Source organism: Streptomyces chengmaiensis (assembly GCF_029846775.1).
GTDB lineage: Bacteria > Actinomycetota > Actinomycetes > Streptomycetales > Streptomycetaceae > Streptomyces > Streptomyces chengmaiensis.
Genome location: NZ_JARWBG010000032.1, coordinates 1 through 56,827 on the forward strand (window position 1 = coordinate 1; position 56,827 = coordinate 56,827).

Consider the following 56,827-nt stretch of genomic DNA (forward strand, 5'->3'; position numbering starts at 1 on the left):
GACGGCGGCCGACGCCCGCGTCGCGGCGGCCGGGTGCGGCTGACCGTGGCGGCGGCGGCGCTGGGAGTGGCCGCCGCCGTCGCCGTGCCGTTCGGCCTGGCGGGGGACGGCGGCGACGGCGCCGAGGCGGAGACCTCGCTGGGGCCCATCGCAGCGCCTTCAGGTCCGGGCTGTGTGGCCGAGGAGTGCGAGGGCAAGGCGCCGCTGCCGATGCGGTGCGGCGCGCCCGGGAAGCGGGAGAACCTCGCCACGGGCCGCGGGAGGGACGGACAGCGGATCGAGCTCCGCTTCGCCTTGGACTGCCGCACGGTGTGGGTGCGCGCCACCTGGCTGGAGGTGGGGGACCGGGTCCAGCTGACCGTGCCGGGCGCAGAACCCAAAGAGGTACGAGCCAGGGACGAGCGGGACGCGGCACGCTATCTCGTGACCCCGATGACTGCCGTGGAAGACCCCGAGGGAGCGCGGGCCTGTCTGGAGCCGGCGGACGGCGGCGAGCGGGTGTGCATCCCGGATCCGCCCAAGTAACCCGTTGGTTCGACGGGTTGACACGTGTCTTATGGTGATCAGGCGCGTATGGCGGGCCATGACCCGCTTGCCATGGCGCGCGCACATCAACCAGCGGCCGGGGGAACACTGCCGCTACGGGGAGAGGTTGATCATCATGCCGCGACACCGGCTCACCGCGCCCACCGCGCCCACCGCGCTCACGGCGCCCACCGACTCGGCGGGCGTCCTCGACTGCCCCTGTCGTCGCTTCACGACAGCGGGTTGACCCGAGCGGACTGATCCGCGCGCGTCACCTCCGCCTCTTCGGACGTACCCCCCGCCTGCGCTCACGACGAAGGAATGCACCCTTGCGCCCCAGACCGGGTTTGCTCAGAGCCAGATCACCGAGATCCGGCGCTTTCACCCCCGTCATCACCTCGGTAGCCGCTCTGGCCGTCCTCGGCGGCCTGGCGGTCCAGCCCGACCCGCTCGGCCAGGAAACCGCGCAGCGGGTCGAGCCGGCGGGCAACTCCTATGACTGGTTCGAGGACACCCCCGCCGAGCAACTGCGGCAGGACCAGTGCCTGATGGCCGACGTGCTGCGGCTGGGCGGGCCGACCATGGCCGCCACCGCGCAGGACGGACTCAACCAGCCGCAGGACAAGCTCCACACACTCGCCGACCGGCAGTACTGGGAGAAGACCCCGCTGGCCCAGGCGTACAAGAAGGACAAGGAGGCCGCGTCCAAGGACCTGGACGCCCTCTACGCCAAGCGGGACGAATGGGGGAAGCCTCTCGACGGACTGGAGACTCCCGGCGGCTTCACCGTGACCGGCTTCCACTGGCCTCCGGGTTCGCCTGGGGACGGGAAGCAGAACTTCTACTCCCAGACCGGTCTGACCAAGTGGATCGCCGACCGGTTCTGGAAGAGCGAGAGCGACTTCTACGAGGACCCCACGCCGGAGGCGGACGAGAAGACGCTCAAGGCCGTCGACGACCTGGGCAACCCCCTCTACGGGAAGGACCCCGACCCCGGTCTGCCCTCCGACGAGTGGAACCGCGCCCTCGCCGAGCGCGACGGGTTCGAGCACCTGCACGGTTTCGCGTTGGAGCCCGCGGGCGCGGACAACGCCCGGATCTTCCTTGCCTCCGGCGGATTCCCCCGTACCGCTCCCCAGCCGGGGTCGGCGGAGTTCCGCATCGCGGTCGAGGACCTGAAGACGAGGTTCGCCTCGTGCGCGTGGCGCGACCCGATCGATCCGAGCAAGGTGATGGGCTCGGTCACCGGGGCCGCCGCCGCAGAGTGGCAGCAGGAGATCGCCTCCCAGGCAGCGCAGCGCAACCAGATCCTGAACGCCAACAAGGACGCTGCCAAGGCGCTCACCGCCGGTGCGAAGGCGCTGGGCGAGATGCTGGGGCACTCCTGGGTCGCGGATCACCTCGCCCAGTGGCAGGACTACTGGTCGGCCGGCGGGGTCGGCTGGATCGGCGACAGTCCCGTGGTCGTCGAGGTGCCCGGCGCGAAGGGCAAGTGCCTTGACGTCGCCGGGGCCAAGAAGACCAACGGCACGCCGGTCCAGGTCTACAAGTGCAATGGCTCCGCGGCGCAGAAGTGGACGCTGGAAGGCAATGGCCGGGGCCTCCACCTGCGGAACACCAACTCCCAGAAGTGTCTCGAAGTGTCGGGCGGGAAGGCCGAGAACGGCAGGAAGATCCAGATCCGGACCTGCAACGGCAGCCCGGCGCAGACGTGGGACTCCAATATCCGCGCTGCCAGCCCCCTGAAGAACACCGGCACCGGCAAGTGCCTCGACCTGCCCAACTTCACCAACAGCTCCGATGCGCGGCTGTGGACGTGCGGCAGCACCTCGCGCCAGAAGTTCCGGGTCAAGCCGTCGGGCCACAAGGGCACCGACAGCCTGAGCTACCCGGACAAGGCGCAGTTCTACAAGGCGAAGAAGGGTGTCGCGAACGCGCGGGCCGCGGCGAAGCGGCAGCTCGCCGTACTCAAGGCACAGGCCGCCGCGGCGAAGTCGGCGGCCGACGCCTCCGACACGGCCGAGAAGGCCGCCTACGCCATCGCGGACGGCAACGGCGCGCCCCGCGGCCGCGGCCTGCTCGTCGGTCAGCAGAAGGCACAGGTCACCATGGGCGCGGCCGCCGCGTTGGAGGCGATGGTGAAGGCCGGCGAGACCGCCGAGGCCGCCACCCGCGCGTCCGCCGGGGACAGCCAGACCATCATGCAGCGTGCGCTGGCCCAGGCCGCCCAGTCGAAGGCGGAGTTCCGGAAGGAAGCGGCGTACATCGCCGAGCAGCAGGCCAAGGCCGCGGCGGACGCGGCCAAGACGCACCGGGACAACGCCAAGAAGGACAAGGAGACCGCGCAGGCCAAGCTCGCCGAAGCCCTGAAGGCGGAGGCGGCCGCGAAGGCGGCGGCCGCCGAGGCCCATGCGAAGCGGCTGTCCGCGGAGGCCGAAGAGAAGACGGCGAAGAAGGAGAAGGAGACCGCCGCGGCCAAGCAGGCCGAGGCGGCACAGCACCGCAAGAGCGCCGAGGCACACGCCACGGCGGCGAAGAACGCCAAGGACAGGGCCGAGGCCGCCGAGGCCACCGCGGTCGAGAAGAAGAACGCCGCCCAAGGCGCCCGCGACAAGGCCCGTGATCTGCGGGACGACGCCTGGGACGCCGAGCAGAAGGCTGACGCCGCACGCGCCAAGGCGGACGCGAAGGAGGCGTACGCCCAGGCCCGTGCGTCGGACGCCAACGCCAAGGAGGCCAGGGCGGCGGCGGACGCCGCGGACCTGCACGCCTCGGACGCCGAGGCGGCGGCGGGGAAGGCCCGTGCCGCGGCGAACGCCGCGACGCAGGCGGCGGCCGACGCCGACGCCGCGGCCACCCGCGCCGAAGCGGCCGCCAAGCGCGCGCGTTCAGACGCGGACGCCGCTCAGGCGGCGAAGCTGAAGGCCGATGCCGCGGTGAAGACCGCGACCAGTGCCGCCGCGGACGCCATCAAGGCCGCGGAGCACGCCGCCGCGGAGGCGAAGACCGCGGTGGAGCTGGCCGACGAGGCGGAGAAGAAGGCCAAGACCGCCAAGTCCCACGCGGACGAGGCGAGCAAGGAGGCGGGCAAGGCGCTGGCGGCGTCGGCGAAGGCCGCGGGCTTCGCCCATGTCACCGCCCAGGCCGCCGTGGACGCCGGGAACTCCGCATCGCAGGTCGCCAAGCCGGCGAACGACGCGATCCAGCTGGGCTCCCCCTATGTCACCACCGACTCCGCCGCGAGCCTGGTGGTGCTGACGGGGCAGGCGTCCAAGTCGATCGCCGAGCGCCAGAAGGCCGTCGCCGACGCCCACGCCAAGAACGCACAGCAGGAGGCCGCTGCCGCCAAGGCGCTGGCGGAGGCCGCCCAGGGAGACGCGAAGGCCGCCTACCAGCACGCCGCGAACGCCGCCTCCCACGCGGCCAGGGCCCGCACCTACGCCAAGGAGGCACTGGGCTACTCGGCGGACGCCGCCATGGCCGCGTCCAAGGCGGCGCAGTCACTGGCGCGGACGATCGACCACGGCAGCAAGGCGGCGCAGGACGCGGCCGCCGCGGACAAGGCGGCCGGGCGCGCCGAGGGTCACGCGAAGGACGCCCGCGCCTCCGCCGACCAGGCCGCCCTGGACGCCCAGGCCGCACGCGACGCCGCCGCGGCGGCGGAACAGGCAGCCAAGGACGCCCGCGCCGCCGCCCAGCGCGCCGACACGGCCGCCACCGAAGCCGAACAGGCGGCGAAGGACGCCCAGAAGTACGCCGAGGAGGCCCAGCGGGCCGCCGAGGCCGCCGAGCGGAAGAAGGCCAACCAGCAGGTCGCGAGCGGTGCGGGCACCGGGATCGGCGGCACGTTCTACGTCGTGGACGAGGACAGCGTCGAGGTCACCGACGCCAAGCAGCTGAACGACTGCGTCATCGAGCCCGGCTTCACGGGCTGCACCGTCTCCTTCAAGGTGACGTTCAGCGCCACGGTCGACTTCTACCTGTGCACCAACCCCGACGTGCCGGCCACGGCCTCCGGCTGCCCCTCGTCGGACACGCTGCTGCTCGGCACCGACACCTTCAAGGGCCTGACGAAGGAGGTCACCCAGTACTTCAGCAAGTGGGACCTCATCCAGCAGACCGTCGTATACAAGGTTCTGAAGGCGGTCCTGGTCCAGGACTTCGTCGACTGCTGGCACGGCAGCGCCAGCGGCTGCGCCTGGGCCGCGTCCAACTTCATCCCGGGCAAGGCGTTCGGCAAGGTCGCCGAGGCGATCCGCGCACTGGACGCGGCGCTGCACACCGGGGTCGGAGTCGCGGACGCGTTCAAGGCGCTGAAGGCCCTGGACATCGACCCGGCGAGCCTCGCCAAGCTCCAGGGCACGGTCAACGCGTACGAGGACGTGGTCACCGCCTGCAAGGTCAACAGCTTCCCGGGCAGTACCCGGGTGCTGATGGCGGACGGCTCGCACAAGGCGATCCGCGATGTGCGGGCGGGTGACCTGCTGCTCGCCGCGGACCCGGAGACCGGGCGGTCGACGGCGCAGCCGGTGACGGACACCTTCCGGCACCCGACCCGGCGGCTGGCGGACATCACCCTGGCGGACGGCTCCCTGACGAGCACGGTCGGCCACCGCTTCTTCGTGGCAGGCCGCGGCTGGACCCAGGTCGCCGATCTGCGCGTGGGCGACCGGCTCCGTACTCCGGACGGCACTCTTCACGCCGTGACGGGCCTGCGGGACCGGGACGGGCTGTCGCCGCGTGAGGTGTTCGACCTGACGGTCGACGAGCTGCACACGTTCTACGTCAGCACCGCAGGCGAGCGTCCGCAGGACGTCCTCGTCCACAACTGCACCAACATCGTCGCCGACGAGGGCATCAGCGGAGCACACACCCTGGCGGATCATGTTCGCAAGTCCGATGGGCAGATGGCGGACAAGGCGGAGAAGGCGAAGAACGGCATTGCGACCAGGTGGACGGACCAGGCGACCGCCGCGCGCGCCGTCGACGAGGCCATGAAGCAGTGGATCAAGCAGCCGGGCAAGGCCGAGGAGCTCAGTGCCTGGATCCAGAAGCGGGCCCAACAGGTCGGCAAGGGCAAGGGCTTCGACCCGAGGACCGATCTGAAGACGATCCGCTGGGAACTCAGGGGCGAAACGAACCTCGGCCAGAAGTGGGTGAAGAACGGCCCGCAGAAAGTGGACGCGGGCAATGTGGTGATCATCCAGCTGAAGTACGTGCCCAAGAAGGAGCACTCGTCCAAGTACGTTGTCTACACCGCCTACCTGGAGGGCCGCTGACCGTGACGGGCGAGGACGAGGAAGAAGCCCCAGCACAGCACGAGTACTTCGAAGACATCTTTGTGGAGGACATCGGGCTGACCTGGGTGACCTCGAAGTGGGACATCCCGGATGCGCTCTCGCCGGAGGACGCCGAGCAACACCTCCCCGAGGGAGGACCGGCCGCATGGTGGCTCACGCTCCCGGCGTCGGCGGTGGAAGAGTTCGACCGGTCGAAGGCCCGGCAGTTCGGGCAGGACGTCCGCCGTCTGGTGGAGTCGTCCCTTCCGGACGAGACGATCCGTACGGCATGGCTCGGCGCCACGCACGGATGCTTCGATCCTGCCGAGTACGGCTTCGACGCCCGTACCTGGCTGCGGAAGCTCGAGGAGGCGTGGCTCGCCCGCGTCCGGCAGGACGAACCTGCGTTCGCGCCTCCGTCACCGCAGCCGGTGGCTGACGAGGACCTGCGTCACGCTGTTCTGCAGGCGATCCGTCCGGTGGCGGACGACCTGAGCCGTACCGTGACGGCCGCCTCGTACGGAACTCCGGCGGCCGGTCTGGTGCCCGCACTGGAGCAGGTTGTCACCCAGGTCTGCGCCGACCTGGGCTACCGGCTGTTCCTGCGTGCGATGAAGGCGTACTTCGTCGAGATCGACAAGAAGAGCCACGATGCGTTCATCGCGCTCGGGGAGCGGTTCGGCTATCCGAAGTACCTGGTAGGAGACGGTCTGAACTACCGCGAGTGATGTGGAGCGCCCGTCTCCCGGCCCGCGCCGTGTCCCTCACGGCGCGGGCCGCCGTCGTTGCGCGGGAACGCCCCCGCACGACCTCGCAGCCTGCTCGGGGCGCACAAGGGGCGCGCGTATTAACCCGTACGCTCCTGTTTACCCTCATGTCCGGAACTGCCACCCTGAAACCGGGCATCCCACCCGGTAGTGCGGTGACACGCTCCCGGGCATCCGCCCGGGCGACAAGGGGGAGCGCATGCCTCGTTGGAGGGAGCTGCCGGGGGATCTCGACCCGCAGGTCCGGGAGTTCGTCGGCCAGCTGCGCAGGCTGGTCGACCGCAGCGGGCTGGGCGTCGCCGCCGTCGCGGATCGCACCGGATACAGCAGGACGTCCTGGGAGAAGTATCTGGACGGGCGGCAGCTCGCGCCCCGCGGCGCGGCCCTCGCGCTGGCGGAGGCGACCGGCGCGGAGCCGGCGCATCTGATCACCATGTGGGAGTTCGCCGAGCGGGCGTGGAGCCGCGCGGAGATGCGCCACGACATGACGATGGAGCAGATGCGCATCGCGCAGGCGCGGGCGGCCCTCGGCGAGTTCGGGCCGCCCACGAACCCTCCGCCGGGCCCGCAGCCGGGCCCGCAGCCGGGTCGCCGCGGAGCCGCCCGGCCGGCCGGGGGAGGCGCGCGTCCGCGCAGCCCGTACGACTCCGGGCCGCACGACGGCCGCGGTTCCGCCCCAGGGGCCGGCAGCAGCACCTACGGCGCGCACGGCGGCAGACGAAAGGTCGGTCTGTTCCTCGCCGGGACGGTCGGCGCGCTGCTGACCACCGCCGGCGCGGTCCTCCTCGTCGACCTCGGCGGCTACGGGGGCGGCGACTCCGGCAAGGGCGCGTCCGCCTCCCCGTCTCCCGGCGGCTCCGCCGGCCCCACGCTCCCGCCGGGCGTCAAGTGCGGCGGCGCGGACTGCACAGGCCAGGACCCGGAGGCGATGGGCTGCGGCGGCCGGTTCGCCAGGACCGTCGCCCGTACGACGCTGGGCACGGCGACCCTCGTCGAACTCCGCTACAGCACCACGTGCGAAGCGGCCTGGGCCCGCATCTCGGGCGCGGCGCCCGGCGACACCGTCCGGATCGCGATCGACGGCGAGGCGGCCCAGAGCAGCCGGGTCGCGGCGGACGACCCGGCGACCCCCGGACAGGCCCCCGACACCGACACGTACACCCTGATGACGGCCGCGGGCGACCCCGCCGCGGCGCGCGCCTGCGCCACGCTGGCGAGCGGCACGTCCGGCTGCACGCCGCGCGTTTCCCCGCCTGTCTCGCCGCCCGTTTCCCCCTCTGCCGACCCCTCCCAGTGAGCCGCGCCACAAGGGTCGACCGATTGGGGCGGGCCCGGGTCGGATAGCCTGACCGCTGGATATCTCTTCACGTCAAGATTCGGGCGTGGGCGCGCGGCGGCTCACAAGGCGGCGGGCGGACGTCTGGACCGGGGGCGGAAGGGGTGTTCAGCACGAGGGGCACCCGACCCCCACCGCCAGCTGTCTTACGGAGATCGCCATGACCCGCACCCCCGTCAACGTCACCGTGACCGGCGCGGCCGGCCAGATCGGCTACGCGCTGCTCTTCCGCATCGCCTCCGGCCACCTGCTCGGCCCGGACGTGCCGGTCAGCCTCCGCCTGCTGGAGATCACCCCGGCGCTCAAGGCCGCCGAGGGCACCGCAATGGAGCTCGACGACTGCGCGTTCCCGCTGCTCCGCGGCATCGAGATCACCGACGACCCGAACGTCGCCTTCGACGGCACGAACGTCGGCCTGCTCGTCGGCGCCCGCCCGCGCACCAAGGGCATGGAGCGCGGCGACCTGCTGGAGGCCAACGGCGGCATCTTCAAGCCGCAGGGCAAGGCCATCAACGACCACGCCGCGGACGATGTGAGGGTCCTGGTCGTCGGCAACCCGGCCAACACCAACGCCCTGATCGCCCAGGCCGCCGCCCCGGACGTGCCGGCCGAGCGCTTCACCGCGATGACCCGCCTGGACCACAACCGCGCGATCTCGCAGCTCGCCGCCAAGACCGGCGCGGCCGTCTCCGACATCAGGAAGCTGACGATCTGGGGCAACCACTCGGCGACCCAGTACCCCGACATCTTCCACGCGGAGATCGCCGGCAAGAACGCCGCCGAGGTCGTGAACGACGAGGCATGGCTCGCCGACACCTTCATCCCGACCGTCGCCAAGCGCGGCGCGGCGATCATCGAGGCCCGCGGCGCGTCCTCCGCCGCCTCCGCCGCGAACGCCGCGATCGACCACATCCACACCTGGGTGAACGGCACCGCCGAGGGCGACTGGACCTCCATGGGCATCCCCTCGGACGGCTCCTACGGCGTCCCCGAGGGCCTGATCTCCTCCTTCCCGGTCACCTGCAAGGACGGCAAGTACGAGATCGTCCAGGGCCTGGACGTCAACGACTTCTCCCGTGCCCGCATCGACGCGTCGGTGAAGGAGCTGGAGGAGGAGCGCGAGGCGGTCCGCGGTCTCGGCCTGATCTGAGCCTGAACCCGGGCCTGACCCAGGCCGCACGGCTTCGGGCATCTGTGGGGCGCTGCGCCGAGCAGCGCCCCACAGCGCTGTTCAGGGCAGGGCTGCCCAGACCTCCTGGCGGGCCATGGCCGTCCTCACCCTGCCCCTCCCGGCCTGGCGGCGGGCGCGCCGGCAGGCGGCGGCCGGGCGCTGTCGGACGGCCCGAGCCCGAGGTGCGCCGCAACAACCTCTGACGCTGCTGTTGCCCGGGGCGTCGCGCCGCGCTCGTCGGGTCCGCTGTGCCGATCCCCGGGTGGCGCTACGCGGTCAGAACTCGCCGTCTCCCCCGGCGAAGTGCACCGGGCTGACGAGGGCGATGCGGATGATGCCGGGCTCGGGCGGCGGGGCGTCGTAGACGTAGGTGACGGTGAGGGCCGGCCGCTCGGCGTTTCCTTCGAGGCGGGTGGTGTACAGCTTCATCCGCCCTGCCGCGCTTGTGGCGCGGCGCCCGAGTTCGGGGTTCTTCTCCAATTCGGCGCGGAGGGCTTCGACTGCCTCGAGTGCTCTGCCGCCGACGGCGACACAGCGGCTCCGGGCCTCGCTGGTGATCTCGGCGAGTACGTGGGGGTGCTCGGAGCTCAACGTGTGGCCTCCCGCGCCGCTTCGATCTCGGCGACAGCGGTGGCGACGGCGGAGTCAAACCCGGGGTCCTGGCGCGCCGTGATCCGGCCGCGGAACTCCTCGACAAGGCGCACGATGCCGGAGAGGTCGGCCGGGTCCGCATGGTTGAGGGCGCGGGCCAACTCGGCCTCGAAGTCGTCAGCGTCGCCGGGGAATCCGTAGCCCATCGTGAGGGCGGCGCGGAGTTCTCCGATGGTGCGCATGGGTGGAAGCTGCGGAGGGCCGGAGTCGGCGGGGTCCGTGGTCATGGCGGTCAGGTTTCCCTTTCGTCGTCTGTCTCAAGGTACCCGGGCACGGTCCACCCTGCCGGGTATCCGGGAGTGGGCAGCTGCTCACAGGGTCCGCAGCGGGTGTCGCAGTACCAGGCCGGGGGCAGAGCGTCCCGGTCCTGGCGGCGGGCGCGCCGGCGGGCGGCCGCCGGGCGCTGTCGGACGGCCCGAACCTGACGGTGCGCCCTACGAGCTCTGAGGGTCTTGTCACTGTGGGGCACTACGCTGTGTAGTGCCCCACAGTGCTCTGTACGGAGGGAGCGGTGACTCGATGTCCGTAGAGGCGGTCTTCCACTACACGTTGCCCGATACGCCGTATGCGATGTGGGTGCGGGACGAACTGCACGCGTACCTGCGTCTGCCGGAGGACGGCACGCGGGTCGAAGTCGTCGGGGGGGAGATCATCGTGTCGCCGGGACCCACGTTTGATCACAACGCCATCGTGGCCGACATTCAGGAAGGCCTGATTCTCGCCAAGGCGGGCGACTCCGCCTTCCCCTGGCGGGCGGTCCAGACCACGGACCTGAATCTGGTCGAGATCGGCGACGGCTACATCCCTGACCTCATCGTCATGGACGCGGACATAGTGGCCGAGGCACGCGCGGCGAAGTCGAAGCATCCGTTCTCGCACCAGCTCGACCTTGTCGTGGAGGTCACCTCTCCGACCAACGCGGCGTTCGACCGTGAGCCCGTCTTCGGCCGGGACCGCCCGAAGAAGACGAAGTGGACGGGGTATGCGCAGTGCGTCATCCCCTATTACCTGCTGATCGACCGCGACCCGAAGAACCCCGGTGTGACGCTCTACGCCAATCCGGACCGACGGGCCGGCCGCTATGAGGCCGTGGAGGAGTGGAAGTTCGGGGGCACGGTTGCGTTGCCGGAGCCGTTCGGCTTCTCGTTCGACACCAGCGCGTGGGAGCCGTGGGCCTGAGCCGCCGTCAGCAGCCCCGCGTGGCTCCGATCGGGTGGGACCGGCGGGGGCCGTACCAGCCCGAGGGCCGGCGGCGCAGCAGCCCGGGAGGCCTCCAGCGGAAGGGGGCAGGCCCGACGCCGAGCACAGTCAGACGTCTCCGCCACTGTCCCGGCGGGCACGCGGTTGGCATGCTGGCCACCATGAGCGCCAACGATCATTTCCCCGACAACGACGCGGCCGCAGCCGCAGCCGCTGGCGCGGCACAGGTGCTGCGCGCCCTCGCCCTCGACGAGAAGCTGAAGTGGCAGGTGCCCGAGGACCCCTTGCTCGGCCCCGTCGTCCGGCGGGTGGCCCGCCGCTATGTGGCGGGGCAGAGCCTGGACGACGCCCTCGACCGCGTCACGGACGTCCTTGCCAGAGGACACCGGGCGAACGCCGAGTACATGGGCGAGAGCTGTCGCGACCCGGAGCGCGCCGTGGCGGAGACGGACGTCTTCGTCGACGCCGCACGCAGGCTGCCCGCCGGCTGCTCGGTCTCGCTCGACCTCTCCCACATAGGTCTGGCGGTCGACGAGGAGCTGGCCCTGGAGAACGCCACGCGCATCGCCCGCGCCGCCGCCGACACCGGCCGCGAGATGGTCATCTCGGCGGAGGGCTCCGACCGCACGGACGCGGTGCTGGCCGTGCACCGCAGGCTGTGCGAGCGATTCGACCATGTCGGGATCACGGTCCAGGCGAGGCTGCACCGCACGGCTGAGGACCTCCCGGCGCTGCTCGCACTGCCGGGCCGCATCCGCCTGGTCAAGGGCGCGTTCCTGGAACCGGAGACAGCGGCCCTGGCCCGCGAGGACGCCGCGCTCCCCGCCGCGTACATGCGCTACGCGGAGCAGCTCGCGGATTCCGGCCATGCGTGCTCGTACGCCACGCACGACTGGGAGCTGATCCACCGGATCGACGAACTGCTCGGCGGGGCGGGGCGCGAGGACGCGCCCTGGGAGTTCGAGACCCTGCTCGGTCTGGGGCCCGACCGCATCGCGGCGATGGCCGAGCGCGGCCACCCGACGCGCGAGTACGTCGTCTTCGGCACCGAGTGGTGGCTCTACGTCTGCAACCGGCTGGCAGAGGACCCGCGGCGGCTGTTCCAGGCGCTCGTCGACGCCGCGGGCACCGGGCCGGACCAGTAGGCGGGCTGGGCGGCCGGCCTCGCCCAGGGGGCTGATCGGCGTCCTCGGCTCAGGCGCGGCGCCTTGAGCCGTAGCGGGCGGACGCCCAGCCACCCGCACAGGCGGCGAGGCCGAAGATCAGCCAGCCCGAGTCGTCGTCCGTGGCGGAGTAGTCGCGGCCTGCCACGACCACGGCTACGGCGGTCAGCGCGACGTAGGCGGCAAGGGTCACCACGCTGGCGACCGCGACTTCCTTCCACCAGGTCCAGACATCAAGTCGTTGCATATGTCCATCATCGCGTATGCCCGGCGCGGTTCAGGCCGAGGGGCTGCTCGCCGTCGCTCCGGGCGGGGGTGTCCGGCGCGACGGCGAGCAGCCGTGCCTCCTACCGGTGGATTTCCGGCGTCAGTCAGGGAAGCAGCTCGCTGGCGTTCTGCTCTCCGGTGGGGGTGGGCTGGAAGAAGTAATTGCCCGCCACTTGGGTGCCCGTATTGAACAGGTCCCCTGCCCGGCCTCCGATGTTGTCGCCGAGCTGCTTGTCGGCTTCCTTCCTTTCCTTGTCTGCCGCCTCGGGGTCGTCCTGGTAGACGTTCGGGCCGACCGTGTAGCGGAAGTCGTGCTGAATGCATGCGTCCATCGTCTGCTGCGAGATGGTGTCCGCCGGGATGGCGGTGCAGCCGTTGGAGTAGAAGCTTCGCTGCAGCTCCCCATCCGGGGCCGCGTCCAGCACCTTGTTTCTGACCTCGATGAACTGGTCATTGGGCAGCTGTGCGACCTTCTGGTACGTCGCACGGTCGAAGTCCGCGCCGGGGTGGTCGGCATCGGGGGCGCCGGGGCCTTCCCGGAGCTTGCCCGTGCAGGCGTCGAGCTGCTCCTCGAAGGCCAGGCTGCCGGAACGCTGGTCGTCGAGGCACTTCTCGTAGGACCTCTGGAAGAATTCGTCCACGGAGGGATCGGAGGAACTGGCGGCAGGGACGGTAGTCGCCGCCTGCGCGGTCGTGGCGCTGAGGCCGAGGCCGGTGATTCCGAGGGTTGCGGTGGCGACGCCCAGGCCCATCCGGCGCGCGGTGCGCGAATCCGGCGGTTTGCGGTGCTTTCCCATGGTTTGTTTCCGTTCGGTGGGTTATGGGAGCGAGGTCGCGATCTCACATGCGGAGATGTCGAATTCCGCCGCCGGGTTCCCGCCCGTGTAAAACCCTGGGGCCCCTCGAGCCAATGCCTGCGGAGTCCGTAGAGATCCCGTCCGGTCAGCTCGCCGGACTCCGCGGAGACATCTCCCCTCCCGTGCCGGACAGCGCGGCGGTCACCGCTCCGCCGCCGTACGCCATCGGGCGTGCACGGCCGCGATGCCCGGCGGGTTGAGCCGGTTCAGCCACCCGACCTCCCGCTCGGCCTCGTCGGCGTCGGACACGGCGAACACCACCACTGCCGCCGCTCCGTCGCCGAACGAGCCTTCGACGACCAGGTCTGCCAACGCCGCCACGCACGCCTCGTAAACCTCGTCACGCTGATCGACGCCAGCGAGAGTGCGGTTCCGCAGCCGCACGCACAGGTGCTCGAACAGATCGGACGCGATGCCCTCCAGCGCCCACTCCGCAGGACTCCAGCGGTAGTACTCGGCGTCCTCCGGATCGTCGGCCTGCATCCGGGCCAGGTGCGCTCGGGTGTTGGCCGCACAGCACACGGTCATCGCATCGGCATCGGAGTAGAGCGCGTAGCCGCTGTAGTCCGCAGCGGGCAGACTCGCGAACGCCGTCCGCGCCAGAGTCCGGATCTCGTTCCTCAGTTCATCCGCCATGCTCGGGGACCGGGGCGGCCGCGTAGGCGACAAAGGCCGCCCAGGGGGTGGGGGCGACGTCGAGGACGGGGCCGGTGGCGGGGGTGTGCTTGGAGTCGCGTATGTGGATGGCGGTGGGGTGGGCGGCGACCTCGACGCACTCGCCGCCGTCGCCACCGCTGTAGCTTGACTTGTGCCAGTCGTACGCGACTTCAAGGCAGTCCTGGCCGCCTCCGCCGCTGTAGCTGGACTTGAACCATGTGAGGTCGTTCATCTCTCTCCGTTCGCCAACTGCTGGATGAACTCGGCGGATTCCTCGGGGGAAAGGGCCTGGCTCTGGAGGATTCCATACCGCCTTGCGAGCTGACTGACCGTCCGTCGGCTGGTGATCAACTGACCCTTGTCCTGCACTTCGAGATACGCGCACATGTCCTTGCCTGGTGGCTCGACCAGGGTGAACGGACCACCGAACCCAGCATGGCCGGCGCGCTCGGTGGGCATCACTTGGATCTCGACGTGGCGAAGCTGGGTCACCTCAAGCAAGTAGTCCAGTTGCTTCCGCATCGCCTCCTGGCCCCCGACAGGGCGACGCAGAGTGACCTCTTCGAGGACGAAACTCAGGTGGGCTGTGGGCTTACGAGTGAGGAGTTGCTGCCGAGCCAGTCGAGCCGCAATCCGTCGTTCCACCTCCTCGTCTTCCAGGGCGGGGCGGTAGGCCAGGTGGACGGCACGGGCGTACTCCTCCGTCTGGAGCAGTCCGTTGATCAGCATATTGCCGTACACAGACAACGCCACCGCCTCCGCTTCGGCGTCCGCGAACGGCTGGAACCATGACGGATGCGGCTCCTTCAGCTGCTCCTCCACCACCGAGCTGAACACCTTCGGGATCTTGAACACCTTCTCCAGCTGCACCGCAAGGTCCATCTTCAGCGGTCGACGGCCCTGCTCCACGCTCCCGATCTGGGACTCGGAGAAGCCCGCCGCGTCCGCCAGGCCCCGCTGCGTGAGCTCGGCTTCTTCGCGGAGCGCGCGCACCTGGGTGCTCAGAATGCGCATGCTTACCGGCACGTTGTCGTCGTATTCGGTGCTGTCGTGGTCGGTCACGTCGACACTCCCTCGCAGGGTCGTACCAGAGCGGTGACGACCCGTACATCAGGTCCGTACACCGCGTGACTCTGGCGAGGCTAGCCACAGGCAGGCCACATTCGAGGTGTGATCCCACAAACCTCATACGAACGAAGTCCCTTACCCAGAACGGAGATTCTGGACACCGCCCGCCGCGCCCTGGACGACGATGCCCTGTCCCCGGACGAGGCCCGCGAGCTGGTGCGGCTGCTGCGGGTGCACGTGGGGCTGCTCGCGCCGCAGGTCGAAGAGCTCGCGCGCAGTCTGCCCGTGGGGGAGCAGGGGCGGAGTCTGGCTCTCGCGTCCGTCGAGGAGGCGCAGCGCAAGCTGCGGGCCGGGCCGACCGCGGGTATCGGGCCCGAGCGGCGGGCGCAGCAACTGGCGAGGATGTGCCGGGCATTGGTCTTTCATGAGGAGGAGTTGCGGCGGGCCCGGACGCGCACACTCAGTACATGAACGACTACAGTGAGGCACTGCCTGCCTATCGGACGATCAGGATGATCCGCCAGCCGGGACCGATCGCGGCGTTCGCGGAGGAGGAGGCGTGGCGGGCGCGGAAGGACTATCCGCGGCTCATGGGGTCCGGACTGCCCACGTACTTCTACACGCGGGAACGGGACATGGGCGGCTGGGAGATCCTCGGGGTGGGCGGCGAGACGCCGCAGGGCGCGCGGGACTCGCTCGCCGCGCGCTTCCGGCAGACCGCCGCGATGGACGGCAAGACCTCGCTCCAGCGGAAGAAGCTGACCGCCGCGGCGGAGAAGCTCGACTGGGTGCGGCTCGACGAGATGAAGGTGCTGGGGCGGCGCTACCGGGTGGTGCGGGCGGAGCCGTTCATCCGGATGGGTCCGGACGGGCCGGAGCCGCCGCGTCCTTCGGACCCGGACCCGGCGGACACGGGCGATGCGGAGCGACGGCCCGATCCGGTCACGGGCTTCGTCATCGACCCGTACACGGGGACGGGGGTGTCGGAGGGGCTGCTGAGGTTTGATCTGTCGCAGTTCGTGACCAAGGCGGGCGGGCCGGTGCCCAAGGAGATGTGCGAGGACTCCAAACGGGCGCGGTACACGCACCCCGGCGCGGTGCTGCTGCCCGTCGCCTTCGGGATCGCCGAGAAGGTCGACGGGCGGTGGCGGCCGCACAGCGGTCCCAGCGGCACGCCGCAGGACGCGCGCGAGACGCTGGCGATGTACTTCAGGGTCTTCGGGCCCGTACAGGAGGAGTGGAGCGAGGAGGTGCGGGAGGTCTACCGGGAGGCGGCGGAACGGCTCGACGCCAAGCGGGGCATGGGCGTCGTCGCGGCCGGGCGGCGCTTCCGCGTCGTACGCATCGAGCGCATGATCCGCATCGGCCCGGACGGCCCCGAACCGCCCCGCCCCTCCGACTGGGACCCCGACCCGCCGATCGGGCCCCACGTCCAGCAGCTCAAGGAGGCCGGCGAGTGGCGTGAGGAGGACGAGATGGAGCCGCCGAGCGAGGAGGCGCTGGAGATGCACGAGCTGCTGAAGGAGGAACTGGCCCGCCGCGAGGCGCTCCAGCAGCAGCGCAGGGCGCGCGCGGAGGAGGCGAGACGAGCGCGTCCGGCTCCGCCGGAATGACCGCGCGGCGAGTGACGGGTGCGGCGGACTGTCGCCTGTCCGCCGCACCGAAGAGGCGATCAACGCGGTGTGGGTGTCGGCTGGAGGGCGTGCCCATCCCACGGCCGGAATCAGAGGCCGCGTGTGCACGGTTCAGCAGTGACCCGACGATGAGGAACTGCACGGACGTGCTCAGGCGGTGTGCTGAGATGTGAGAGCAGATGGCGGCTGCGGCCCGCTGGTCAGCCGTCCTGTTCGGGCGCCGGCAGTCGGTAGCCGCCCATGATGTCGCTGAAGACATGCTTGTGCCGCTGCCACTCGGCCTTCGGGGCGGACAGGTAGATCACATGCTCCTTGCCGCCCGAGCGGCCGAACGCGAGGGCGGAGGCGCGCCACTCGCGGGCCGAGCCCTGCCAGGTGAACTCCCAGATCGCGGCAGGCAGTTCCCGGAAGCTGGTGCTCTGCATCCGCAGCTTCCGGTAGTCGGGCAGCTTGCCCTCCTGCACGGATGCGGCCTCGTCGTCCTTCCAGTGCTGGAGGGGGTCGGGGCCGGCGAAGTCGCGGACGGAGATCCGTATGCCCACCAGTCCGCTGGGGGAGACGTAGGCGATCTCGTTCCGCTCCTCGGCGCCGGACGGCAGCGTACGGGTCCAGCCGTCCGGCACGGGGAAGGAGACGCCGAGCTCCTTCTCCTCCACGAGGTGGTAGCCGTCGGGGAGCGGGGGCGGGGCGGGGCTCGCCAACGCCGACCCGGAGGCTGCCGGCTTTCCGGCCGCCGACCGCTCCGAGCCGCCTGCGTCGCCATTGCCGCGCAGGGCCGTCGCGCCGGCGACGGCGGCGCCTGCGAGGACTGCCAGGGCGGCCGCCCATACGGTCACCCGGCGCGCGCGGCCGGGGCGCGTGCGGCGCTGGCCGCCGTCGTCCTGGGGAGCGGCCTCGGCGGGCAGCACGGCGGTGGCGACGCGGGGCCGGGTGGGGGCATCACTCGTAACCCCGGCGGGGGCGCTCCCCGTCCTGCCTCCCGTCGCAGCCTCGGCCGTCGCCACCGTGTCCGGCTGCCGCAGCGAACGCTCCGCGGCCTCCGCCGACGGCCGCTGCTCCGGGTCCTTCACCAGCAGCGCCTCTATCAGCGGGGTGAGCGCCCCGGCCCGCCGCGGCGGCGTCAGCTCGTCGGCGGCTATCGCGTACGCCGTCTCCAGCGCGGTGGCCCTGCGGAACGGCGGGCTGCCCTCCACCGCCTGGTACAGCGTCGCGCCCAGCGACCACAGGTCGGACGCGGGCCCCGGCTTCCCGCCCCTGACCCGTTCCGGGGCCACATAGTCGATGGACCCGACCATCTCGCCGGTCTTGGTCAGGGTGGATGCGCCGGTGGCCACGGCGATGCCGAAGTCCGTCAGCACCACCCGGCCGTCGTCGCCGAGCAGCACATTTCCCGGTTTGACGTCGCGGTGCAGCACCCCGGCCGCATGCGCTGCCCGCAGTGCCGCCACCATGCCCCGGCCGATGCGCGCCGCCTCCTGGGGCGTCACCGGCCCCTGCTCCTTGATCACGTCGCCGAGCGTGCGCGAGGGCACATACTCCATGACGACGCATGGGCGTCCGCCGTCGTCGACGACGTCGTGGACCACGACGACATTGGGGTGGCTGATGCGGGCGGCGCTGCGTGCCTCGCGGCGGGTGCGCTCATACAGGGTGGCCAGCTCGTCGTCGGCCAGATGCGGCGAGGCGTGCAGCCGTTTCACGGCTACCTGCCGGCCGAGCAGTTCGTCCTCGGCGCGCCAGACGGTGCCCATGCCGCCACGGCCTATGCGCTCCAGCAGCCGGTACCTCCCGGCGACCAGCTGCCCCTCTTCCGCCGACACAACGCGCCCCTCCACCGCCCTTAGGTCATCGAGGCGACACGATAACCGGCGGCGGTTCGCCCGCTGCGGCCGCGTCTGCATCGTTGCCCTCCCCCGGTAAACGGGCGGCCGACGGCGACGCCCCGGTCACTGCGGCCGCCCGGACGGGCCCCGGTATCTGCCCGCCGCAGATGGGGCCTGCTTCCTGGGCCCGCTGCCGCACACCCGCGTGCACCTGGCGATGTACCGCTGATGTACGGCTGAGGGCGCTCCGCCCCCTCGCCCACGCCGTACACCGCAGCTGGAGCGGGCCCCTACGTGAGCGCGTCCAGCTCCGTCTGGATGAGCGCGCGGGCGTCGTCCCCGTAGACGGCGGCGTGCGGCCACCCCCGCTTCCACGTCGTCTGGGATGTCGTAAAAATCCACCACCCGTTTGAGTACGGCCCTGGCGTACTCGGGTGTCTGAAGGTGGCCCCACACGACCGTGTCGCAGTAGTGGCGGGAGTGCTGTGTGCTTCGCACCAGCTCAAGGACGGCCTCCTGGATTGGGCCGGTGCCCGAGTGAAGCAGCTCGTCCCAGTTCAGGTCCGCGCGCTGTTGCTGTGTCATGCGGCGAAGTCTGCCCAGCGAGTATGGGGCGGCTGAACCTCGTGGTCTGCCTGGCGCGCGCAATCGGGCGCAATCACCAGGAGGGTGGGTGGCATTTGCCGCATCCTGGATTCTCAACCGTCAGAACGGAGAAGTCCATGACGCTCAGGTTCCTCGGTACGACATCTGATGAAGGCGACTGCCCCACGCTGTACGAAGTGATCGAAACCGGCGACATCGTGGTGCAAGGGGACCGACTGGTGGACGCGCGGCATCTTGCTCAACTCCGCGATGTGAAGGAGTCGGAGACGTTCGTCGTCGTCCCGCGTGAGCTGCTCACGAAGTATGCGCCCAAGGAGTGACGTGGCCGACGTGGTTTCGTTCGCCCAAGTCACGGACCTCTTCCGTGCCTTCGAGCACACGGCTTGGAGACTGGAAACCCGGCGTGGATACGCCTCCGACCGCAAGAGCCCGAAGTGGGCGAGGTGGCTCAACGGTGAGGCGGTCGAGACCGATCCGGACAGCGCATGGCTGAGAAACGTGCGTGAGCAGACGCGTGAGGGGAAGCGATTCGAACGGGTACGCCTCGTTGATGACCCGCCCACCGACGGGCAGCTCTTTCTGCTGGCCAGCGGTCAAGGCAACGTTCAGGCGGGCGAGGACATCCGCAATATGTACCGGGCGGACGCCGAGCGGCTCAGGCTGCCCGACTTCGATTTCTGGCTGTTCGACTCACGCGTCGTGGTCAAGTTCCACTTCGACGCCGACGACGTGACTCTCGGAGTCGAGGTGATCGACGAGCCGGCCCAGGTGCTGGCCGCCTGCCAAGCACGTGATGCCGCGTGGCATCACGCTGTCCGTACCGCTGAGTTCCAGCGGCGGGTACGTTCCACCGTGTGAGTACGGACTTCCAGCGAGCCAGGGTGGCCCTCGGCGCGCGCCTTCGTGAGGTGCGCGCCGAGGCCGGCTTTGACGGCAAGGGGATAGCCGAGCGCCTCGGCTGGCAGCGCTCCAAAGTGAGCCGACTGGAGAACGGCAAGCAGACGCCCTCGATATCGGACCTGTCGGCCTGGGCGCTCGCAGTTGAACGCCCCGACCTCGTTGATGAGCTGAAGGCGCGCCTCACCGGTCTCGAGACCCGCTACCGGTCGTGGCGTCGCCAGCTCGCCAGTGGTCACCGGGCGCGGCAGGAAGCGTCGATCGTCGAAACCGATGCGGCCCGTTCCATCCGAGGTATGGAGGTTGCGCGCATCCCCGGGCTCTTGCAGACGGCGGAGTACGCCCGGCATGTCTTCACGGGCAATGCGGAATTCAGGGGGACGGTGAAGGACGCCGAAGAGGCCGTCCGCACCCGTATGCGTCGCCAAGAGGCGCTGTATGAGCCTGGCCGTCGTTTTCACTTTGTCGTGTGGGAGAGCGCGCTGCACATGCTCACCTGCCCGCGGGACGTCATGGCGGCGCAGCTCGATCGTCTCAGCGGGGTGATCGGGTTGGACTCTGTGCAGCTCGGCATCATCCCCTTGGGCGCTCGGCTACGCCGTGCTCCCACACATGGCTTCTGGATCTACGACCGGAGGCTTGTGATCGTCGAGACGGTCAACCTGGAGATGTGGCTCGACGACGAAGAGACCATCAAGCTTTACGAGCGAGCATGGGACTGGCTGGCGGAGTCGGCTGTCTATGGCCAACAGGCGCACCGCCTCATCTCGCGGGCGCGGACGTCGCTCACGGTCGAGTGAGCAACCCGCCTCATCGTGAGAGGCAGGGCCAGCAATCCGGAGCAATCATCACTCAGCTCATATAGACGACATCTAGCGTCTTGGGCATGAGTACCGGGACGACGCGGCTGACACCCCAGCCCTGCCACGCATGTGGCATCACCACCGATCACCCCGTCCGGGTCGGCGAGGTCCACGCCGCCAGCGGGCCCGGTCGGACCCTCTATGCCTGCCCTGCACATACGCCCCGCGTACCCGCCGTGCAGACACCCGCGGCGGCGCTCGCGGACGCCTTGCGGCGCAGCCGGGACTTCGGCACTGGGGTCTGAGAACTCCCCGCGCCCGGTCGGCGTACCGGCCAAGGCTTCCGGCCGGGGCGGGGTGAGGGCCCGGCGAGGCGGGCCCAACTGCATGTGCACGGCCGGGCGGGGAGAGGCCCCGCGCCGGGAGAGCGCACTTGGAGGTCACCATGCGGCACCTCACTGAGGCGGTCAAGACCGACCCCGGGGACGACGACGGACAGGGCGGCGGCGAGAGCGGTGGGTGCGGGGACGGGGACGGGTGCGGGCGTCAGTGATCTGCTCCCCGTGACCAGGGGCCGTGACCCGGAGCCGTGACCAGGCGCCCGTAGCACGTCCGCACATCGCTCAGTGAGAGGGGCGGGGAGGCCGATGCCTCTCCGCCCCTCCAGTGGAGGCAGGCACACACATGCACCACCACGGCTACACCTGGCTCGGCAGCGGCTTCGAGCTGCACCGTGACGGGCCGCGGCGGCATGGGCACCCCGACTTCGAGGCCAGTGGGGTGCCGCCGCTCGAAGTGGCGCAGTGGCTGCTGAAGTCTCCCCGGCTGATCCAGGGGTCCTGGGAGGAGGACCCGGATGGGGCGGCCCGCTGGTACGGGGAGCAGGCTCGGGCGCATGCCCGGGGGTTTGCCGATCCGCATGATCGGGAGGTGCTGGAGCGGCGCGTCCGGGGTGTGCCCGAGCGGCTTCGGCAGGGGCAGGACGCCGTCGGCGGGTGGTGGCTGGACGGGCGGCGGTTCCTCGCCGTGGTGCTTGTGGGGTGTTCGCCGCACGCTCTGCGTGCGGAATACCACTGTCCGCGACATTAGGTCACCCGTAGGCATCGAATAAGTGACGCCGAACACTTTCGAACGCGAATCGCGCATGCTTTCCGACCCGCCGGGCAGGCGGGCCAGTCGCTGGGCTTGTCCCTGCGCGGTACAAATCGGAATTGGAAGGCAAAACGCGACGTGTCAGCACAAAAGACCATCCACGTGGCCGGGGAGTGGCGCGAAGCCGCCTCCGGCGCCACGCGCGAGATCCTCGATCCCGCTGACGCGACCGTCTTCGCCGTCGTGGCGGAAGGCGGGCGAGAGGATGCCGACGCCGCCGTGGCCGCCGCACGGGCCGCGTTCGACGCGGGCGAGTGGCCGCGGACACCCGTCGCCGAGCGGGCGGCGCTGCTGCGCCGGGTCGCCGAGCTGCTGCAGCGCGACCGCGAGAAGATCGGGCTGCTGGAGAGCCGTGACGCGGGCAAGACCCTCGAAGAGGGCCGTGTCGACGTCGACTGCGTGACCGACGCCTTCCGCTACTTCGCCGACCTCGTGATGAACGAGAGCGGCGGCCGCGTGGTCGACGCCGGGTCCGACGACATCCACAGCGTCGTCGTGCACGAGCCCGTCGGCGTCTGCGGCATGATCACCCCCTGGAACTACCCGCTGCTCCAGGCGAGCTGGAAGATCGCCCCGGCGCTGGCCGCGGGCAACACCTTCGTGATCAAGCCCAGCGAGATCACCCCGCTGAGCACCGTCGCGCTCATCGAGCTGCTCGCCGAGGCCGGACTGCCCGCGGGCGTCGCCAACATCGTCACCGGCGCAGGCGACCCCGTCGGCGCGCGCCTCGCCGACCACCCCGACGTCGACCTGATCTCCTTCACCGGCGGTCTGGCCAGCGGCCAGAAGGTGATGCACGCCGCCGTCGACGGCGTCAAGAAGGTCGCCCTCGAACTCGGCGGCAAGAACCCCAACGTGGTCTTCGCCGACGCCTGCGAGACCGACGAGGGCTTCGACACCGCCGTCGACCAGGCGCTGAACGCCGCCTTCATCCACAGCGGCCAGGTCTGCTCCGCCGGCTCCCGCCTCATCGTCGAGGAGTCGCTGCGGGAGCGCTTCGTCGCCGAGGTCGCCCGCCGCGCCGAGAAGATCCGCCTCGGCCGCGGCACGGACGAGGGCGTGGAGTGCGGCCCGCTGGTCTCCGCCCAGCAGCTCGCCAAGACCGAGGACCACGTGGCCTCCGCGCTCGCCGAGGGCGCGGTCCTGCGGGCCGGCGGCGAGCGCCCCAAGGGCGAGGAGTACGCGGACGGCTACTTCTACCGGCCCACCGTCCTCGACCAGTGCCACCGCACCATGCGCGTCATCCGCGAGGAGATCTTCGGTCCGGTGCTGACCGTCGAGACCTTCCGCACGGAGGACGAGGCCGTCGCCCTCGCCAACGACACCGAGTACGGCCTGGCCGGCGCGGTGTGGACCGCCGACGCCGGACGCGCCCGGCGCGTCGCCGGCCGGCTGCGCCACGGCACCGTGTGGATCAACGACTTCCACCCCTACCTCCCGCAGGCGGAGTGGGGCGGCTTCGGCAAGTCGGGCATCGGACGCGAGCTCGGGCCCTCCGGACTCGACGAGTACCGCGAGACGAAGCACGTCTACCAGAACCTCGCGCCGCGCCCCGTGCGCTGGTTCGCCGGCTGACCCCGTCAGCCGGCCGGGCCCGCACCGCGCAAGCGACCCCTCAGACTTCGAGCACCACCAGGAGCACCACATGCCCATGTACGACTACGTCATCGTCGGCGGCGGCACCGCCGGCTCGGTGATCGCCTCCCGACTCACCGAGGACCCCGACGTCACCGTCGCCGTCATCGAGGGCGGCCCGAGCGACGTCGACCGTGACGACGTGCTGACCCTGCGCCGCTGGATGGGGCTGCTCGGCGGCGAACTCGACTACGACTACCCGACCACCGAGCAGCCGCGCGGCAACTCCCACATCCGGCACAGCCGCGCCCGCGTCCTGGGCGGGTGCTCCTCGCACAACACGCTCATCGCCTTCCAGCCGCTGCCGTCCGACTGGGACGAGTGGGCCGAGGCCGGGGCGGACGGCTGGGACGCCGCGTCGATGGCCCCGTACTTCGGCAAGCTGCGCAACAACGTTGTCGCGGTCGACGAGGCCGACCGGAACGCCATCGCCCGCGACTTCGTCGACGCCGCGCAGTCCGCGCTCGACGTGCCGCGCGTAGAGGGCTTCAACAAGAAGCCGTTCCACGAGGGCGTCGGCTTCTTCGACCTCGCCTACCACCCGGAGAACAACAAGCGCTCCTCCGCCTCGGTGGCGTATCTGCACCCCTTCCTGGACCGCCCGAACCTGCACATCGCGCTGGAGACCTGGGCGTTCAAGCTGGAGCTCGACGGCACGCGCGCAAAGGGCGTGCACATCCGCACCAAGGACGGCGAGGAGCAGCTCGTCGAGGCCCGCCGCGAGGTCCTCGTCTGCGCCGGCGCGGTGGACACCCCGCGGCTGCTGATGCACTCCGGCATCGGCCCGCGCGAGGACCTTCAGAAGCTCGGCATCCCCGTGCTGCACGACCTGAAGGGCGTCGGCGAGAACCTGCTCGACCACCCCGAATCGGTGATCGTGTGGGAGACGAACGGCCCGATCCCCGAGAACTCGGCGATGGACAGCGACGCCGGTCTGTTCGTGCGCCGCGACCCCGAATCCCGTGGCCCGGACCTGATGTTCCACTTCTACCAGATCCCGTTCACCGACAACCCCGAGCGCCTGGGCTACGAGCGGCCCGAGCACGGGGTGTCGATGACGCCGAACATCCCCAAGCCGCGCAGCCGCGGCCGCCTCTACCTGACCAGCGCCGACCCCGAGGTCAAGCCGGCACTGGACTTCCGCTACTTCACGGACGAGGAGGACTACGACGGCCGCACCCTGGTCGACGGCATCCGCATCGCCCGTGAGATCGCCAAGACCGAGCCGCTGGCCGGCTGGCTCAAGCGCGAGGTCTGCCCCGGCCCGGACGTCGTCGGCGACGAGGAGCTGAGCGAGTACGCGCGCAAGGTGGCGCACACCGTGTACCACCCGGCGGGCACCTGCAAGATGGGCGCTTCGGACGACGAACTCGCCGTCGTCGACCCGGAGCTGAAGATCCGGGGCCTGGACGGCATCCGCATCGCCGACGCGTCCGTGTTCCCGACCATGACCGCCGTCAACCCGATGATCGGCGTGCTGATGGTCGGCGAGAAGTGCGCGGAGCTGCTCACAGAAGCCCATGCCGCCGACACGAGGGGCGAGACCCGATGACCCAGAACTCCCAGACCACCGCCGACGCCGTCAGTACCCTCGCCAAGGGGGAGGCCGCCAAGGGCGAGGCGGAGAGCGCGCCCGCCGTGTTCTCCGTGCGCAACCTGTGGAAGGTCTTCGGACCCAAGGCCGACCGGGTGCCCGGCGACACCTCCCTGGGCGCGCTGAGCCCGGCCGAGCTGCGCGAGCGCACCGGCTGCACCGCCGCCGTGCGGGACGTCTCCTTCGACGTCCGCAAGGGCGAGGTCTTCGTCGTCATGGGCCTGTCCGGCTCCGGCAAGTCCACGCTTGTGCGCTGTCTGACCCGGCTGATCGAGCCGACATCCGGCGAGCTGTCCATCGACGGCGAGGACGTGCTGTCCATGGACGCCGGCCGGCTGCGCGAACTGCGCCGCCACCGCGCCTCCATGGTCTTCCAGCACTTCGGCCTGCTGCCGCACCGCACGGTGATCGACAACGTCGCCTACGGCCTGGAGATCCAGGGCATGGGCAAGGCCGAGCGCCGCGCCCGTGCCGCCGAGGTCATCGCCAAGGTCGGCCTGGAGGGGCTGGAGCAGCGCCGCCCCGGCCAGCTCTCCGGCGGTCAGCAGCAGCGCGTCGGCCTGGCCCGCGCGCTCGCCGTCGACCCCGAGGTGCTCCTCTTCGACGAGCCGTTCAGCGCCCTCGACCCGCTGATCCGCCGCGACATGCAGGAGGAGGTCGTACGGCTGCACCGCGAGGAGGGCCGCACGATGGTCTTCATCACCCACGACCTGAGCGAGGCGCTCAAGCTGGGCGACCGCATCGCGCTGATGCGAGACGGGCAGATCGTGCAGCTCGGCACCCCCGAGGAGATCGTGGGCTCGCCCGCCGACGACTATGTACGCGACTTCGTCCGCGATGTGCCGCGCGAGCAGGTCATGAAGGTGCGCCGGGCGGTGCGCCCCGCCCGCGGCGACGAGGCGGACAAGGGCGTCGAGGTCTCCGCCGACGCCAAGGTGTGCGAGGCCGTCGAGATCGTCGCCCGCACCGGCGCGCCCGCGCGGGTCGTGGACAACGGGCGGCTGCTCGGCGTCGTCGACCAGACCGCGCTGCTCGCCGTGGTCGCCGGAGTCGACCTGCCGGAGTTCCCCGACCAGCCCACCCCCCGGGAAGACGTGGTACCGGCATGACGGACACGGCTGTCAAGGACAAGGGGGCTGTCGACAAGGGGGCCGGCAACGTCGCGGACAAGGTCGCGGACGCGCGGTCCGGCGGGGCGGCGAGCCTGTTCGGCGCCCTGGGCGGCGGCCGGTCGTCCGTCACCTGGCTGACGCTGCTCGGCCTGGCGGTCGTGCTGCCGGTCAGCGCGCTGATCTGGGGCGGCGGCTGGCACGACGGCTGGACCGTCGACCTCGTCGCACCGCTCGACTCATTCGCGGACTGGGTGATCGCCAACCGCGACTCCCACCCGCTGTTCCTCTACTTCCTGCTGCATATCTCCAACTTCGCCACCGACTCGGTGGACGCGGTCTCCTCGCTGCTGACCTCGCTCGGCTGGGTCGGCGTGCTGGCCCTCGCCACGGTGGGCGCCTGGTACGCCGCCGGGGCCGGCCGCCGGGGTCTGCGCGTCGCCGGCGTCACCGTGGGCTCGCTCGGCGCGATCGGGCTGATGGGCCTGTGGGACCCGGCGATGGAGACGCTCGCGCTGATGATCGTGGCCGTAGCCGCGTCCGCGCTGCTCGGCGTGGTACTCGGCCTCGCGGCCGGGCTCAGCGACCGGGTGCAGTCGGCGCTGCGGCCGGTGCTGGACACCATGCAGGTGCTGCCCGCGTTCGCGTATCTGCTGCCGTTCGTGCTGATCTTCGGCACCGGCACGCCGTCAGCGCTGCTCACCACCGTGATCTACGCGGCCCCGCCGATGGTGCGGCTCACCTCCCTGGGCCTGCGCGGAGCGGACCCGACGGTCATGGAGGCCGTCACCTCGCTGGGCGCAAGCAAGTTCCAGCGGCTGCGCACCGCGCGGCTGCCGCTGGCCCGCAAGGAGATGCTGCTCGGCCTCAACCAGACGATCATGATGGCGCTGTCCATGGTGGTCATCGCCTCCGTCGTCGGCGCGGGCGGTCTGGGTGAGAACGTCTTCACGGCCCTGTCCCGGAAGAACTTCGGCATGGGCCTGGCCGCGGGCGTCGCGATCGTGCTGATCGCCGTGTGGCTCGACCGGGTGACGGCGGCCGCCGGCGTCAGGTCCGAGGCGCAGCCCGGCCGGAAGGCGCCGGCTCCCGGAGACGGGCGGAAGACCGCACTCGTCGCGGGCGGCGGCGCCGTCGCCGCGATCGTCGCCGGGCAGCTCGTCCAGCGCGAGTGGCCCGAGGCGTGGACGTTTGACTTCGCCGAGCCGCTGAACCGCTTCATGGACTGGGTCGTCGGCGCGTTCTACACCGATGTGCCCGTCCTCGGCGGCACCAGCGAATGGGCCGGCAACTTCACCACCTGGGTGCTCAACCCGGTGCGCGAGGGCATGCTCGCCGTGCCGTGGTGGGCCATGGTGCTGCTGGCCGCGGCCGTCGCGCTGCTGGTCGGCACCTGGCGCGGAGCGGTCACCGCCGCTGTGTCGCTGGGCGCCGTCGGCGTGCTCGGCGTCTGGGACAAGTCGATGCACACCCTGTCGCAGGTCGTGGTGGCGCTGGCGATCACCCTGCTGCTGGGCTTCGCGATCGGCATCCTGGCCGCGCGCGTCGCGGTCGTGGAGCGGCTGCTGCGGCCGGTGCTGGACACCATGCAGACGATGCCGCAGTTCATCTATCTGATCCCGGTGGTCCAGCTGTTCAACGCCGGCCGGGCCGCGGCCATCGCGGCGGCGGCGATCTACGCGCTGCCCGCGGTCGTCCGCATCACCGCGCAGGGGCTGAAGACCGCCTCCCCGGCGACGCTGGAGGCCTCCCGCTCGCTCGGCGCCCGCACCTGGCAGCAGATCGTCCAGGTCCAGTGGCCGCTGGCGCGCCCCGCGCTGCTGGTCGCGGTCAACCAGGGCGTGGTGCTGGTGCTCGCGGTGGTCGTCATCGGCGGCCTCGTGGGCGGCGGCGGCCTCGGTTTCGACGTCGTCGAAGGACTGAAGGGCAGCGAACTGGGCAGCGGCCTGATCGCGGGTGTCGCGATCGTCTGCCTCGGACTGATGCTCGACAAGCTGACCCAGCCGACGTCCCGCGCCGCGGCATCCCCCGCGTCCGGAGCGTCCGGCAAGTAGCCCCAACCCCTAGCCCCATCCCTCTAGCCCCCCGTAACGCCACCCCCGTTACACCCCGTAAGAAAAAGGATCCCCCTCATGAACAAGCGCATCATCCGCCGTTCCGCGATCGCCGCCACAGGCGTGCTCTCCCTCGTCGCCCTGAGCGCGTGCAGCGCCGCCGAGACCGGCGGCAGCAAGGGCGGGGACAAGACCGTCAGACTCCATACGCCGTCCTGGGTCGGCGCGGAGGTCAACACGGCCGTGGCCAAGGAGCTGCTGGAGAGCGAGCTCGGCTACAAGGTCGAGACCAAGCAGATGGACGAGACCCCGGCCTGGGACGCGATGAGCCAGGGCAAGATCGACGCCATCCTGGAGGACTGGGGCCACCCGGAGGAGGTCAAGCGGTACGTCGACGGCAACAAGACCGTCGTCGCCGCGGGCGACCTCGGCGTGGTCGGCCACATCGGCTGGTTCGTGCCCAAGTACGTGGTCGACGAGAACCCGGACATCACCGACTACAAGAACCTGAACAAGTACGCCGACCTGTTCAAGACCCCGGAGAGCGGCGACAAGGGCCAGTTCATCAAGGGTGACCCGTCGTATGTCTCCAACGACAACGCCCTGATCAAGAACCTGAAGCTGAACTACCAGCCGATCGAGGCGGGCGCGGAGGCCACGCACCTGGCGCAGCTGGAGCAGCTGTACAAGGCGAAGAAGCCGTTCCTGACCTACTGGTGGACCCCGCAGTGGATGAACGCCACCATCGACCTCGTCGAGGTCAAGCTGCCCGAGTACAAGGAGGGCTGCGACGCCGACGAGAACAAGGTCGCGTGCGCCTACCCCGAGGTGCCGCTGAAGAAGTGGATGAACGCGGACTTCGCCAAGGAGGACAGCGACGCCGCCAAGTTCCTGAAGAACTTCAACTGGTCCACCGAGGACCAGAACCTGGTCGCCAAGTACGTCGCCCAGGACAAGATGTCCAGCCAGGACGCCGCGAAGAAGTGGATCGCGGACAACGAGGACAAGTGGAAGGCCTGGCTGCCGAAGTAAGGCGCGGCGGACGACGCCAGGTGTGACACCTGGTGTGACCTCCCGGGGCGGGCCGGGGCTCATCGCGAGCCCCGGCCCGCCCCGCCGCGTCGGCGGCGCCGAGTCACGCCGGACCAGTTGACGCTCGCCGAGTTCATCGCCTCGGGCGCGTACGACCGCCGTGTACGGGGGATGGGGCTGCGCTGCGCCACCCCCTCGGACAGCGCCCGGCCCGGTGCGCTGGAGGCGCTGTGCAGAGCTCTGGCGCCTGGCCCTAGTCTGTGCGGCGTTCCGAAAACTTGAACGTGCGCAGTGGACAAGCGTGTGCACAGAAGAACGGGGGCGGACGCGGATGGGTGCACGACGGCGGTTGAGGTCGAGCACGGTGGTGCTCGGCGGGATGGGGGTGCTCGCGGCGACGATCACCTCCTGCGGCTCCGAGCCGGACAAACGGTGTGTCGACCCGCTGACGCGGGAGAAGCTGCCCGACTACCGGTGCGAGAGCAGCGGCAGCAGTGGCAGCAGCAGCGGATCGAGCGGTTCCGGAGGCGGCTCGTACTACTACGGCGGATCGGTCCGGGACGGCAAGGTCGAGGGCGGCAGCTTCAGCAAGTCCGCCGTCGACCGCGGCGGCTTCGGCTGCTCCCGCACCGGCGGCGGCTGAGGGGCCGGCGATGCGACGCCATACGATCACCCCGCGCCCCGGCTGGCAGGAGACCGTCGAGGAACAGGGGTGCGTCTACCCCCTGACCCGCCACCCGGACGGTTCGCTCCGCCCGTACTGGGACGAGAGCGCCTACTACTCCTTCACCCTGCCCGAGGTCGAGGCGCTGGAGGAGGTCGTCGAGGAACTCCACGCCATGTGCCTTGCCGCGGCAGCGCACATCGTGGAGCGCGAGCGCTTCGCCGAGCTGGGCGTCACCGATCCCCGGCTCGCCGCGCTGATCGCCGAGTCCTGGCGGCGGCGCGCCGAACTTCCCTCGGTGTACGGGCGGTTCGACCTGCGGTACGACGGCGCCGGGCCCGCCAAGATGCTGGAGTACAACGCCGACACCCCGACCTCCCTGGTGGAGGCGGCCAGCCCGCAGTGGTTCTGGATGGAGGAACGCTTCCCCGGCGCCGACCAGTGGAACTCCCTCCACGAACGGCTCGTCGACGCCTGGAAGCGCCAGTCGGCGCTGCTGCCGCCCGGCCCCGTCCACTTCGTCCACACCGAGGGGGACGAGACCGGCGAGGACCTGATGACCGTCGCCTATCTGCGGGAGACGGCCCAGCAGGCGGGCCTGGAGACGGAGGCCCTGTCCGTCGAGCAGATCGGCTGGGACCGGCTGTCGGGCCGCTTCGTCGACGACCGGCTCCGCTTCATCCGCAGCTGCTTCAAGCTGTACCCCTGGGAGTGGCTGGTCGCCGACGACTTCGGCCCGCACGTCCTCGACACCCTCGACAACGGCGGCGGCACGGGCTCCACCTGCTGGATCGAACCCGCCTGGAAGATGCTGCTGTCCAACAAGGCGCTGCTGGCGATCCTCTGGGAGCTGTACCCGGGCCACCCCAACCTGCTGCCCGCCTACCTCGACGGCCCCCGCGAACTGGCCTCGGGCCCCGGCTATGTGGCCAAGCCGCTCCTGGGCCGCGAGGGCGAGGGCGTCACCGTCCATGAACCGGGCGCTCCGCCGGGTGTAGCACCCGACTCGGCCCGCTGCTACCAGGAACTGGCCCCGCTGCCCGACTTCGACGGGAACCGGGTGGTGCTCGGCGCGTGGGTGGTGGAGGACGAGGCGGCGGGGCTGGGCATCCGGGAGTCGGCGGGGCTGGTGACGGACGGGTACGCGCGGTTCCTGCCGCATGTGATCCTCCCGGGGGAGGGCGGGTAGCGCCCGCGGCGGGCGTTGTCCCCCACCACACCACCCCGCCCCTTCCCGGAGCCGGGGGCAAGCCCCCGGACGCCCGTACGGGTCTGGAGGCCGTGTCCGCAAACTCCCCCGGCTACCTCCGCCGGACTCCTCCCCCAGCTACCTCCCCCAGACTTTGTCCGGGGGCGCCCCCACGGAGGCTCCCCCAACGGGCTGGAGACTCCAGCCCCGGCTGGGGGCGCCCGCCGGACGGAGTCCGGGGGAGACTGAGGCGCGGGGTCCGGGGGCAGAGCCCCCGGAAACAAGCCCCGGCCCCGTCAGCCCCCCGCCAGCACCGCCCGCAGCTGGTCCAGCCCCCAGTCCAGGTCCTCCTTGCTGATCACCAGCGGCGGGGCGATGCGGATCGTCGAGCCGTGGGTGTCCTTCACCAGGACGCCGCGGTCCAGCAGCTTCTCGGAGATCTCGCGGCCCGTGCCGTGCGAGGGCGAGATGTCGACGCCCGCCCACAGCCCGCGCCCGCGGACCGCCTCCACCGCGCCGCCGCCCGTCAGCAGGCCCAGCTCGTGGTGGAGGTGCTCGCCCAGTTCGGCGGCGCGCTGCTGGTACTCGCCGGTGCGCAGCATGGCGATCACCTCCAGCGCGACCGCGCACGCCAGCGGATTGCCTCCGAAGGTCGAGCCGTGCTCGCCCGGGCGGTGCACACCGAGCAACGCCGCGGAGGAGACCACCGCCGACACCGGCACCACACCGCCGCCCAGCGCCTTGCCCAGCAGATACACATCCGGCACGACGCCCTCGTGCTCACAGGCGAAGGTCCGTCCCGTGCGCCCGAGGCCGGACTGGATCTCGTCGGCGATGAACAGCACATCGCGCTCACGCGTCAGCTCCCGCACCCGCTGCAGATAGCCGGGCGGCGGCACCAGCACCCCCGCCTCGCCCTGGATGGGCTCCAGCAGCACCGCCACCGTGTTGTCGGTCAGCGCCGCCTCCATCGCCGCCGCGTCACCGTACGGGACGATCTCGAAGCCCGGCGTGTACGGACCGTAGTCGGCACGGGCCTCGGGGTCCGTGGAGAAGCTGATGATCGTGGTCGTGCGGCCGTGGAAGTTGTCCGCGGCGACCACGATCTTCGCCATGTTGTCCGGGACGCCCTTGACCCGGTACCCCCACTTCCGCGCGGTCTTCACCGCGGTCTCCACCGCCTCCGCGCCCGTGTTCATCGGCAGCACCATCTCCATGCCGCACAGCTCGGCCAGCCGCGCGCAGAACTCGCCGAACCGGTCGTGGTGGAAAGCACGCGAGGTGAGGGTGACTCTCTCCAGCTGCGCCTTGGCCGCGTCGATCAGCCGGCGGTTCCCATGGCCGAAGTTGAGCGCCGAGTACCCGGCGAGCATGTCGAGATAGCGGCGTCCCTCGACATCGGTCATCCATGCGCCGTCCGCGGTGGCGACGACGACGGGCAGCGGATGGTAGTTGTGCGCGCTGTGCGCCTCGGCGGCAGCGATGGCACTCTGCGTTGTCTGCGTGGTCGACACACGGGCTCCGTTCGGTAGTGCAGCTGAGACAAGCCGTACGGCGAGAGGCGGAATCCGCCTCTGCTTCTATCGTCGCTCGCAGTGTGGACGAAGAAACCTTGCCTGCGGGGCGCCCGATAGGCTGTGGGGCGCGCGCGGCGACTGGCGTACGGGGAAACGACCCCGAGGAAACCGTGCGCGGAAGAACGAACGAGGTGCCGCCCCGCCTGGGCACCCCGGGACCGCGACCGAGCTTGTTCGAGCCCACGGACCGACCCGGAGGACACCGACGCCATGACCCTTCCCCTCGCGCACCCCGCCCTCGCCGCCGCGGACCCGGAGCTCGCGCGGCTCGTCGCCGCCGAGGAGCGGCTCCAGGCCGACACCCTCCGTCTGATCCCCAGCGAGAACTACGTCTCCCGGGCCGTGCTCGAAGCATCCGGCACGGTGCTGCAGAACAAGTACAGCGAGGGCTACCCGGGCCGCCGCTACTACGAGGGCCAGCAGAACATCGACCAGGTCGAGCGGCTCGCCGTCGCCCGCGCCACGGCGCTCTTCGGCGTCGACCACGCCAACGTCCAGCCGTACTCCGGCTCCCCGGCCAACCTCGCCGTCTATCTCGCCTTCGCCGAGCCCGGCGACACCGTGATGGGCATGGCACTGCCGATGGGCGGCCACCTCACCCACGGATGGGGCGTCTCCGCCACCGGAACGTGGTTCCGCGGCGTGCAGTACGGCGTACGTCAGGACACCGGGCTCATCGACCTCGACCAGGTGCGCGACCTCGCCCTCAAGGAACGCCCCAAGCTGATCTTCTGCGGCGGCACGGCGCTGCCCCGCACGATCGACTTCGCCGCCTTCGCCGAGATCGCCCGCGAGGCGGGCGCGGTGCTCGTCGCCGACATCGCCCATATCGCGGGCCTGGTCGCGGGCGGTGCGCACCCCTCGCCCGCACCGCACGCCGACGTCGTCTCCACGACCACCCACAAGACCCTGCGCGGGCCGCGCGGCGCGATGCTGATGTGCCGCGAGGAGCACGCCAAAGCCGTGGACAAGGCCGTCTTCCCCGGCCTCCAGGGCGGCCCGCACAACCAGACCACCGCCGCCATCGCCGTCGCCCTCCACGAGGCGGCCCAGCCGTCCTTCCGCGACTACGCCCACGCCGTCGTCGCCAACGCCCGCGCGCTGGCCGAGCAACTCGCCGCCCGCGGCTTCGACCTGGTCTCCGGCGGCACCGACAACCATCTGATCCTGATCGACCTGAGCGGGAAGGACGTCCCCGGCAAGACGGCGGCCAAGGCGCTCGACCGCGCCGGGATCGTCGTCAACTACAACACCGTCCCGTACGACCCCCGCAAGCCCTTCGACCCCTCCGGCATCCGCATCGGCACGCCCTCGCTGACCTCCCGCGGCCTGGGCGTCTCGCACATGCCGGCGGTCGCCGACTGGATCGACCGCGGTGTGACGGCGGCGCGGGCGGGCGACGAGGCGGCGCTGACGGCGGTCCGGGCGGAGGTCGCGGAGCTGATGGCGGCGTTCCCCGCGCCGGGGCTGTAACCGGGGCTCCGCCCCGGACCCCGCGCCGGGGTTTCGTCCCGGAACCGGTGCCGGGGCTGTGACCGGGGTTTCGTCCCGGAACCGGTGCCGGGGCTGTGACCGGGGTTTCGTCCCGGAACCGGTGCCGCAACCGCCCCCGGACTCCCCCGGGGGAGGCCCCAGGCGGGGCTGGGTTTTCGGTCCGTCCGGGACAGGGAGTTTCAGCCCGGTCCGGGGGCTGCGTCTCCGGTCCGTCCGGGGCAGGGAGTTCCAGCCCGTCCGGCGATTGAGGACAAGAAACGAGCCGCGCCGGCGTTCGAGCCCCGGAGGGCCGCGGCGGTGCCCCGGGGGGTTGTCCACCGGCGTCCCGAGGCGCCCCCCGCACCTGAGAGAATGTGCGCATGGCCTCACCCCGACCCCGCGCGCTCTCCGGTATCCAGCCCACCGCAGGCTCGTTCCACCTCGGGAACTACCTCGGAGCGATCCGCCAGTACGTGGCGCTGCAAGAGACGCATGACGCCTTCTACATGGTTGTCGACCTGCATGCGATCACGGTGCCGCAGGACCCCGCCGAGCTGCGGGCGAACACCCGGCTGGCCGCAGCCCAGCTGCTGGCCGCCGGGCTCGACCCCGAGCGCTGCACCCTGTTCATCCAGAGCCATGTCCCCGAGCACGCCCAGCTCGGCTGGATCATGAACTGCCTCACCGGCTTCGGCGAGGCGTCCCGGATGACGCAGTTCAAGGACAAGTCCGCCAAGCAGGGCGCCGACCGTGCCACCGTCGGGCTGTTCACCTACCCGATCCTGCAGGTCGCGGACATCCTGCTGTACCAGGCCAACGCCGTCCCGGTCGGCGAGGACCAGCGCCAGCACATCGAGCTCACCCGTGATCTCGCCGAGCGCTTCAACACCCGCTTCGGCGAGACGTTCACCGTGCCCGAGCCGCATATCGTCCGCGAGGTCGCCAAGATCTACGACCTCCAGGACCCGACGATCAAGATGAGCAAGTCGGCCTCCACGCCCAAGGGCCTGATCAATCTGCTCGACGAGCCGAAGGCCACGGCCAAGAAGGTCAAGAGCGCGGTCACCGACACCGACACCGTGATCCGCTTCGACGCCGAGGAGAAGCCGGGCGTCAGCAACCTCCTCACGATCTACTCCACGCTCACCGGCACGGCCGTCGCCGATCTGGAGAAGAAGTACGAGGGCAAGGGCTACGGCGCGCTGAAGACCGACCTCGCGGAGGTCATGGTGGAGTTCGTCACGCCGTTCCGGGCCCGTACGCAGGAGTATCTGGACGACCCGGAGACCCTGGACTCCGTCCTGGCCAAGGGCGCGGAGAAGGCCAGGGCCGTCGCCGCGGAGACGCTGGCCGCCGCCTACGACAAGGTGGGTTTCCTGCCGGCGAAGCACTGACGGGGGGCTGCCGGGGGCCCTGACGAACCACTGCCCAAGGGCTGCACTGGCCACATCGGGCGTGCAGCAGCCACACTGGCGGCTGCACGCCAATCACGAGTGATGAGGAGATGGACGTGGGGACCGTAACGCTCGGCGTTTCGATCGCGGTCCCGGAGCCGTACGGCAGCCTGCTCCAGGAGCGGCGCGCGGCCTTCGGGGACCCCGCCGCGCACGGCATCCCCACGCATGTCACCCTCCTGCCGCCCACCGAGGTCGACTCCGCCGCACTGCCCGCGGTCGAGACGCATCTGGCGGCGGTCGCCGCGGCCGTCCGGCCCTTTCCCATGCGGCTGTCCGGCACGGGCACCTTCCGCCCCGTCTCTCCCGTGGTCTTCGTCCAGGTCGTCGAGGGCGGGGCGGCCTGCTCCTGGCTCCAGCAGCGAGTGCGGGACCCGGAGGGGCCGCTGGTGCGCGAGCTGCACTTCCCGTACCACCCGCATGTGACCGTCGCACACGGCATCTCCGAGGAGGCGATGGACCGGGCGTACGAGGAGCTGGCCGAGTACCGGGCGTCCTGGACGTGCGCCTCCTTCGCGCTGTACGAGCAGGGCCCGGACGCCGTGTGGCGCAAGCTCAACGCCTACGCCTTCGGCGGCGGGATCGCGACGGTCCCGGCGCAGGGCTCGCCGGTGGACGAGACCGCCACCACGCTCTGACACGCGCCGCCGCAGACGTTCGACGCCGCGCCCGTCTGGTACGCGTACACCCATGGACTGGCTGACCAAGCTCCCCGTCATCGGCCCCCACGCCGCCCGGCTGATGCGCACGCACGCTTGGCGTTCGTACGAGACGCTCGACCGGGTGCACTGGACGCGCCTTGCAGGGGCGATCACCTTCCTGAGCTTTCTGGCCCTGTTCCCGCTGATCACGCTGGCCGCGGCCATCGGCGCGGGACTGCTCAGCGACGACCAGTTGACCAGGATGGAGAACGAGCTGGCCGACCAGGTGCCCGGCATCTCCGACCAGGTCGACATCGGCTCCCTCGTCGACAACGCGGCCACGGTCGGACTGGTCGCCGGCGCGCTGCTGCTGCTCACCGGCGTCAGCTGGGTCGGCGCGATGCGGGACTGCCTGCGGGCCGTGTGGGGGCGGGACGACGAGGACGAGGGCAACCTCTTCGTGCGGAAGGGGAAGGACGTCGGGGTCCTGGTGGGCCTCGGCGGTGCGGCGCTGGTCACGGTCGGCGTCTCCACGGTCGGCGTCACCGCCGTCTCCTGGACCGCGGACCGGCTCGGCATCGAACGGGCCGGAGCCGAGGGCGTGCTGCTCCAGATCGCGGCGCTCGCCGTCGCCGTGCTCGCCGACTTCCTGATGCTGCTCTATCTGCTGACGCTGCTGCCCGGGGTGCATCCGCCGCGCCGCCGTCTCCTCGTCGCCGCGCTGATCGGCGCTGTCGGCTTCGAGGCGCTCAAGCTGCTGCTCGGCGGCTATATGACGGAGGTCGCGGGCAAGAGCATGTACGGGGCTTTCGGCGTGCCGGTCGCCCTGCTGCTGTGGATCAACTTCAGCGCGAAGCTGCTGCTGTACTGCGCGGCGTGGACGGCGACGGACAGCGAGCCTCCGCAGGCGGCCATGGAGCCGGAGCCTAAGAAGCCGGAGCCGGAGCCGGAGCCGGAATCAGAACCAGAGCCGGAGGGCGGTCCGCAGCCGGAGGGCGGTCCAGAGCCGGAGGGCGGTCCGGAGTCGGAATCAGGTCCGGAGTCGGAGGGGGGTCCGGAGCCGGAGCCGCGGTCTCAGGCGGCGGCGCAACCCACCCGGCGCTGGGACCTCAGGGGCGAGGGTTCCGGCGGCGCACCAGGTCCGGCAGCGGCCAGCGGCGATTGACCAGGAAGACCCCGGCGGCCACCGTCACCAGCGCCCCGCCGGTGACAGCGAGCGCGATGCCGATGCCGCTGGACTCCCCGGCCCCCGCCGCGCCGGCCTGCGCGGGCGCGCTGGCCTGGCCGTCCCCGCCGCCGTCCCGGCCCGCGCCGACGGGCTCCGTGCTGGGGCCCGTGTCCGCGGACTTCGGCGGCACCAGTTCGCCGACCGGGGTAACCTTCCCGGCCGCGGTGAAGCCCCAGTCGAACAGCCTGGCGGCCTCCTTGTAGACCGCGGAGCCCTCCCCGGAGTCCGGGTTCATCACGGTGACCAGCAGCACCTTGCCGTTCCGCTCGGCCACCCCGGTGAAGGTCGAGCCCGCGTGCGTGGTGCTGCCGTTCTTGACGCCCGCGATGCCCTTGTAGGGCGTGACGCCGTATGCCCCCGTCATCAGCCGGTTGGTGTTCTGGATCTCGAACGTCTCCCGCTCCTTGCCCTTCTCCTGCTTGCCGGGGAACTTCGCGGTGGCGGTGGAGCAGTACTCGCGGAAGTCCTTCTTCTGCAGACCGCTGCGGGCGATGAGCGTGAGATCGTACGCGGACGAGACCTGGCCCTCGGCGTCGTATCCGTCGGGGGACACCACGCGGGTGTCCAGCGCCTGGAGCTCCTCGGCGTGCTGCTGCATGTCCTTGACGCTCTTCTCGACGCCGCCGTTCATCGCGGACAGCACATGCACCGCGTCGTTGCCGGAGCGCAGGAACACCCCCAGCCACAGGTCGTGCACGGAGTACGTGTGCTCCTCCTTGACCCCGACCAGGCTGCTGCCCTCGCCGACGCCCTTGAGGTCGTCGGGTGTGACCTTGTGCACGGTGTCCTTCGACAGCCGGGGCAGCAGTGTGTCCGCGAACAGCATCTTCAGCGTGGAAGCCGGAGGGAGCCGCCAGTGGGCGTTGTGCGAGGCGAGCACATCGCCGCTCTCCGCGTCCGCCACGATCCACGACCGCCCGCTGAGCTCCTTGGGCAGCACCGGCGCGCCGGGGCCGAGGTTCACCTGGGTGCCGGGTTTGCCGAGCAGCGCACCGCCGACGGTGGACATCGAGACGGGCGGCTTGGGCTGCTGCTTGTCGTCTGCCTTGCCGTCGTTCCCGTCCGCAGCCGCCGGGCCGGCGACCAGAAGCGGAACCAATGCGGCGGCAGTGACCGTCAAGGCGGTCTTCTTCAAAGCAGACACGGTCGAGAACGTACATGGCGGCGAAACGCGTATGGACATCGGCATGCGGGCGCGCCCTATCCGCCGCCGGGACAGACCACCCCGGAGAACCCGGTCGGAGGACGCCCGCGATACTGACCTCATGAAGCTCAGCCGTCCCGTGTCCTGGTTCCTGCTCGCGTTCGGGGTGTGGAGCTGGCTCATCTGGATCACCTTCGTCAAAAACCTGTGGCAGGACGCCAGCGGTCTGGCCTTCGATGACGCAGGCGACCCGACGGGCTACTTCTGGGTCCATCTGGCGCTCGCCGTGACGTCCTTTGCCTTGGGGACGGCGATCGGTGTGCTCGGGTTGCGCGGCATCAGGGCACTGCGGCGAACGCCGCCCAGTGAGTCAATGAGTCAGTGAGTCAATGAGTCAGTGAGTCAGCAGGGCATCGAGTCAGCAAGGGGGAACGGTTCGTGGTCGTGGTCGCCGTGCTCGTGGCAGTGACGGTCGTCGCCCTGCTGGCCGGGGTGCACTGGTACGTCTGGCGACGCCTGGTCCGCGATACGACCCGCCCCCGCGGGCTCGCCCGCCGCGCGGGCACGGTCGCGGTCTGCGTGCTCCCCCTGCTGTCGGTCGGCGCCCTGGTCTCCGGCCGCGCCGGCGCCCCCTTCTGGCTTGAACAGGTCCTCGCCTGGCCGGGCTATCTCTGGCTCGCGGTCCTCCTCTACCTGACCCTGGCCCTCCTGCTCGGCGAGGCGATACGTCCCCTCCTGCATCGCGTCCTGCGCGCCCGCGAGGCACGCGGGGCGGCCGTGTCGGGCGGTCCCGCCGGAGCGGACCGGACCGCCGCCCCAGCGGCGTCGGGTGATCTGCGGGACACTGTCCGCCAGGCCTCCTTCGCAGGAGGCGGGGCGTCCGCCGCAGACGGCCCGCCTCCGGCCGCGCCCGCGGGTTCCGCCGCCGATGAGGCGCACGGCGGCGCGCCGGACACGAGCGGGACGCCTGGCCCGGAGGCGGCCGCCGCGGCGGCGGGGAGCGGCGCGCAGCCCGTGCCGGAGAGCCGGTCCCGCGCGGGAGGCGGCGAGTCCGTGGCTGCGACCGCCGGTTCCGCCGCCGCTGTGGCGGCGGTCCCCGGCGGGGCGGGTGCAAAGGCCACGTCCTGCACGGCCGGGGACAGCGGCGAGCAGCCCGCGGCCGAGGCGTCCGCCGGAGGCGGGGTGCCCGCCGGGGACGGGGAGCCCGCTCCCAGACCTGCCGACCGCGGCGGCGGCGGGGTGTCCCGTCGAGTCTTCGTATCGCGGATCATCGGCGGCGGCGCGGTCGCCGCCTCGCTCGGAACCGTGGGGTACGGGACGTACGGCGTGCTGCGCGGCCCGCGCGTCAAGCGGGTGACCGTGCCGCTGGGCAAGCTCCCGCGCTCCGCCCAAGGATTCCGCATCGCCGTCGTCAGCGACATCCACCTGGGCCCCGTCCTCGGCCGCGCCCACACCCAGCGCATCGTCGACGCCGTCAACGCGGTCTCGCCCGATCTGATCGCGATCGTCGGCGATCTCGTCGACGGATCCGTAGCGGACCTCGGCCCCGCGGCCGAGCCGCTGGCGCGGCTCGAGTCGCGGCATGGAGCGTTCTTCGTCACCGGCAACCACGAGTACTTCTCCGGCGCCGACCAGTGGGTCGACCATGTGCGCGAACTCGGCATTCGGCCGCTGCAGAACGAGCGCGCCGAGATCGCCGGATTTGATCTCGCGGGCGTCAACGACATCGCGGGGGAGAGCGAGGGCGAGGGCCCGGACTTCGCCAAGGCGCTCGGCGACCGCGACCCCGCCCGCGCCTCCGTGCTCCTCGCCCATCAGCCCGTCGTCATCCATGACGCCGTCGAGCACGGAGTGGACCTCCAGCTCTCCGGCCACACCCACGGCGGCCAGCTGTGGCCGGGCAACTACCTCGCTGAGCTCGCCAACCCCACCCTCGCGGGGCTCGAACGCTACGGCGACACCCAGTTGTATGTGACCCGCGGCGCGGGTGCGTGGGGTCCGCCGGTGCGGGTGGGGGCGTCCTCCGACATCACCGTCGTCAGCCTCGCCGCACGGCAGGCGTGACCACACTGCAGCCTCGTCGGCGTTTGAGGCGCGGCGCCCGGGGGCGAAGCCCCCGAAAGCGGGGGGAGAAGCGCCCGGTTACGGGAAGGGGCGGGGAGGAGCGGGGAGGGGAACGCCCCGCGGCACTAGCACAACGCACCACCCCCACACCCCGGTTTCCCCACCCGTCCCCCACACGTCACCCGACTCTGCTTCGCTGAGAGCCATGGCCTTGTCGCACAGGGTGCGTGAGCGCATCCTCGTTCTCTGCGCCGTACTGCTGGCCGCGGCCGCCGCCGCGTGGCAGTTACTTCCCACCTCCGACCCAGGGGGCCGGCCGCTCACCGTGGGCACTGCCGATCCGGTCTCCTCGCTCGACCCGGCGGGCGGGCACGACGCCGGCTCCCGGGCCCTGCACGGCAATCTCTACCAGTCGCTGCTCACCCTTTCGCCCGGAGGCGTCGCCCCGGTTCCGGACGCCGCCGAGAGCTGCGCGTTCAACGGGCTCAACCTCCGGACGTACGTCTGCGAACTGCGCGACGACCTCACGTTCGCGGGCGGACGCAAGGTCTCCGCCGAGGACGTCGTCCACTCCTTCCGGCGGCAGCTCCGCATCGCAGCGAAGTCCGGGCCGCACTCCGGGCCGTACCCCGGTTCGCCGAGCTCCGTCTTCGGCACCCTGGAGTCCGTCGCCGCCCAGGGGCGGACGGTGACCTTCCGGCTGAACGCACGGGACGCGACCTTCCCGCTGCAGCTGGCCTGCGGGGCCGGGGCCATCGTCGACCGGGACCGCTACCCGGAGGACGAGCTGCGCGAGGGCGGTCGCGTCGACGGCTCGGGGCCGTACGTCCTCGCGGAGTACGAACCCGGCGTCCGCGCGGTGCTGGAACCGAACCCGTCCTACCGGGGCGCGTTCGCCACGGCCTCGCGCACCTCCGTCGAGGTCCGCTGGTTCGGTGCGCCGGAGGAGCTCGCGGACGCCTGGCGGGCGGGCCGCGTCGACGTCGCCCACCGCCGGCTGCCCGCGGAACTGCTCCTCGACCCCGACCCCGACGCCGTACACGCGGGGGCCCAGGTGCACGAGAGCCATGGCGCCGAGATCCGCACCCTGGTGTTCAATGTGCGGCCCGGCGCTCCGCTGGAGAACCGAGCGGTGCGGCAGGCCATCGCATCGGTCGTCGACCGCGCCCGGCTCACCGCCTCCGGCGCAGGACCCGGCTTCGCCGTGCGGCCGCTGTACTCGCTGATCCCGCAGGGCGTTCTCGGGCATGGCACGCCCTTCTTCGACCGCTACCCCGAACCCGACGCGACCCGCGCCGAACAGCTGCTCAACGACGCAGGAGTGGCCACGCCGGTCGACTTCACGCTGGTGCACGCGGAAGGCGGCGGCCCGGCCCGGGAGGCTGCGGAGCTGCGCAGACAGCTGGAGGCGACCGAGCTGTTCCGGGTGCGGGTGGTGGACGAGGAGCGGCAGCGGTTCCGGCGGTCGCACGCCAAGGGCGGGTATGACGCCTATGCCGTCGGCTGGTTGCCCGGTTTCCCGGACCCGGACGGCTTCAGCAGGCCGCTCGTCGGCCCCGCCCCGGCGGTCGGGAGCGGCTATGCGAGCGCCGCCGTACGGGAGGCGCTCGCCGCCACCCGGCAGCACGCCGACCGCGGCCGCGCGGTGGAGGACTTCAAGGCGTTGCAGCGCGTGGTCGCCGGGGATGTGCCGCTGCTGCCCCTGTGGCAGGCGGAGGACCATGTGCTCAGCAGCGGGGACGTCGCGGGTGCGGAGCATCTGTCGGACGGCACCGGCATATGGCGGCTCTGGTCGCTGGCCCGGCTGTAGTGCAGCGGCAGGGCAAAACGTGCCGGGAGGGGCGCCTAGGAGGCCCCGCGGGAGGCCCCGTTCGGGGAGGAGGACGACGGCGTCGACGACGGCCGCCGGGGTTTGCCCGACGCGGCCATGCCGGCCGCCGTCGGCATGAAGTCCTGGAGCAGGTCGTGCGTCTCCTTGACCAGGGGGCGCAGCACCCGGAACCGGGAGAGGGAGATGGCACGCGCGGTGACGGGGGCCAGCCGCTCGACCAGCCGGCGGCTGTTGGCGCACCCCTCGGAGCGGTCGTACACCCAGAACAGCACCAGCCCCATCTGCTGGAGCCACAGCAGCTGGGGCAGCGCCTCGGACAGTTCGGCGGCGACCTTCACTTCCGCACCGGCCAGTACCCGGCGGTGCACGTCGATCGCCGACTGCCGAGGCCCTTCCGACTCGGGGGAGAAGGGGCTCAGCGGACTGTCGGGATCGGCCGCGTTCTTGAAGAACTGGGCGGCGAACTGGTGGTAGGGCTCGGCGATGTCGAGCCAGGCGAGCAGGACCCCGCGGATCCGGGCGGTGAGGTCCTTCTCGCGGCCGTCGAGGATTCCGGCGACGGCGGCCTGGTGCTCCTGGGCGATGCGGTCGTAGAACCCCTGGACGAGGTGTTCCTTGGACGAGAAGTAGTAGTACGCGTTGCCGACGGAGACGCCCGCCTCCTGGGCGATGGCCCGCATCGTCGTCTTGTCGTAACCGCGCTCCTGGAAGAGCCGGAGCGCGGTTTCGAGGATGAGCGTGCGGGTCTGCTCGCTCTTGGGGGCCTTGGCGGGCGGCTTGTCGTGCGTCACGGCAACCGAGCCTAACCGGGCGGCGCGGCCGGCTCGCATCGCCCTTCACACGACGGAGCCGTGATCTCGCGGTACTTGGCGGCCGCGAGCACGGCGGCCCGGGCGAAGGGCGCGCCGGCCGGGGTGGCCAGCCAGTGCGCCCGGGGGCGGTGTTCCGCCAGCGCCCACAGGCAGACGACCCAGGCGGCGGCGCCCCGGTAGACCTGGCCGGCGTTCCCGACCACGGTGATCTCGTCCAGTGTGGCGCGGTGGTCGAGCCGCGGGAAGCGCCGCACGGCCTCCTGCGACGCGGCGGGCACCAGATCGAGGGGGACGAGCTGCCGCTGGCGCAGCAGCCAGTGCCGCAGATGGACGCAGAGGGGGCACTGCGCGTCGTACAGCACGGTGAGCCGGCGGACGGCGGTTGTGCCCACGGCGGTTGTGCCCACGGGGGTTGTGCCCACACCGGTAGTGCTCACGGCGTTCGTGCCCTGGCGGGTCATCCGGCTCAGGCCTTCACGGCGGGCGGGGTCCAGCCCTGCGGCGGCACCGGCGGCGTCTGCTCGCGCTCCATGACCCCGCGGCGGCGGATCCTGTTCAGCACGTACACATTGCCGAGGTGCATCACGCCGAGCACGAGCAGGACGACGCCGATCTTCACCGACAGCGCCTCGAACAGCCCCCGCGCATCGCCCACGCCGTCCGCGGACTTCAGATAGAGGGCGACGAAGCCCAGGTTCACCAGGTAGAAGCCGACCACCAGAAGGTGGTTGACGGCGTCGGCGAGCTTCTCGTTCCCGTGCAGCACATCCGACAGGAATATCTTCCCGTTCCCACTGAGCGTACGGGCCACCCAGACGGTGAGTGCCACGCTGATCAGCAGGTAGACGACGTATGCGACAACAGTGAGGTCCATTCCCCCACACTCCTTTGAACGTGTTCAAAAGCTGTTGTCATGGACTGTAGACCTCTTTTTGAACATGTTCAAGCCGGGGTTGCCGGGAAATGAAAAAGCGTCACCCGGCGGCTCGAGGCCGCCGGGTGACGCTTGAGACGCCGCCTGTCGAGGCTCACATGGCGCTGAGCGAGCGCGCGTAGTTGAGCTGGCCCATCACCCAGGGGAACGTCTGCGGGCCCTGGGCCGGGATCACCGTCGAATGGTGCCTGCCGCCGCTGGTGACCGTGACCTGGATGAAGCCGATGGTCTGCTTCTCCTTCATCAGCAGGAACAGCAGCCCCAGGAAGCAGAAGACGAAGAAGACGACGGCCAGCACGATCGCATGCGTCGGGATCTTCTCCTCCGTGCGGGACATGTCCGTGGCGTTCCACACCGCGCCCTTGAGGGGCAGCGTCCCCGCGGGGGTGACGATCGAGTCGCCCACCACCGTGATGTCCCCGAGCGCGAGGAGCGGCGCGCCCGGGCCGCCGACGGGGGCGGGATAGCCGCCCGCCTGCGGGGGATAGCCGTAGCCGGGCGTGGCGTCGGCCGGATAGCCGTAGCCGTAGGGCGTGGCGCCGGGCGGCTCGGCCGGCCCCCACTGGTAGTCGCCCTGGCCGCCGCCCGCGTACGGATTCGGCTCACTCATGCTTCCCCGTCCTTCTCACCATGGCCAAAGGCCCGCTTCCGTACGGCTGAGCGTACAGAAGCGGGCCCCGGTGCGACCGTCGAAAGCCACGGCCGACGGAAGGTCAGTAGCGGCGGGTGATCAGCGCGCGCTTGACCTCCTGGATCGCCTTGGTGACCTCGATGCCGCGCGGGCAGGCGTCCGTGCAGTTGAAGGTCGTGCGGCAACGCCACACGCCGTCCTTGTCGTTGAGGATCTCCAGCCGCTGCTCCCCGGCCTCGTCACGCGAGTCGAAGATGAAGCGGTGCGCGTTGACGATCGCCGCCGGGCCAAAGTACTGGCCGTCGTTCCAGAACACCGGGCACGAGGAGGTGCACGCGGCGCACAGGATGCACTTGGTGGTGTCGTCGAAGCGCTCGCGGTCCTCGGCGGACTGCAGCCGCTCGCGCGTCGGCTCGTTGCCGGACGTCACCAGGAACGGCATCACGTCGCGGTACGCCTGGAAGAACGGCTCCATGTCCACGACCAGGTCCTTGAGGACCGTCAGCCCCTTTATGGGCTCGACCGTGATGGGCTTCTCCGGGTTGATGTCCTTGATCAGCGTCTTGCAGGCGAGCCTGTTCTTGCCGTTGATCCGCATCGCGTCGGAGCCGCAGATGCCGTGCGCGCAGGAGCGCCGGAAGGTCAGTGAGCCGTCCTGGTCCCACTTGATCTTGTGGAGCGCGTCGAGCACCCGCTCCTTCGGGTCGATCTCGACCTTGAAGTCCTCCCAGACCGCGTGCTCGCCCACTTCGGGGTTGAAGCGGCGGATCCGGAAGGTGGCCGTGATGTACGGGGAGGCGGTGCTGGTCGCCTCCGCCTTCTCCAGAGTCGGGGTAGCCATCAGTACTTACGCTCCATCGGCTGGTAGCGGGTCTGGACGACCGGCTTGTAGTCGAGACGGACGGTCTCGGCGCCGTCGTCGCCGACCTCGCGGTACGCCATGGTGTGGCGCATGAAGTTGACGTCGTCGCGGTTCGGGTAGTCCTCGCGGTAGTGGCCGCCGCGCGACTCCTTGCGGGCCAGAGCGGAGACGGCCATCACCTCGGCCAGGTCGAGCAGGTTGCCCAGCTCGACGGCCTCCAGCAGGTCCGTGTTGAACCGCTTGCCCTTGTCCTGGATGCCGACGTTCTTGTAGCGCTCGCGCAGCTCGCCGATCTTCTCGACCGCGGTCTTGATCGTCTGCTCGGTGCGGAACACCATGACGTTCGCGTCCATGGTCTCCTGCAGCTCGCGGCGGATGTCCGCGACCCGCTCGTTGCCGGTGGAGGTGCGCAGCCGCTCGACCTGCTCGGCGACGAGCGCCTCCGGGTCCTCCGGCAGCTCGACGAAGTCGCTCTTCGCCGCGTACTCGGCGGCGGCGATGCCCGCCCGGCGGCCGAAGACGTTGATGTCGAGCAGCGAGTTGGTGCCCAGGCGGTTGGCGCCGTGCACCGACACACAGGCGACCTCGCCGGCGGCGTACAGGCCCGGCACGACGGTGGTGTTGTCGGCCAGCACCTCGCCCTCGACGTTGGTCGGGATGCCGCCCATCGCGTAGTGCGCGGTCGGCTGGATCGGGATCGGGTCCGTGTACGGCTCGATGCCCAGGTAGGTGCGCGCGAACTCCGTGATGTCCGGGAGCTTGGCGTCCAGCTGCTCCGGCGGCAGATGGGTGAGGTCCAGGAAGACGTGGTCGCCCTCGGGGCCGCAGCCGCGGCCCTCGCGGATCTCCGTGTAGATGGAGCGGGAGACGACGTCGCGCGAGGCGAGGTCCTTCATGACGGGCGCGTACTTCTCCATGAAGCGCTCGCCGTCCTTGTTGCGCAGGATGCCGCCTTCGCCGCGGGCGCCCTCGGTGAGCAGGATGCCCATGCGCCAGATGCCCGTCGGGTGGAACTGGAAGAACTCCATGTCCTCCAGCGGCAGGCCGCGCCGGTAGCAGGCGGCCTGGCCGTCACCGGTCAGGGTGTGGGCGTTGGACGTCACCTTGAAGAACTTGCCGGTGCCGCCGGAGGCGTAGACGACCGCCTTGGCCTGGAAGATATGGAGCTCGCCGGTGGCCAGCTCGTACGCCACGACGCCGGCCGACTTCCTGACGCCGTCGACCTCGGTGATCAGCTGGTCCAGGACGTAGAACTCGTTGAAGAACTCCACGCCCTCCTTGACGCAGTTCTGGTACAGCGTCTGGAGGATCATATGGCCGGTGCGGTCCGCGGCGTAGCAGGACCGGCGCACCGGGGCCTCGCCGTGGTTGCGGCTGTGGCCGCCGAAGCGGCGCTGGTCGATGGTGCCGTTCGGGGTCCGGTTGAACGGCAGGCCCATCTTCTCCAGGTCGAGGACGGCGTCGATGGCCTCCTTCGCCAGGATCTCGGCGGCGTCCTGGTCGACCAGGTAGTCACCGCCCTTGACCGTGTCGAAGGTGTGCCACTCCCAGTTGTCCTCCTCCACATTGGCCAGCGCGGCGGCCATGCCGCCCTGCGCGGCGCCCGTGTGGGAGCGGGTGGGGTAGAGCTTGGTCAGCACGGCGGTGCGGCTGCGCTTCGTCGACTCGATCGCGGCGCGCATCCCGGCGCCGCCCGCGCCGACGATGACGGTGTCGTACTTGTGGATCTTCATGACGTGGATACCTCAGCCCCGTGCCTAGCGGATGTTCGGGTCGAAGGTGAAGATCACCAGCGTGCCCAGAAGGATGGTGAACACCGTGGCGGTGTACAGCAGGCCCTTGAGCCACAGGCGGGTGTTCGGCCGCTCCGCGTAGTCGTTGATGACCGTGCGGAGGCCGTTCGCGCCGTGCAGCATCGCCAGCCACAGCATCAGCAGGTCCCAGACCTGCCAGAACGGGGACGCCCAGCGGCCGGCCACAAAGGCGAAGCCGATCTTGCTCACGCCGCCGTCCAGCACCAGCTGGATCACCAGGTGGCCGATGACGAGGACCACCAGCACGATGCCGGACAGCCGCATGAACAGCCAGGCGGCCATCTCGAAGTTGCCGCGCGCGGAGCGCGGCGTCTTGGCGGTGCGCTTGCGCGGCGCCTCGATGACGGGCGCGGGGTTGCCCACGTCGTACAGGGTCACTTCAGGGGTGTCAGCAGACATGTGCGGCCTCAGCTCCCGAATACTTCACGTGCGGCGTGGCCGAGGACGGGGTACAGGGCGCCCGCCATCAGGACGAGCCAGATGCCCATCACGGTCCACAGCATCTGCTTCTGGTAGCGCGGGCCCTTGGACCAGAAGTCCACGGCGATGACTCGCAGGCCGTTCAGCGCGTGGAAGAGAATCGCGGCCACCAGGCCGTATTCGAGCAGTGCGACGATCGGCGTCTTGTACGTGGCGACGACCCGGTCGTAGGCCTCGGGGGAGACGCGGACGAGAGCGGTGTCGAGCACATGGACGAACAGGAAGAAGAAAATGAGGACGCCGGTGACTCGGTGAGCCACCCAGGACCACATTCCTTCCCGGCCGCGGTACAGCGTTCCAGCCGGCACGGATGAACCCTCCGGGAGCGGGATTGGGGCCTGCCGGCTTCGGATGTCGGTCGGGCCCGGCCGGGTACGGTCCACCGGCCCTGGCCATCGTAGCGACGACTTGTCGGTTCGCTCGCTCGGGGTCCGTAGGTGTGATCAAACAGGCAATCAAACTGCCACGGACGGGCTATCGGCGGGCGCGGTCGGCTCGGGGTGGGTCAGCTCGTACGCCAGCCGGCAGCGGGCGAGCCCGCGCAGCTCCTCGGCGGCCTCGGCGCGCTCCGTGTCCGGGTCGTTGGCCAGCCGCCGGCGGATGCCTGTGAGCAGCAGGTTCAGATGCTCGTCGGGGGCATGCCCGTCCAGGCAGATCACGAAGGCGTGGCCAAATCTGCTCTCGTACGCGGCGTGGGCGGCGGCCAGCGCGGTGTGGGCGGCGGGCGGCGCGCCCGGGTGCAGCCCGGCGGAGGACTCGCAGGCCAGGGCATCGGCCACGTCGGCGGGTGACAGGTCATAGCTCGCCTCGTCGGCGGCGGCGAGCAGGGCGTCCAGATCGGGGTAGGGCCGGTGCGCCGCCACGCGCCGCGCCCAGCGCAGACTTCCGCAGCAGTAGAGGAGCAACTCCTCGGTCTCCTCGGCGGCGGCGTTGAAAAGCCGCAGGCCGGCCTCTGCGCAGCGCCGGCCCGGTATGGTCGGCGGTCGCTTCGGGGGGCCTTCGTGGGCTTCGCTGTACAGCGGGGGCTCCTCGAAGAAAGGGAGGGGCGGCGGGTCGACAGAGAAGAGGGAGGCGGCGGGGGAGCGGTTCGCAACGTTATCCAGGCGTAACGCGAGCTGTCCGACGGATGCACGATTTTCACCCGGATGGGAGAGTTTCGTGTTGTGTCGTGGACGATGGAGGGGGGCTTCATCGGTTTGGCGGATTTGGGCAGGTTGTGGAGGTACGTCGAGTGATATGGCACTCGTGGCGGTCGCGGGACGCGCTGGGCGCGCGGGATGCGGGCCGTTCGCAGGTTGAGCGGTCCCCCGGCTCCTCGGGCACACGGGACGCCGAGGGCTCCCGGGCTCTGCCCGCTCCGCGGACGGCGCGGCACGCGCGGCGCGGGGCCCGTGCGGCGGGTGCGGCCGCCGCGGCGGTCACCGCCGGCGCGCTGGTGCTGACCGGCTGTTCCGGACAGGGCGCGGACGGCGACGGCGCGGCGGTCGGAGCCGCCGGCCGGGCCGACGACGACGGCAAGGCCCTCCCCGCGGCGCCGGACAGCCCCGCAGCCTCTCCGTCCCCTGCCGCCGACTCGTCCTCGTACCCCCTGTCCTCCGCCCCCGACGTCATACCCGCGGTGCGCGAGCACGAGCCCGCCCGCGGCCCCGGCTGGAGCCGGACCGCGGACAGCGCCGTCGTCGTCGCCCCGGGCAGTGAGGCGGCGCTCGGCGACGAGGCACGGCTGATAGCCGGCGAACTCAAGATCGCTTACCGGGGCGCCGCGGCCGCCGGGCCCGGCGATGTGCAGCTGGCGCTCGCCTCCGGCGCGGACAAGGGAGCGGGCCCGGAGTCGTACACCCTGGTGAGCCGCGACGGGAAGGTCACCGTCACCGGCCAGGACGAGGCCGGCGTCTTCTACGGCACCCGCACGCTGAAGCAGGCCGTGCGCAGCGGCGGCGTCATGCCGGAGGGCACCGTGCGGGACCGGCCCGACCGGCCGCAGCGCGGACTGATGGTCGACATCGCCCGCAAGCACTTCACCGCAGGCTGGATCGAGGACCGGCTGCGCGAGATGGCCGATCTCAAGCTCAACCAGCTCGGACTGCACTTCTCCGACGACCAGGGCTTCCGCATCGCCTCCGACTCCCACCCGGAGGTCGTCTCCGCACAGCATCTGACCAAGGACGAGGTCCGCCGCATCCTGGCGCTGGCCGAATCCCTGCACATAACCGTCATCCCGGAGATCGACTCCCCCGGCCACCTGGGCGCCGTACTCAGGGCGCATCCCTCGCTCCAACTGCGCAGCGCGGCCGGCACGCCGCGGCAGGGGGCGATCGACATCTCGAAGCCGGAGTCGGCGCGGATCGTGGACGACCTGCTGCGCGAGTACGCGGAGTTGTTCCCGGGCAGGTACTTCCACATCGGCGCGGACGAGTACCAGGCGCTGACGGTCGGCAACCCCCAGGCGTCCTACCCGCAGCTCGCTCAGGCCGCCCAGCAGCGGTACGGCTCCGGCGCGAAGGTGAAGGACCTGGCGACCGGCTGGCTGAACGACCGCGCCGCCGTCGTCCGCGAGGCCGGCAAGCAGCCCAAGGCGTGGAACGACGGCTTCTTCCGCAATGGCGCGGTCACCGGCGACAAGGGCGTCGAGGTCGAGTACTGGACGGGCAAGGAGTACGGCGCGCGCCAGCCGGTGGAGTACCTCCGCGAGGGCCGCAAGGTGGTCAACGTCAACGACGAGTACCTCTACTACGTGCTGGGCGAGCCCAACGACTTCACCTATCCGACCGGCAAGCGGATCTACGAGGAGTGGAACCCGCTGGTCCTGCGCGGCTCGGAGGCGGTGCCGAAGGAGTACTCGGACCAGATACTGGGCGGCCGGTTCGCGATCTGGTGCGATCTGTCGAACTCCCAGACCCAGGACCAGATCGCCCGCGCCATCGGGCTGCCCCTGGCGGCCACGGCCCAGAAGGTCTGGGATCCCCGCACCCCGGAGCGGGACTGGAACGAATTCCGCGCACTCGCGCAGAAGCTGGCGGGGTAGCGGCTGAGCTGCGGATTCGTTATCAGAACTGGATGGACGATCACTGTCGTGTCCACGTAGAGTCCGCGGGTCTTCACCAAATCTCCACCTGGGGGTCTGTCCGGCATGCCCTGCCCCGAATGCCAGTCGAATACAGCCAGTGCCGCCAGTGCGACTGATGCGGCGACGAAGGAGGGCGGACGCTGCGCCGCATGCGCGCCCGCCGCTCCCGTATCGCCGCCGCAGCCGCCCGCGCCGACGTGGGCGGGGCTGCGCTCGCCGATCGGGCTGTCGCGTGCGGCGGCAGCGCTGCTGTGGGCCGTCATCGCCGCGGACGTCTGCGCGCTGCTGGCCTCCGTCAATCTGCGGCGGCTGGCCGTCGCCATGACGGACGGAGAAGCCTCCGCCATCAGTGAACAGGAAGCCGAGCTGGCGGATCTGATGATGGTGGGCACTTCCCTCTTCCAGGTGCTGGCCACCCTGGCGGCCACGGTGCTGTTCATCATCTGGTTCTTCCGCGTGCGCAAGAACGCGGGCGTCTTCGCGCCCGGCCTGATGACCCGGGGCCCGGGCTGGGCGATCGGCGCGTGGTTCATCCCCATCGCCAATCTCTGGCTGCCACGCGGAATCGCCGTCGAGACTTGGAGGGCGAGCCGGCCCGACGCCCATGCCCCCGATCACTCTCAGCCGCACACGTCGCTGAACCTCTGGTGGACGGCGTGGGTCGTCACGCTTGTCTTCGGGCGGTACGCAAGCCGCATCTACGACCGGGCCGAGACCGCGGAGGAGATCCGGCACGCGGCGGGGCTGGCCGCGGTGAGCTGTCTGCTCGACATCGTCGCCGCCGTGCTCGCCGTCCTCTTCGTCCGCAGGCTCACCGCCATGCAGCACGCCAAGGCGCTCCGCGGCCCCCGCTCGGCGAATGATCCGGCCATGGTGTGAGCCCGCCGGGGGAGTGTGGGCTCACCCCGGCTCTGCTGCCGTGCGCCTCAACCGGGCGCTGAGCGGACCGAGTTCGCGCGAGCAGCATGTAACAGAAGTGTGGCGAAAGTATGTGCGTGTGACGTAATCAAGCCACTTGGCGCAGTAAGGCCCAGGAAGAGGAACAACCGCGTCCGCGATGGAAGGCGTCCCCATGGCCTCGAAGAGCCTGACGGAACTGATCGCACAGGCGGATGAGCGAGGGTTGGCGGCAAGCGGGCTCGCCTGCCTCGACCGCTGTCTGCCGCTGCTCGCGCTCGACGACGAGGGCGGTGAGCCGCTGCGTCCGCTGTGGGCGGGTGTCGCGGAAGGCGAGGAGACGTGGGACGCACGCCTCGCCGAGGTCCGTGCGGCGCTTGACGGCGTCGACGCTCGGGACGACGAGGCGGTGAGCGTACGGCGGATGCTGGGCGCCGCGCCCGCCGCCTGGGCGGCCGAGCCGCTGCGGGAGTGGGCCGACGGCTGTTCGGCCGACGCGCTCCGGATCCACCGCGGACTCGACGGCGTCGACCCGGCCGCGGACGCCGACTGGCTCGCCGGCTGCCGCACCTCGGCGGAGGGAGCCGGGGCGGACGGTCTCGGCCCGCTCGTTCTGGGCGAACTCCGCCGACAGCAGCAGATTCTGGAGACTCTGGAGCGCACCCCGGGCACAGGCGCCCTGCGCCGGGTCCTGGACCTGTCCGCCGAAGGACGCCGCGTCCTCACCGCCGCGGCGTCCCGCAGGGCCCGCGTCCGGGACTGAGGCGCCCCCCGTGGGTCGGTGCACCACACCTGTGCGTTCCGCTTCAACACGGTCGAGTCCGCGGCCGTGCCCGGCACGCGAGTCTGCGGCCGTGCCCGGCACGGCCGACTCCATCCCGCCTGCAAGGGTGTCTGACGCCGCCGCCCGGCGTGGGCGTCCGAAGCGCCGGCGCGTATCCTGCCGACGCCCGAGAGGGAGGCGAAGGACGACCGGGGCCGCCACCCCCCACAGGAGAGGCCCCGGCCGTCTTTCGGCGGGGCCGCAGTGCCGCCCCGCATCTCTCTCAGCGCCGGGAGTGCGTTTTGTGTCACACCCGGGCTCAGGTCAGCCGGTTGTTGCGATTTGTACAAGGCATGGACGTGACCGCCAGACAGGACGTAGCGTGCTGAACCGCGCAGACGGCGCAGCAGCGCGGCAGTGGTGACCAGCTGTAGGTTTCAGGACAGGTAGAGGTAGTGCTGGGGGACGACGCGGAGCTGACCGCCGCTGTGCTCGCCGCACAGGACGGCGACGAGACTGCCTTCCGTACGGTGTACCGGGCCGTGCATCCGCGGCTGCTGGGGTACGTCCGCACACTGGTCGGCGAGGCCGACGCGGAGGACGTGGCGTCCGAGGCGTGGCTGCAGATCGCCCGTGACCTCGACCGCTTCAGCGGTGACGCCGACCGCTTCCGCGGCTGGGCGGCCCGCATCGCCCGCAACCGCGCCCTCGACCACATCCGGATGCGCGGACGGCGGCCCGCGGTCGGCGGTGACGAGGCCGAGCTGACCGGCAAGCCCGCCGAGTCGGACACCGCGGACGAGGCCATGGAGGCGCTCGCCACCGGCAGCACCCTGGCACTGATCGCCCAGCTGCCGCAGGACCAGGCGGAGGCCGTCGTCCTCCGTGTCGTGGTCGGCCTCGATGCGAAGAGCGCCGCCCAGACGCTGGGCAAGCGGCCCGGGGCCGTGCGCACCGCGGCGCACCGCGGCCTCAAACGGCTCGCCGAACTGATCGGCGCCGACCAGGTAAGCACGGGCGCGGGCTCCGCCCACCACCACGGCGCGGATCTCGACGCCGTACCGCCGCAGCGCGTGCCCCGACCGGGCGCGGCGGCACCCGCCGGTGTGACGCAATCACGCCTGCGGACGCAGAGGGACATGTGATGGCCGACGAGCGGTACGAGTGGCTTGACAAGAGCGCGGCGGAGCGCCTGCTGCGCGGCGAACCGGTCGAGGCCCCCGATGAACACGCCCGTGACCAGGCTGCCCGTCTGACAACGTTGCTGCACGGCATCGCCCGCTGCGACCTGCATGAAGACGATGACGAACTGCCGGGTGAGGCGGCCGCGCTGGCGGCTTTCCGCAAGGCGCGGGCCGAGGCCGCGGACCCCTCCGCGCAACTCTCGCCCGCCTCGCCCGCGTCGGACGCCTCCGGTGTCCCGGGCCGCTTCGGCCGGGGCAGCCTCGATGCCGTACGGATGGGGCGCGGTGCGCGGGGGGCCCGGTCGTCCAGGACGCCGTCCTCCGGGGCGGACCGGCCCCGGCACGGTTCCGTCTTCCGGCGCCCGGTGCGCCTTGCCGTGGCCGCGGCCGTCGCCGGCTGTGCGCTGGGCGGGGTGGCCGTGGCGGCCGGCGCCGGCGTGCTGCCCACCCCCTTCCGCAGCGGCGACCCCATGCCCCCGGCCGTTTCCTCGCCGACCTCCGGACCGCAGCCGCTGGGCACCCAGCCGCCGTCGTCGCCCGGCGGCACGGACGGACCGACCCCGAACCCCCTGCTGCCCACCGCTCCGCCGGGGCTGCCGGCCGCGACCTCGGGCACGGGCCGCAGCCCGGACGCAGAGGACGGCGGCACGGACGGGGGCACGGACGGGGGCGGCGAGCCGGAGCCCGGAGGGACCGCCGCTCCCGGCTCGCCGGAGCAGCGGAAGGACGGCGAAGGCATGAGCGAGTGGCGTCGGAAGTCCCTCGCGGCCTGCAAGGACTTCCGCCAGGGCACACTCGCCCCCGAGGCCCGGCGGCGGCTGGAGGCCGATGCCAGGGGGCCGGAGCGGGTGAAGCGGTTCTGCGACCGGCTGCTGAACGGCGACGGCGGAGGCGAAAGCAACGCCGACGCCGACGCCGACGGCAACGGCAACGGCGACGCCGACAGCGACCGGGACGGCGACGGCAACGGCCGTCAGAGCGACGGCGGACGGCAGGACGGGAAGGGCGATGCGAGCGGCGCCTCGTTCACCACGTGGGGTGTGGCCCCGGCGGACGGGGACACCTCGCGCATCCAGCGGGCAGCCGAACTGCAGACCACTGCGAACCCCCTCTGACCTGCACTTTCAAAAAAGTCCGCTGATGGTGTGACGTTTTTTGGCCCCCTGGCGCAGTTAAGAGTGAGCCGACTGGTCATCGGCGGCGCATGAGCCGGGGTTCCCCCCGTACCTACGGCTCAGCGCACTGGCGCGGGCGGGACACGTTCCCCCGGTCCCGCCCGCGCCCCTTTCCCAGCCGTCGCAGCTGTCGCCGCGCTCGGCCGCTCACCATCACCAGTAGATGACGACCTTGTCGCCGTTGCGCACCTGGTCGAAGAGCGCGGCGATCTTCCCCTTGTCCCGGACGTTGACACAGCCGTGGGACGCGCCGTTGTAGCCGCGGGCAGCGAAGTCCGCCGAGTAGTGCACGGCCTGGCCGCCGCTGAAGAACATCGCGTACGGCATGGGGGTGTCGTAGAGCGTCGACACATGGTCGCGGGACTTCCAGTACACATCGAACACGCCCTCTCGGGTCGGGGTGTACTGGGAGCCGAAGCGGACGTCCATCGTCGACAGCACCCTGCCGTCGTTCATCCAGGAGAGCGTGCGGGTGGTCTTGCTGATGCACAGCACCCGCCCCTTCATACAGCGCGGGTCCGGCTTCCCGGCCGGCTTGCGCACCGCCTTGCCGAGCAGTTCGTCCCGCGTGGGCTTCGTCGTCATCCCCAGCAGCCGCTGCCAGGTCACGGCGTCGGTCGCGCCGGTGGCCGGAAGGCCGCGCTTGGTCTGGAAGCCCTTGACGGCCGTGGCCGTCACCGGTCCGTAGAAGCCCGTCGGCGCGTCGTCGAACCAGCCGATCTGCGCCAGCCGCGCCTGGAGCTCCCGCACCCGGTCCCCTTTGGCGCCCTGCCGCATCAGGATCTCCGGCGCGGGCGAGGCGCTCGACTTCTCCGGGACGGGGCTCTCGGACGGGCTCGTGGACGGGCTCTTGCCGGGCTCCCCCGAAGGCGAAGGCGAAGCCGAGGGCGATCGAGTCGCGGAGGCGGAGGGCGAGGACGGGGTCGTCTCCGGCTCTGCGGCGACGGGGCCCGTGGACAACCCGCCGGGTGAGACGTCCCCCGGCTTCCCGGCCCCCGCCCCCCGGTCCACCGCCTGAGCCGTACAGCCCGCGGTCACCGCGAGCGCGACGGCAGCGGCGGCCGCTCCCCGAATGGATCTTGTGCATATGGCGGATGATGAACGAAGCATGGCTTCCCCCCAGAGTCTCCTGTGCTTCAAGAGACCGTTTCCCGGTCTGCCCGGTTGCGCAATCCCGCGCATGATGAAGACAAGGCGCACTCGGACGTCGGACCGCGAGCGGGAGGCGTGAACATGGCCATCGAGTCCGAATCGGGACTGCCCATCGAACCGGTGTACGGCCCCGGGGCGCTGCGGGACTGGGACCCGGCGCGGCAGTTGGGCGAGCCCGGCGCGTACCCCTTCACCCGTGGCGTCTATCCGACCATGTACACCGGGCGGCCGTGGACCATGCGCCAGTACGCGGGCTTCGGCACCGCCGCCGAGTCCAACGCCCGCTACCGGGATCTGATCGCCCACGGCACCGCGGGACTGTCCGTCGCCTTCGACCTGCCCACCCAGATGGGCCATGACTCGGATGCGCCGATCGCGCACGGCGAGGTGGGCAAGGTCGGCGTGGCCGTCGACTCGGTCGAGGACATGCGGGTGCTCTTCGACGGCATCCCGCTGGACCGGGTCTCCACCTCGATGACCATCAACGCCCCGGCCGCGGTGCTGCTCCTGC

55 protein-coding genes (1 of these 55 cut by a window edge) are annotated in these 56,827 nt (G+C 71.1%); 34 read left to right on the forward strand and 21 right to left on the reverse strand.

Annotated elements, in window-relative coordinates; genetic code table 11:
* The 5 genes from QCN29_RS24025 to QCN29_RS24045 form a co-directional block, all read left to right on the forward strand.
* Positions 1-525 (forward strand): DUF2690 domain-containing protein (locus QCN29_RS24025; protein ID WP_279930709.1); only part of this gene is annotated, 525 nt, incomplete at its 5' end.
* Between the two features lie 329 nt (positions 526-854).
* Positions 855-5,804 carry an RICIN domain-containing protein gene (locus QCN29_RS24030; RefSeq protein ID WP_279930710.1) on the forward strand — a complete coding sequence of 1,650 codons (4,950 nt, stop codon included), beginning with the start codon at positions 855-857 and terminating at the stop codon, positions 5,802-5,804.
* A 2-nt stretch (positions 5,805-5,806) separates the two neighbouring features.
* On the forward strand, positions 5,807-6,532 hold the full coding sequence (locus QCN29_RS24035; protein WP_279930711.1) for a hypothetical protein: 726 nt from the start codon (positions 5,807-5,809) through the stop codon (positions 6,530-6,532).
* 238 nt (positions 6,533-6,770) lie between these two features.
* Positions 6,771-7,868, forward strand: a complete 1,098-nt coding sequence (locus QCN29_RS24040) for a helix-turn-helix domain-containing protein (protein ID WP_279930712.1) — start codon at positions 6,771-6,773, stop codon at positions 7,866-7,868.
* A 199-nt stretch (positions 7,869-8,067) separates the two neighbouring features.
* Positions 8,068-9,057: a malate dehydrogenase gene (locus QCN29_RS24045; protein WP_240138754.1), complete on the forward strand. Its 990-nt coding sequence runs from the start codon at positions 8,068-8,070 to the stop codon at positions 9,055-9,057.
* Between the two features lie 297 nt (positions 9,058-9,354).
* On the opposite strand, the gene QCN29_RS24050 is transcribed toward QCN29_RS24045, so the two are convergent.
* Both QCN29_RS24050 and QCN29_RS24055 read right to left on the reverse strand, forming a co-directional pair.
* Complete coding sequence (locus tag QCN29_RS24050; RefSeq protein ID WP_240138753.1) at positions 9,355-9,669, reverse strand: hypothetical protein; 315 nt, start codon at positions 9,667-9,669, stop codon at positions 9,355-9,357.
* Positions 9,666-9,956: a hypothetical protein gene (locus QCN29_RS24055; protein ID WP_240138752.1), complete on the reverse strand. Its 291-nt coding sequence runs from the start codon at positions 9,954-9,956 to the stop codon at positions 9,666-9,668. Before QCN29_RS24055 ends, QCN29_RS24050 begins: the two co-directional genes overlap by 4 nt.
* Before the next feature lie 292 nt (positions 9,957-10,248).
* Between QCN29_RS24055 and QCN29_RS24060 the strand changes: the two genes are divergently transcribed.
* Both QCN29_RS24060 and QCN29_RS24065 read left to right on the forward strand, forming a co-directional pair.
* Positions 10,249-10,908, forward strand: coding sequence for a Uma2 family endonuclease (locus tag QCN29_RS24060; protein ID WP_279930714.1), 660 nt, complete (start codon positions 10,249-10,251; stop codon positions 10,906-10,908).
* A 182-nt stretch (positions 10,909-11,090) separates the two neighbouring features.
* Positions 11,091-12,074, forward strand: a complete 984-nt coding sequence (locus QCN29_RS24065) for a proline dehydrogenase family protein (protein ID WP_279930716.1) — start codon at positions 11,091-11,093, stop codon at positions 12,072-12,074.
* A 49-nt stretch (positions 12,075-12,123) separates the two neighbouring features.
* Here the strand turns inward: QCN29_RS24065 and QCN29_RS24070 are convergent, their stop codons facing one another.
* From QCN29_RS24070 to QCN29_RS24090, 5 genes are all read right to left on the reverse strand, one after another.
* Positions 12,124-12,339 carry a hypothetical protein gene (locus QCN29_RS24070; RefSeq protein WP_279930717.1) on the reverse strand — a complete coding sequence of 72 codons (216 nt, stop codon included), beginning with the start codon at positions 12,337-12,339 and terminating at the stop codon, positions 12,124-12,126.
* A 124-nt stretch (positions 12,340-12,463) separates the two neighbouring features.
* The gene (locus tag QCN29_RS24075; RefSeq protein WP_279930719.1) at positions 12,464-13,156 is read right to left on the reverse strand and encodes a hypothetical protein; all 693 of its coding nucleotides are present in this window, start codon (positions 13,154-13,156) and stop codon (positions 12,464-12,466) included.
* Positions 13,157-13,357: 201 nt separating this feature from the next.
* Positions 13,358-13,852, reverse strand: coding sequence for a DUF4303 domain-containing protein (locus QCN29_RS24080; protein WP_279930721.1), 495 nt, complete (start codon positions 13,850-13,852; stop codon positions 13,358-13,360).
* The gene (locus tag QCN29_RS24085) at positions 13,842-14,105 is read right to left on the reverse strand and encodes a DUF397 domain-containing protein (RefSeq protein WP_279930723.1); all 264 of its coding nucleotides are present in this window, start codon (positions 14,103-14,105) and stop codon (positions 13,842-13,844) included. Before QCN29_RS24085 ends, QCN29_RS24080 begins: the two co-directional genes overlap by 11 nt.
* Positions 14,102-14,935 carry a helix-turn-helix domain-containing protein gene (locus QCN29_RS24090; protein ID WP_279930724.1) on the reverse strand — a complete coding sequence of 278 codons (834 nt, stop codon included), beginning with the start codon at positions 14,933-14,935 and terminating at the stop codon, positions 14,102-14,104. Before QCN29_RS24090 ends, QCN29_RS24085 begins: the two co-directional genes overlap by 4 nt.
* 108 nt (positions 14,936-15,043) lie before the next feature.
* Between QCN29_RS24090 and QCN29_RS24095 the strand changes: the two genes are divergently transcribed.
* Both QCN29_RS24095 and QCN29_RS24100 read left to right on the forward strand, forming a co-directional pair.
* Entirely contained in the window at positions 15,044-15,412 is a 369-nt protein-coding gene (locus tag QCN29_RS24095) for a DUF6415 family natural product biosynthesis protein (protein WP_279930725.1), read from the forward strand.
* Positions 15,409-16,554, forward strand: a complete 1,146-nt coding sequence (locus QCN29_RS24100; RefSeq protein WP_279930727.1) for a DUF5954 family protein — start codon at positions 15,409-15,411, stop codon at positions 16,552-16,554. Before QCN29_RS24095 ends, QCN29_RS24100 begins: the two co-directional genes overlap by 4 nt.
* Before the next feature lie 221 nt (positions 16,555-16,775).
* Here the strand turns inward: QCN29_RS24100 and QCN29_RS24105 are convergent, their stop codons facing one another.
* Both QCN29_RS24105 and QCN29_RS37185 read right to left on the reverse strand, forming a co-directional pair.
* Complete coding sequence (locus tag QCN29_RS24105) at positions 16,776-18,395, reverse strand: serine/threonine-protein kinase (RefSeq protein WP_279930728.1); 1,620 nt, start codon at positions 18,393-18,395, stop codon at positions 16,776-16,778.
* 126 nt (positions 18,396-18,521) lie between these two features.
* Positions 18,522-18,983, reverse strand: a complete 462-nt coding sequence (locus QCN29_RS37185) for a Scr1 family TA system antitoxin-like transcriptional regulator (RefSeq protein WP_398859827.1) — start codon at positions 18,981-18,983, stop codon at positions 18,522-18,524.
* Positions 18,984-19,120: 137 nt separating this feature from the next.
* Here QCN29_RS37185 and QCN29_RS24110 point away from each other — a divergent pair, with 137 nt between their 5' ends.
* From QCN29_RS24110 to QCN29_RS24165, 12 genes are all read left to right on the forward strand, one after another.
* Positions 19,121-19,324 carry a hypothetical protein gene (locus tag QCN29_RS24110; protein ID WP_279930729.1) on the forward strand — a complete coding sequence of 68 codons (204 nt, stop codon included), beginning with the start codon at positions 19,121-19,123 and terminating at the stop codon, positions 19,322-19,324.
* A gap of 1 nt (position 19,325) precedes the next feature.
* Positions 19,326-19,862, forward strand: coding sequence for a DUF6879 family protein (locus tag QCN29_RS24115; RefSeq protein ID WP_279930730.1), 537 nt, complete (start codon positions 19,326-19,328; stop codon positions 19,860-19,862).
* Positions 19,859-20,701, forward strand: coding sequence for a helix-turn-helix domain-containing protein (locus QCN29_RS24120; RefSeq protein WP_279930732.1), 843 nt, complete (start codon positions 19,859-19,861; stop codon positions 20,699-20,701). The genes QCN29_RS24115 and QCN29_RS24120 overlap by 4 nt, the downstream gene beginning before the upstream one ends.
* Positions 20,702-20,787: 86 nt before the next feature.
* Positions 20,788-21,009, forward strand: coding sequence for a hypothetical protein (locus QCN29_RS24125; RefSeq protein WP_279930734.1), 222 nt, complete (start codon positions 20,788-20,790; stop codon positions 21,007-21,009).
* 379 nt (positions 21,010-21,388) lie between these two features.
* Complete coding sequence (locus tag QCN29_RS24130; protein WP_279930735.1) at positions 21,389-21,793, forward strand: hypothetical protein; 405 nt, start codon at positions 21,389-21,391, stop codon at positions 21,791-21,793.
* A gap of 141 nt (positions 21,794-21,934) precedes the next feature.
* A complete protein-coding gene (locus QCN29_RS24135; protein ID WP_279930737.1) occupies positions 21,935-23,431 on the forward strand; it encodes an aldehyde dehydrogenase family protein in 1,497 nt (498 codons plus the stop codon).
* Between the two features lie 70 nt (positions 23,432-23,501).
* Positions 23,502-25,043 (forward strand): GMC family oxidoreductase, encoded by a 1,542-nt coding sequence (locus QCN29_RS24140; protein WP_279930739.1) that lies wholly within the window; start codon positions 23,502-23,504, stop codon positions 25,041-25,043.
* On the forward strand, positions 25,040-26,194 hold the full coding sequence (locus QCN29_RS24145) for a quaternary amine ABC transporter ATP-binding protein (protein WP_279930740.1): 1,155 nt from the start codon (positions 25,040-25,042) through the stop codon (positions 26,192-26,194). Before QCN29_RS24140 ends, QCN29_RS24145 begins: the two co-directional genes overlap by 4 nt.
* Entirely contained in the window at positions 26,191-28,248 is a 2,058-nt protein-coding gene (locus tag QCN29_RS24150) for an ABC transporter permease subunit (protein ID WP_279930741.1), read from the forward strand. Before QCN29_RS24145 ends, QCN29_RS24150 begins: the two co-directional genes overlap by 4 nt.
* Positions 28,249-28,326: 78 nt before the next feature.
* Entirely contained in the window at positions 28,327-29,280 is a 954-nt protein-coding gene (locus QCN29_RS24155) for an ABC transporter substrate-binding protein (RefSeq protein ID WP_279930743.1), read from the forward strand.
* Positions 29,281-29,611: 331 nt separating this feature from the next.
* A complete protein-coding gene (locus QCN29_RS24160) occupies positions 29,612-29,923 on the forward strand; it encodes a hypothetical protein (RefSeq protein ID WP_279930744.1) in 312 nt (103 codons plus the stop codon).
* Positions 29,924-29,933: 10 nt separating this feature from the next.
* Positions 29,934-31,133, forward strand: coding sequence for a glutathionylspermidine synthase family protein (locus QCN29_RS24165; RefSeq protein WP_279930745.1), 1,200 nt, complete (start codon positions 29,934-29,936; stop codon positions 31,131-31,133).
* A gap of 296 nt (positions 31,134-31,429) precedes the next feature.
* Here the strand turns inward: QCN29_RS24165 and rocD are convergent, their stop codons facing one another.
* Positions 31,430-32,647: an ornithine--oxo-acid transaminase gene (gene rocD / locus QCN29_RS24170; RefSeq protein ID WP_240138735.1), complete on the reverse strand. Its 1,218-nt coding sequence runs from the start codon at positions 32,645-32,647 to the stop codon at positions 31,430-31,432.
* 273 nt (positions 32,648-32,920) lie between these two features.
* On the opposite strand from rocD, the gene QCN29_RS24175 reads away from it, so the two are divergent.
* The 4 genes from QCN29_RS24175 (at position 32,921) to QCN29_RS24190 (ending at position 37,443) form a co-directional block, all read left to right on the forward strand.
* Positions 32,921-34,183: a serine hydroxymethyltransferase gene (locus QCN29_RS24175; protein WP_279930746.1), complete on the forward strand. Its 1,263-nt coding sequence runs from the start codon at positions 32,921-32,923 to the stop codon at positions 34,181-34,183.
* A 380-nt stretch (positions 34,184-34,563) separates the two neighbouring features.
* Complete coding sequence (gene trpS / locus QCN29_RS24180) at positions 34,564-35,577, forward strand: tryptophan--tRNA ligase (RefSeq protein ID WP_279930747.1); 1,014 nt, start codon at positions 34,564-34,566, stop codon at positions 35,575-35,577.
* Between the two features lie 116 nt (positions 35,578-35,693).
* Positions 35,694-36,275, forward strand: a complete 582-nt coding sequence (locus QCN29_RS24185; RefSeq protein WP_279930748.1) for a 2'-5' RNA ligase family protein — start codon at positions 35,694-35,696, stop codon at positions 36,273-36,275.
* A 52-nt stretch (positions 36,276-36,327) separates the two neighbouring features.
* On the forward strand, positions 36,328-37,443 hold the full coding sequence (locus QCN29_RS24190; protein WP_279930750.1) for a YihY/virulence factor BrkB family protein: 1,116 nt from the start codon (positions 36,328-36,330) through the stop codon (positions 37,441-37,443).
* Here QCN29_RS24190 and QCN29_RS24195 read toward each other — a convergent pair.
* Entirely contained in the window at positions 37,388-38,689 is a 1,302-nt protein-coding gene (locus QCN29_RS24195; RefSeq protein ID WP_398859849.1) for a D-alanyl-D-alanine carboxypeptidase family protein, read from the reverse strand. The genes QCN29_RS24190 and QCN29_RS24195 overlap by 56 nt on opposite strands.
* 82 nt (positions 38,690-38,771) lie before the next feature.
* On the opposite strand from QCN29_RS24195, the gene QCN29_RS24200 reads away from it, so the two are divergent.
* From QCN29_RS24200 to QCN29_RS24210, 3 genes are all read left to right on the forward strand, one after another.
* Positions 38,772-39,035, forward strand: coding sequence for an SCO4848 family membrane protein (locus QCN29_RS24200; protein ID WP_279930754.1), 264 nt, complete (start codon positions 38,772-38,774; stop codon positions 39,033-39,035).
* Between the two features lie 53 nt (positions 39,036-39,088).
* On the forward strand, positions 39,089-40,714 hold the full coding sequence (locus tag QCN29_RS24205) for a metallophosphoesterase (RefSeq protein ID WP_279930755.1): 1,626 nt from the start codon (positions 39,089-39,091) through the stop codon (positions 40,712-40,714).
* 205 nt (positions 40,715-40,919) lie between these two features.
* Entirely contained in the window at positions 40,920-42,524 is a 1,605-nt protein-coding gene (locus QCN29_RS24210) for an ABC transporter substrate-binding protein (RefSeq protein ID WP_279930756.1), read from the forward strand.
* Between the two features lie 35 nt (positions 42,525-42,559).
* On the opposite strand, the gene QCN29_RS24215 is transcribed toward QCN29_RS24210, so the two are convergent.
* The 9 genes from QCN29_RS24215 to QCN29_RS24255 all read right to left on the reverse strand — a co-directional run bounded on the left by QCN29_RS24215 (position 42,560) and on the right by QCN29_RS24255 (position 48,983).
* On the reverse strand, positions 42,560-43,336 hold the full coding sequence (locus tag QCN29_RS24215; protein ID WP_398859835.1) for a TetR/AcrR family transcriptional regulator: 777 nt from the start codon (positions 43,334-43,336) through the stop codon (positions 42,560-42,562).
* Positions 43,337-43,347: 11 nt separating this feature from the next.
* Positions 43,348-43,779: a thiol-disulfide oxidoreductase DCC family protein gene (locus QCN29_RS24220; RefSeq protein WP_279930758.1), complete on the reverse strand. Its 432-nt coding sequence runs from the start codon at positions 43,777-43,779 to the stop codon at positions 43,348-43,350.
* 44 nt (positions 43,780-43,823) lie between these two features.
* Positions 43,824-44,231, reverse strand: coding sequence for a hypothetical protein (locus QCN29_RS24225; RefSeq protein ID WP_240138725.1), 408 nt, complete (start codon positions 44,229-44,231; stop codon positions 43,824-43,826).
* Between the two features lie 154 nt (positions 44,232-44,385).
* Positions 44,386-44,901, reverse strand: coding sequence for a hypothetical protein (locus tag QCN29_RS24230; RefSeq protein ID WP_279930759.1), 516 nt, complete (start codon positions 44,899-44,901; stop codon positions 44,386-44,388).
* A 103-nt stretch (positions 44,902-45,004) separates the two neighbouring features.
* Positions 45,005-45,763, reverse strand: coding sequence for a succinate dehydrogenase iron-sulfur subunit (locus QCN29_RS24235; RefSeq protein ID WP_240138723.1), 759 nt, complete (start codon positions 45,761-45,763; stop codon positions 45,005-45,007).
* Positions 45,763-47,517 (reverse strand): succinate dehydrogenase flavoprotein subunit, encoded by a 1,755-nt coding sequence (gene sdhA / locus QCN29_RS24240; RefSeq protein WP_279930760.1) that lies wholly within the window; start codon positions 47,515-47,517, stop codon positions 45,763-45,765. The genes QCN29_RS24235 and sdhA overlap by 1 nt, the downstream gene beginning before the upstream one ends.
* Before the next feature lie 24 nt (positions 47,518-47,541).
* Complete coding sequence (locus QCN29_RS24245; protein ID WP_279930761.1) at positions 47,542-47,997, reverse strand: succinate dehydrogenase hydrophobic membrane anchor subunit; 456 nt, start codon at positions 47,995-47,997, stop codon at positions 47,542-47,544.
* An 8-nt stretch (positions 47,998-48,005) separates the two neighbouring features.
* Positions 48,006-48,386 carry a succinate dehydrogenase, cytochrome b556 subunit gene (gene sdhC, locus QCN29_RS24250; RefSeq protein WP_267243032.1) on the reverse strand — a complete coding sequence of 127 codons (381 nt, stop codon included), beginning with the start codon at positions 48,384-48,386 and terminating at the stop codon, positions 48,006-48,008.
* A 147-nt stretch (positions 48,387-48,533) separates the two neighbouring features.
* Complete coding sequence (locus QCN29_RS24255; RefSeq protein WP_398859839.1) at positions 48,534-48,983, reverse strand: 2-oxo-4-hydroxy-4-carboxy-5-ureidoimidazoline decarboxylase; 450 nt, start codon at positions 48,981-48,983, stop codon at positions 48,534-48,536.
* A gap of 443 nt (positions 48,984-49,426) precedes the next feature.
* On the opposite strand from QCN29_RS24255, the gene QCN29_RS24260 reads away from it, so the two are divergent.
* From QCN29_RS24260 to QCN29_RS24280, 5 genes are all read left to right on the forward strand, one after another.
* A complete protein-coding gene (locus tag QCN29_RS24260) occupies positions 49,427-51,103 on the forward strand; it encodes a family 20 glycosylhydrolase (protein WP_398859851.1) in 1,677 nt (558 codons plus the stop codon).
* A 105-nt stretch (positions 51,104-51,208) separates the two neighbouring features.
* Positions 51,209-52,024, forward strand: coding sequence for a DUF4328 domain-containing protein (locus QCN29_RS24265; RefSeq protein WP_279930765.1), 816 nt, complete (start codon positions 51,209-51,211; stop codon positions 52,022-52,024).
* Between the two features lie 193 nt (positions 52,025-52,217).
* Positions 52,218-52,805, forward strand: coding sequence for a hypothetical protein (locus QCN29_RS24270; protein ID WP_279930766.1), 588 nt, complete (start codon positions 52,218-52,220; stop codon positions 52,803-52,805).
* A 455-nt stretch (positions 52,806-53,260) separates the two neighbouring features.
* Positions 53,261-53,950: an RNA polymerase sigma factor gene (locus QCN29_RS24275; RefSeq protein WP_240138717.1), complete on the forward strand. Its 690-nt coding sequence runs from the start codon at positions 53,261-53,263 to the stop codon at positions 53,948-53,950.
* Positions 53,950-55,104, forward strand: a complete 1,155-nt coding sequence (locus QCN29_RS24280; RefSeq protein WP_279930768.1) for a hypothetical protein — start codon at positions 53,950-53,952, stop codon at positions 55,102-55,104. Before QCN29_RS24275 ends, QCN29_RS24280 begins: the two co-directional genes overlap by 1 nt.
* Before the next feature lie 213 nt (positions 55,105-55,317).
* Here the strand turns inward: QCN29_RS24280 and QCN29_RS24285 are convergent, their stop codons facing one another.
* Positions 55,318-56,274 (reverse strand): L,D-transpeptidase family protein, encoded by a 957-nt coding sequence (locus tag QCN29_RS24285; RefSeq protein WP_279930769.1) that lies wholly within the window; start codon positions 56,272-56,274, stop codon positions 55,318-55,320.
* Between the two features lie 123 nt (positions 56,275-56,397).
* On the opposite strand from QCN29_RS24285, the gene QCN29_RS24290 reads away from it, so the two are divergent.
* Positions 56,398-56,827, forward strand: partial view of an acyl-CoA mutase large subunit family protein gene (locus QCN29_RS24290; protein ID WP_279930770.1) — the 5' end (the start) only. Its footprint extends 1,151 nt past the window's final position; only the first 430 of its 1,581 coding nucleotides appear in the window; the start codon lies at positions 56,398-56,400; the stop codon falls past the right edge of the window.

Bases quoted from the DNA above. Each gene is read 5' to 3' on its own strand.
- QCN29_RS24270 (WP_279930766.1), top strand. From the start codon at position 52,218: ATGGCCTCGAAGAGCCTGACGGAACTGATCGCACAGGCGGATGAGCGA.
- QCN29_RS24040 (WP_279930712.1), top strand. From the start codon at position 6,771: ATGCCTCGTTGGAGGGAGCTGCCGGGGGATCTCGACCCGCAGGTCCGG.
- QCN29_RS24065 (WP_279930716.1), top strand. From the start codon at position 11,091: ATGAGCGCCAACGATCATTTCCCCGACAACGACGCGGCCGCAGCCGCA.
- QCN29_RS24230 (WP_279930759.1), bottom strand. From the start codon at position 44,901: ATGAGTGAGCCGAATCCGTACGCGGGCGGCGGCCAGGGCGACTACCAG.
- QCN29_RS24235 (WP_240138723.1), bottom strand. From the start codon at position 45,763: ATGGCTACCCCGACTCTGGAGAAGGCGGAGGCGACCAGCACCGCCTCC.
- QCN29_RS24200 (WP_279930754.1), top strand. From the start codon at position 38,772: ATGAAGCTCAGCCGTCCCGTGTCCTGGTTCCTGCTCGCGTTCGGGGTG.
- QCN29_RS24075 (WP_279930719.1), bottom strand. From the start codon at position 13,156: ATGGGAAAGCACCGCAAACCGCCGGATTCGCGCACCGCGCGCCGGATG.
- QCN29_RS24070 (WP_279930717.1), bottom strand. From the start codon at position 12,339: ATGCAACGACTTGATGTCTGGACCTGGTGGAAGGAAGTCGCGGTCGCC.
- QCN29_RS24110 (WP_279930729.1), top strand. From the start codon at position 19,121: ATGACGCTCAGGTTCCTCGGTACGACATCTGATGAAGGCGACTGCCCC.
- sdhA (WP_279930760.1), bottom strand. From the start codon at position 47,517: ATGAAGATCCACAAGTACGACACCGTCATCGTCGGCGCGGGCGGCGCC.
- QCN29_RS24150 (WP_279930741.1), top strand. From the start codon at position 26,191: ATGACGGACACGGCTGTCAAGGACAAGGGGGCTGTCGACAAGGGGGCC.
- QCN29_RS24140 (WP_279930739.1), top strand. From the start codon at position 23,502: ATGCCCATGTACGACTACGTCATCGTCGGCGGCGGCACCGCCGGCTCG.
- QCN29_RS24165 (WP_279930745.1), top strand. From the start codon at position 29,934: ATGCGACGCCATACGATCACCCCGCGCCCCGGCTGGCAGGAGACCGTC.
- QCN29_RS24055 (WP_240138752.1), bottom strand. From the start codon at position 9,956: ATGACCACGGACCCCGCCGACTCCGGCCCTCCGCAGCTTCCACCCATG.
- QCN29_RS24085 (WP_279930723.1), bottom strand. From the start codon at position 14,105: ATGAACGACCTCACATGGTTCAAGTCCAGCTACAGCGGCGGAGGCGGC.
- QCN29_RS24100 (WP_279930727.1), top strand. From the start codon at position 15,409: ATGAACGACTACAGTGAGGCACTGCCTGCCTATCGGACGATCAGGATG.
- QCN29_RS24245 (WP_279930761.1), bottom strand. From the start codon at position 47,997: ATGTCTGCTGACACCCCTGAAGTGACCCTGTACGACGTGGGCAACCCC.
- QCN29_RS24130 (WP_279930735.1), top strand. From the start codon at position 21,389: ATGCACCACCACGGCTACACCTGGCTCGGCAGCGGCTTCGAGCTGCAC.
- QCN29_RS24080 (WP_279930721.1), bottom strand. From the start codon at position 13,852: ATGGCGGATGAACTGAGGAACGAGATCCGGACTCTGGCGCGGACGGCG.
- QCN29_RS24210 (WP_279930756.1), top strand. From the start codon at position 40,920: ATGGCCTTGTCGCACAGGGTGCGTGAGCGCATCCTCGTTCTCTGCGCC.
- QCN29_RS24045 (WP_240138754.1), top strand. From the start codon at position 8,068: ATGACCCGCACCCCCGTCAACGTCACCGTGACCGGCGCGGCCGGCCAG.
- QCN29_RS24280 (WP_279930768.1), top strand. From the start codon at position 53,950: ATGGCCGACGAGCGGTACGAGTGGCTTGACAAGAGCGCGGCGGAGCGC.
- QCN29_RS24160 (WP_279930744.1), top strand. From the start codon at position 29,612: ATGGGTGCACGACGGCGGTTGAGGTCGAGCACGGTGGTGCTCGGCGGG.
- QCN29_RS24285 (WP_279930769.1), bottom strand. From the start codon at position 56,274: ATGCTTCGTTCATCATCCGCCATATGCACAAGATCCATTCGGGGAGCG.
- QCN29_RS24225 (WP_240138725.1), bottom strand. From the start codon at position 44,231: ATGGACCTCACTGTTGTCGCATACGTCGTCTACCTGCTGATCAGCGTG.
- QCN29_RS24145 (WP_279930740.1), top strand. From the start codon at position 25,040: ATGACCCAGAACTCCCAGACCACCGCCGACGCCGTCAGTACCCTCGCC.
- QCN29_RS37185 (WP_398859827.1), bottom strand. From the start codon at position 18,983: ATGACACAGCAACAGCGCGCGGACCTGAACTGGGACGAGCTGCTTCAC.
- QCN29_RS24175 (WP_279930746.1), top strand. From the start codon at position 32,921: ATGACCCTTCCCCTCGCGCACCCCGCCCTCGCCGCCGCGGACCCGGAG.
- QCN29_RS24155 (WP_279930743.1), top strand. From the start codon at position 28,327: ATGAACAAGCGCATCATCCGCCGTTCCGCGATCGCCGCCACAGGCGTG.
- QCN29_RS24265 (WP_279930765.1), top strand. From the start codon at position 51,209: ATGCCCTGCCCCGAATGCCAGTCGAATACAGCCAGTGCCGCCAGTGCG.
- QCN29_RS24195 (WP_398859849.1), bottom strand. From the start codon at position 38,689: ATGTCCATACGCGTTTCGCCGCCATGTACGTTCTCGACCGTGTCTGCT.
- QCN29_RS24060 (WP_279930714.1), top strand. From the start codon at position 10,249: ATGTCCGTAGAGGCGGTCTTCCACTACACGTTGCCCGATACGCCGTAT.
- QCN29_RS24190 (WP_279930750.1), top strand. From the start codon at position 36,328: ATGGACTGGCTGACCAAGCTCCCCGTCATCGGCCCCCACGCCGCCCGG.
- trpS (WP_279930747.1), top strand. From the start codon at position 34,564: ATGGCCTCACCCCGACCCCGCGCGCTCTCCGGTATCCAGCCCACCGCA.
- QCN29_RS24125 (WP_279930734.1), top strand. From the start codon at position 20,788: ATGAGTACCGGGACGACGCGGCTGACACCCCAGCCCTGCCACGCATGT.